Origin of the sequence: Pseudomaricurvus alkylphenolicus (assembly GCF_011683955.1) — a bacterium.
In the GTDB taxonomy this organism is placed as follows: domain Bacteria; phylum Pseudomonadota; class Gammaproteobacteria; order Pseudomonadales; family Cellvibrionaceae; genus Pseudomaricurvus; species Pseudomaricurvus alkylphenolicus.
The window spans coordinates 1,038,085-1,095,755 of the sequence record NZ_JAAQPI010000001.1 but is presented as its reverse complement, the minus strand read 5'-3'; the positions used below and the strand labels follow the sequence as shown (position 1 = coordinate 1,095,755).

Genomic DNA, 57,671 nt, shown 5'->3' with positions numbered 1-57,671 from the left:
GAACGAGAAGCGGCGGTCAATGTAACCAATAGTGTCTCCACCGCCGTTCATGTTTCGAAAATAAATATCCCACTTCATGGTATTACCTCTCAACAAATGTCTTTTACCAGCAGATAGTCCCTTAATGCACTAATCAATAATGTTCGTTGCTCTCCGGTGTAACCCAAGTCATCCGCAATGTACCCCAGGTGGATGGACTGCTGATGACTGTCCGTCTGGCAGCTCTGTCGTTCTGCAATTCTTTCCAGCCGCTTAAGTTGGCCACCGGCTCTGGTTTGCAAAGCCCGCTGTTCGAACGTTTTGCCGTCCTCCTGGCGTTCAAAGGTTATCAACCCCTGCTGTTCGGCGTCCTGTTGTTGAGTTGCCAACCCGCGAAAATAGCCACTGATATAGTGTTTACATTCCCGATCAAGTGCCGGATTGGATTGCTCAGCTAACAGTGACTGGCACGCCTGTTTCAAACTCACCTGAGGCAGCTTGTCAACAATGGTGGCTTGCGCCGGGGTGGTTAGCGCCGTGAGCGCTGCGAAGGATACGACCAGTTTAAGGTTTTGCCATTTCATAGCGGACCTCCTGAACAGGCTGCTTTGCTGTAGATTTGTGTAAGATAAAACTGCCCAGTAACGCAGATAGGATCGAACCAAACAGCACACCGATTTTGACACTGTTGAGATAAGAAACACTCATTTGATCAAACGCCAGTGAGCCAATAAACAAACTCATGGTAAAGCCGATACCACACAGCGAGGCCACGCCATACAACTGCATCCAACTCGACCCAGTGGGGAGCTTGGCAAGGCCGGATTTGATGGCCAGCCAACAGGCACCAAATATGCCCACCTGATTGCCCACAAACAGACCCACGGCGATGCCCACAGACACCGGGTTAAGCATCTCCTGAATGCTGATGCCAATCAGGCTGACACCCGCATTGCTGAAAGCAAACAAAGGCAGAATAAAGAACGCCACCCAAGGTTGCAGGCCGTGCTCCATAGACTTCAGCAGGGGTTCTCCGTGTTCATTATTGATATTCAGAGGCACTAGCAGCGCTACGGCAAAACCCGCCAAGGTCGCATGGACACCGGATTTCAGTACCGATGCCCATACCACGATACCAATCAGCACATAGACGCTTTGATAACGAACCCCAAGGCGATTGGCCGCAAATAGCAGAGCCAGGCCTACCGAGGCCACAATCAGAGACAACACTGAAAGTTGGGATGAATAGAAGAGGGCAATAATGATGATCGCGGCAATGTCATCAAAAATAGCAACCGACAGCAAAAACAATTTCAGGCTGATCGGTACCCTGCGACCAAACAGACTCAGTACACCCAGTGCAAACGCAATATCGGTTGCTGCCGGTACCGCCCAACCCCTTGCGGTCACGGGGTCTCCGCCGTTAAACAGGGTATAGATAATAGCCGGTGTTATGACTCCGGCCAAAGCGCCGATTGCAGGCAGAATGATCTGGTCACGAGAAGATAAATGGCCATCAACCAGTTCCCGTTTGACCTCCAGGCCAATCAGGAAGAAAAACAGGGCCATCAGGCCATCGTTGATCCACAACAGGAGGGGTTTATCGATAGAAAACCCACCGGCCACCACGGAAACCGGAAGGTTGTGAAACTGCTCATAGGCGCTGGCCAAGGGTGAATTGGCAATGATAATGGCCAAAACAGCCGCCGCCACCAGCAATATGCCACCGGCAGCGTCATGCTGCACCATTTGTCTAAAGGCTTTCGTCACCTCAAAGCTCCATAATCAACGGTAGGGTACCTGGAACCCAGACTCTAGCGCCCACCCCCTATCAATAAAAGTCGATTATTATTGAGATATTCATCGAAAAAAACGTATTATGAAAAAACCACTCTGGAGATTGCGACATGGTTCAGCAGCTTAACTACAATCACCTTCGTTATTTTTACGCCATAGCGAAAGAAGGCAGCATTGCCAAAGCTGCGGAAACCCTGCACGTTTCGCCACAAACCATCAGCGGTCAGATCTCCGTTTTTGAAGATTATCTTGGGGTTCAATTATTCGAGCGCAAGGGCAAACGCCTGGTGATGAACGAAACCGGCCACCTGGTCTTCAGCTACGCTGAAGATATTTTTGCGCTGGGTGCGGAGCTTCAGCAGACCATAAACTCCCGGGACGCCAGTCAACCATTCATATTTAATGTCGGTGTGACCGATGTTATTCCAAAAATGTTGGCGGTCAATATTTTGAAGAACGCCTTCACGTTGGAAGGCCCTATTAAATTGGTTTGCCGCGAAGGCGACTACGATTCACTGCTGTCGGAATTGGCCTTGAACCGGCTGGACCTGATCCTGTCCGATCGCCCACTGGCCCCGAATGTTCCCATCCGCGCCTACAATCACCCCTTGGGCGAATGCGGCTTGAGCTTTTACGCCGATGGCCGTACCGCCAGAAAACTACGAAACCGGTTCCCCGAGTCACTGCATCAACGACCTTTCTTAATGTGTGGGGATAAATCCAATCAAAAGGTCAATCTGAATTCCTGGTTCGACCAGCAACAAATCTATCCTGAGGTAGTGGGCGAATTTGATGACAGTGCGATGCTGAAATACTTCGGGCAATCCGGTTATGGTGTTTTTTGTACCCCCAGCATTATTGAACAACATGTGACCCGACAGTATGGTGTCTCTGTGATCGGCAGAACAGAGCAGGTGATGGAGCGGTTTTATGCGATATCACCCGAACGTAAGCTGGTCCACCCCGGGGTCAAACTACTGGTGGATGCGGCGAAGGAGATCTTCGCCAGGGAAAAGAGCAATTAGTGACCATCCGGAAACCAAACTGTCACAAGTCCGTATCGAATGGGCTATATTCGTAGGGTGGATTAGCAAAGCGTAATCCACCTTTAATCTGCTGCTCTCCCGGCAATCGGTGGATTACGCTTTGCTAATCCACCCTACCCATCAGAGTAAATATCACGCTCTAGTCTGAGACAGGCAATCCACTGGGTACTGCGGCAGGTATATCACCACTCAAATCAACAGCGGCCGGATCCGTCAAGGATTTCAGAAATTCGACGATATCGGCCACCTCCTCATCAGTCATACTCGCCGGTCTCAAGCGACGCTCTCCCCGTGCCGCCTCAGCGATGGCCGCCAGTCTTTGCGGATCGTCCATCACCACAAAGTCAATTGCGTCCAGATCCGGCCTAGACGGCAGCACGGCCTGGGATCGATCGTAGTTCTGCAATGCACTCACCGGATTGATATAGTGGCGAACCATGGCTTCCAGGGTGCCATAAGCCCCGGCGTGGCCATAGGGCGCGTTCAGCTCCACATTGCGAAGAGAAGGGGTGCGGAACAGGAAACGGTCAGCGGGATCACCGGTTACCCGCTCGCGACCGAAATCCTCGCGCCCATCACTGTAGCCTTCGGAATTGTCACCTTTGCCCGGACCAATTTGCGGCATAGCGATGGCGTGAAAGCGGTTATCCGTTTGCAGACGGCCACTGTGGCAGCGGTTACAGCCTTTTTCGTTAAACAACTCCATCCCTCGCAGTGCCGCTTCACTCATGGCGTCCTCACCGCGTCGCTGTTGATCGAAAGGAGAATTACGCCCCGACCAGGCGTCCTCTTCAAAGGCGGCGATGGCGTTGGCGGCCATGACGAAGTCGATGTCCTCAGGGCTGGTCACCTGCTCGGGATAGGCCGCGCTGAACAATTCGAAGTAACCGGGTATATTACGCAACCGCTCTGCCAGCAGCTCCCAAACACCACCGGACCCAGCCAGATCTCCCGCAGCCGCAGCGTCGGCGAGTTCGTTTTCGCCGGCCTGACCAGCCATTTCCACGCCCGAGGTGACGGGAAACATCGCCTGTACCGCAATCACATTATTCAGCCCCAGAGGCAGGTCGTTACCCGCAGGGCTGAGAAAGCCGGAAGGCTGCTCGCCATCAATCTCCACACGCCCATCATGGAACAAATGACGCAGGTTGGGCTGCCCCAGGTTGAACAAAGCCGGTGAATTGCGGGGAACTCTCTCATGTACGGCATCCTCGCCGGAGCCTGTATCCCGGAGTTGTCCCAGCCCCTGTCCGCCTTCACCGATGGACAGCGAAAGAGCATCAGCGGTGTGAGTCAACGGATGATGACAAGTCGCACAGGAAATATTGCGGTTACCACTGAGTTCCTTGTCAAAGAATAACATTTGTCCCAACTCAATCTGTTCCGCCGTGCCCGCTCGATTTCGGTTGTTGTTTCGGTCACGTCGATCACCGTCGCGCGGATTATCGTTGTTGGCATCGCGAGCATCTCGCGTCATTCTGCCATCGCGATTGTCGGGAGGGCCTTGCGGTACCTGTGCCTGGCCCGGAAGGGCCAATGCCGCAAAGACCATTGCCATCGGAATATGTACGCGCATAAATTTGTTCATCGGGGGATCCTCTTCTCGGGTTAGCGCATGTAAAAATAATGCACCACAATTGCCGTCGAAATGTGCAATAAATAAGGATTCAATGAGCAAATTCTGAGTCTTGTGACAGCTATCACACTCATTATGTCAAGCGGTTGGACTGATGACGCTGATCAACGCACAACATCAGGAGACGGGGTTGACCGCCAACCTTGTAGGAAATTGCATTTCTTGGGATAACATTCTATAAATGGGTCTGGTGCTGCATCCGGTATTCACTCGGTGAGACCTTCTCCCAACGCTTGAAAGCACGGTTGAAAGCGGCGATATCGGAATACCCAAGCAGGAAAGCGATATCCTGCAACGGCATGTTCGATACGCTCAGGTAATTTTTCCCCAGTTCCCGTCGGATCTGTTCGACTAGTCCCTTGAAGGTAATTCCCTCCTGGGAAAGCTTGCGTTGCAGCGTTCTTCGACTCATGTTCATGTGCTCGGCTATCTCTTCGATAGCAGGAACACCTTCACTGAGTTGTTCTGCAATTTGATTTTGCATTGCGTTCAGCCAATTCTTGTCAGAAGGTTGCTGGCGCAATTTCAGCAATTCTTCCAGTGTTGACAGAAGTGACTGACTCAGCAGTTCATCGGCATTCTTGACGGCAAGATCAAGGCAGCTTTTATCAAATACCAACTGATTGGCGTGGTGATTGAAATGTAGATTGTCGCAGATCAAACGCTTGTGTTCAGACAGGTCCTCCGGCGCCGGATGCTGAAAGTAGGCTTCATCCGGTCGCCAATCGCTGTCGATACAATCGCGAATAAATATCAGACTTGCCATCAGGGTCATTTCGGAATCCTGACGGCTGGGAGGCAGATTTTTGTTGGTCACCCGATAAGACAAAATGGCTTTGGTAGCGGTAGTGGCGAGGGCGTGCTCCATGTCATTTTGAAAAAGACAGTAATAGCGCATGACCATATTGAGCGCATCGCCCAGGGTCTTGCTGTTGATCAAGGCGTATCCCAGCACGCCCAAATGTCGGTAATCCAGTTTTTCGTAATAGTGCAGACCGAGGTCAGGGTCGTGGAGATATTTGGCTCCCTCTTCCATCAGAAGCAAGAAGTTTGCCATAGAGATCTGCTCCTGAGCCTCGATCTCCTTGCGCTTGAGCTGCAATGATGCCAGAAACGCATCTACGTCGGCATTGGCGACCTTTTCCATATAGTCGAACAGCAGAGAGGCGAACACGCTGTTAATACAGGGTTGATGTAGAGAGAATTCTGGTTCCACCGTCATAAATCGTCTCTGGGCTGAGCGTGCCAGATGTTGGCATGCCCGGCCTATGTCTGTCAGATGGGGGTAGTTTAGCATCTGTATCTGCACACATACACAACCCGATGCCCATGTTCAGGTCCGGATAGACTCAAGTGGAATTGACGGGCAACGTGATAATAATGACTCGGAGAACAATCATGAGAAAGCGCCTTCCTATCAACTGCAGAGTCGCGGCCTTATCCGCTGCCATCGGCACTCTGGCCTGTGTGGCTCCGGTTTATGCGGCTGAGCCTGAGTTCGCCCTTGAGGAGGTTGTAGTCACAGCCCGAAAGCGCGAAGAAAGTGCGGAAGACATTCCGATTGCCATTACTTCAATGGGCGAAATGGCGATCGAAAACACCGGGGCTACCGCCATGGATGATTTGGTCGGAAGCGTACCGAACCTGGCGATGGATCCTAATGGCAACTCGCTGAATTCCTGGGGAATGCGGGGTATCGTCAGTGTCACCCGTAATGCCGGCCAGGAGAGTGGTCTGGGTGTCTATATCGATGGGGTCTTCGCCGGTCGCCCGGCATCCTTTAATTTTCCCATGAACGATATTCAGCAGGTTGAAGTGCTGCGCGGACCTCAAGGGTCACTGTTTGGCCGAAATACCATTGCCGGCGCGATTAACATTACGACCAAGAAGCCTACCGATGAACTTGAGGCACGGATCAAGGTTTCCTTAGGCAACTATGAACGTCAAGACCTGCAGGCGAGTGTCTCAGGCCCATTAATCGACGGCGTACTCTCTGGCAAACTCAGTGGTTTTTCCTTCCAGCGAGACGGTTATGTAGACAATTTTTTCGATGGCGACAGTTACATGGACGACGATCGCGTGGGTGGCCGCGGAGCTCTTTACTGGACCCCCTCTAACAACCTGGAGATGAGCCTGTCGGTAGATTATCTGGAACAGGATAACCGGCAATTATTCGGCCAGACACTGGAACCTATATTGAATGCCTTTGTTCCTGATTGGTACCAGCCCGAGGCCTATAAAGTGAATCAAAATGATCCCAATCGAGAACAGATTGAGTCGGGCGGCATCGGACTGACAGTCAATTGGGATCTGGAGTCTGGCTTTACCCTGACATCAATCACTGCCCAACGGTTCGCGGATTTTAAGTTGGTGGCCGACGATGACGCCGGTCCTATAACGTTGAGTTATTCTCACTTTCAGGATAATTCTGACACCTTCAGTCAGGAACTGCGCTTGACGTCACCTTCTAATGACAGCTACGACTACATTGTCGGGCTGTATTATCTGGAACAGGAAGTGGACGCCAATCGTATCACTGCGGTTGTACCTTATCCGGACAACTCCTTTGGTATATCCAGCAAAAGCTCTGTTGACAGTGAGGCCTGGGCCATATTCGGGACTGCCAATGTCTATTTGACCGAGGCACTGACATTTACTCTCGGACTGAGGTACACCGATGAACAAAAGCACAGTGACTTCACCCAAGTGGATAGCGCCGGGGTGGGTTTCCCCGATCTCAGATTTTCACCCGCGCAACAGGATGATGCCTGGTCCGGTGATATCAGCCTGGGCTATGTGCTAAGCGAGACCACCAACCTCTACGCTTCCGTTCGAAAGGGCGTCAAAAGCGGTGGTTTCCAAACCGATATTGTCGATTTTACCTCCGAAGATTTATTCGTCTTTGGCCCCGAGGAGGCCATTTCCTACGAGCTGGGGTTTAAAGCCACACTTCTTGATCGTCGACTGCGTTTTAATGCCGCGATGTTCCGTACAGAGTATGACGATATGCAAGTCGGCCAACTACTGGGCCTGGGCTTTACCACTACCAATGCCGGTCAGTCAGAAATCGATGGCTTGGAGTTTGAACTGGAGTGGATGGCGAGCCAAAACCTGGCGCTGGGATTGAGCCTGGGATTACTGGACCATAAATACACCTCCTACCGAGGCTGCAACGGTGCCGCTGTAAATTGCGATGGCAATGCTCTGCAGCTGGTATCCGACTGGTCCGCTGCCGCCAATATCGATTACACCCACCCACTGTCCAACGGCGCCAGCCTCGATTTCCATTTCGACTGGACCTCTCGGGACGAGTACTTTACAGATGCGGTCAACGACCCGGATCTGGTAGTGGAACAGCGATCGCTGTTGAACGCCCGAATCGGTTATACCACAGCTGATGAAATGGCTTCGGTGTATCTGTGGGCAAAGAACATCACCGATGAAGAATACGACTCCCTGTTGTGGAAGTATCCGATTACGCCGCTGGCATTCGGTGAGTCTACCACCGGTCTTGAAAGGCTTGTCGGTGAACCGCGAACCTACGGTGTTGAACTGAGTTATCGCTTTCAATAACGACTTGGGGTGGTAGCATGACTCAATCGACCGATGTAGGACAGCATTCAAATGTGGTGGCTGCCGTCGCTATCAGCGTGATTGCCATGTCGGCTTTTCTGATACTGCCGCTACTGGTCGGAGCGGCAGCCGAATCCCTGGCAATGACCGAGGTACAGTTAGGCTATATGGCTGCCGCTTGCATGAGCGGCTCTGCCCTCAGCTCCATCGCTGCCATTTTTTGGATTCGCCGCGTTCACTGGCGCTGGGCTGCGGGTGCAGCGCTGTCAGTCATGCTGATTGGGAACGCTGCTTGTCTGTGGCTGACAAATATACCACTGTTTATTGTTGCACTGTGGTTTGTCGGTCTCGGCGGTGGAGCCGCCTACTCCATCGCATTGACAGTTTTATCCGATCAACCCCAGGCGGATCGATGTTTCGGATTGTCAGTGGCGGCGCAGGTTACTTTTCAGATTGTCGGTTTATTATTTCTGCCGGATGTCATTCAACGGTATGGCCTGGAAGGCATACTGCTGACACTGATGATCTGCCTGATCCTGGGCATGATATTGCTGCCCTGGCTACCCGCTGCCGGCAGGTCGGTTACCCAAAGGCAGAAATTTGCTGTGACTTTAAGCCCTCCCGTACTTCTGGCGTTGCTGGGATGCTTCATGTTCTTCTTCAATGTCGGTGTGGTGTGGACTTACATCGAGAGAATGGCTGTAAATTCCGGAATGCCTATGGAGATCATTGGACAAAGCCTGGCGATCGGTGTTGCGTTTGGAGTACCGGGCGCACTGCTGGCTTCCCTGTGCGGAGAGCGCTTTGGAAGGCTCGGTCCGCTCACCGTGGCTGCCTCAATTTCGGTGCTGTCCCTTTTGTTATTGAGCGGCAGCTTCTCCAGGACTGAATATGTACTGGGCCTGGCCTTATACAACTTTAGCTGGAACTACTCCCTATCTTATCAGTATGCGGTAGTGAATAACGCCGACAACAGTGGGCGCAGTGTTGCAGTAGCCCCCGCATTTCACGGCATGGGTTCAGCTTTGGGCCCCGGGGTGGCCGTATTGTTTATATCTGCGGAAAGCTATTTGGCCGTAAACGTCCTGGCCTGCATCGGTGTACTCGCAAGTTTGCTGTTGTTTGGCTTGGCGACAACCCGGCGCTGCCAACAAGACTCCGTGCCAATTTGAGAAATTCCGACACGTTCAGTGTCCGCAATAGAGTGAGTGAAGATACCCATGAAAACCAGAGCCAGAGACTTAGGTCTGCCTTTGAATGGAACTCCCGGAGCCTGGAACGCCATCACCGACGTTCCCGGCGTGGAGTTAGGTTACAGCACCCTGGTCGGTAAAGCGGAGCTTACCGGAAATCCGATGTACACCGGTGTTACTGCAATCCTTCCACGTGGCCGCCAGCAACGCCCCAATCCGGTCTGGGCCGGCCAGTTTGACTTGAACGGAAACGGTGAGCTGACAGGCTCACACTGGATAAAGGACGCCGGTTATTTTAACAGTCCAATCTGTATCACCAACTCGCACTCAGTTGGAGTGGTTCATGACGCAACCACCGCCTGGATGATTGAGCAACACCCTGAGTATTTCCATGAATATCACTCCTGGGCGCTGCCAGTCATCGCAGAAACATACGACGGTCTTGTCAACGATATCTGCGGTCAACACCTCAGATCCGAACATGTCATGGAGGCTCTGAATTCCGCCCGCTCCGGCTCCGTGGAGGAGGGCAATGTGGGCGGTGGTGCCGGCATGCAAACCTATGAATTCAAAGGTGGATCCGGCACCAGCTCGCGATTAATCGATATTGCGGGCAAACGCTATACCGTGGCAGCCTTTGTGCAGTCCAACTACGGCCTGCGCCCCGAATTCACCGTGTGTGGCGTTCCCGTGGGCAGGCATCTGACGGACAATGCCATCATTTCAAACACCACCGGACATGAAACCGGCTCAATTATCGTGATCCTGGCAACCGACATCCCCATGCTGCCGATCCAGCTGAACCGACTGGCCAAACGCGGTGCTCTCGGGATCAGCCGCACCGGCAGCTACGGAGGTCACTTCTCCGGCGACATTATGCTCGCCTTCTCAACGGGTAACGATGTCCATATGCCGGCATTGGGTGCTGACCAGCCGCACTCATTCACCCTCGAATGCATTAATGATGCCCATTGTGATTTGATTCACGAAGCAGCGGTGGAGGCAGTAGAGGAGTCCGTATTGAACGCCATGGTTGCTGCCAGATCAGTACCCACATTTAAACCACCTGGCCATACCCTGGAGGCCATCGACCACCAGGCATTGCAGGCCATAATGAGACAGTACGATCGGCTTACCTGATATAAGAGATTGAATTGGCCAAATTTGAAGGGCAATTGGCGAATTATCATCGCCCTTAGGCGTTATTATAGCTTCGACAATTTACCGTAATGCAGGTTGTTATAGGCTTGTATTGCCCCCACAGGAGAATATTGTGTCAATCAACAACCAAGAAGCTGTAAGAAAAGTTGCAGAAGCTTATATCACAGCCACTTTTGAGGGCGATGTAGAGGCTTTAAGAAGATTGTTTGACGAGTCCGCCATCATGTATGGTTATCTTAACGGGGAATTGCTGAAAGCCGGGGCAGAGCCCTTTTTTGAGCAGATGGCGGGTACTCCATCACTAAAATCTTCCGGTGCACCCTATGATGCCGCCGTTGACTTGGTCGACGCAAGTGACAATATTGGTACCGCCATTATCACTGAGAAAGGCTTTGGCCCCTTCGAATTCACTAACTATCTCCATCTGCTCAAAGAAAACGACGAGTGGAAAATTATCAGCAAGACGTTTGAGAGCAGCCTGGCCTGACCATCAATTAGTTGGGGGTAGTCCATCTACTGGCAGTGCTCAAGCTTCTCGGTCACTGTTGTGCTGCTCCCGATACTGCTTAGGAGAAACTCCAAAGCTCCGAATAAAAGCCCTACGCATATTCTGTTGATCGCCAAAGCCGCTTGCCCGCGCGATTTGTTTGATGGAGTCGCTGGAGTTTGACAGCCCTTCACAGGCAACTTCCAGCTTTATGGCTTCAACGGTTCTGGCCGGAGTACATCCGACCGCTTCCTTGTAGCGCCTGACGAACGTTCTTACCGACATGCCGGCTACTTCGGCCAGCCGCTCAATTGAAAGCTCCGAGGTCAGGTTTTCAACAATCCAAGCATGTAGCTTCGAGAAGTGATCGTCTGATTTTTCCTGAAACGTCAATGGTGTACTGACTTGTGACTGGCTTCCGGATCGCTTCAGGTAGACCACCAACATCTTTGCCAACTGGACAGCTCTATCATGGCCTTCGTCTTCTTCGATCAGAGCCAGGGCAACGTCTGTCCCAGCTGAAAACCCAGCGGATGTCCAGAGGTTTTCATCCTTGATATAAATCGAACTCATATCGACGTCTATGTTCGAATATCTCTGTCTCAGGACAGCTTCTGCTTGCCAGTGGGTAGTCGCTCTCTTCCCCTCAAGCAAGCCCGCTTCGGCCAACAGAAAAGTACCTGTGCAAACACCGCATATTCTTCGAATCCCATGAGCGTGTTTTTTTAACCATGCAACTAGATCACCCGGAATGGGTGGATTGTGGGGTGGCCCTCCTCCAGGAACAATGATCGTATCGATTTCCCTATAGTCAATGCTATCCAGCCCAATGGTGCCTATACTCAGGCCAGACATGGACGTGATCAATCCGCCGGCAACCGAAGCCACCTTTATTTCATAGGGTTTCTTCTGTTTTTTGTTCCGGTATAGCGTACCTACGTGAAAAACATCTGCGGCCGAGGCTACATCTACCGACGTCACTCCTTCGAAAGCCAAGATAACGATGAGCCGGGGCAATGTGTATCTCCAGACAATACGGGTCGGTTTCACTCTCTTCCGATATGATTATACTTCCTGCTTCTAAGGCCGTAAACTTACCCAAGCATTGCTAAAAATTAGCCGTGGACTCAGTTCCTTCATCAATATTGATAGGCCTGGTAAGTATCTGAATAATCCGGATTCATAAAACGGGCCGCTCTACTTTCACCGAACTCTATAATCATTGATTGAAGTGTTTGAATGCCCAGGTCCGGATCGGCGTTGGCCTTTACAGGGGCTGTACCGAGTAAAGCGGCGGCTGATGAAGAGTCAAATGCATCGGCATTGGCCTCAATGGCGTCAACCGTGCATTCAAGCCGCTCCACCGTGTGAGCAACTGAGGGGCTTGTTACCGCTTCACGGCCCTGGAAGTAATTGTTCACCGATGCAAGATCATGGGACTTTAGCGCATGATTTGAGTGTGCCAGGTAGGGCCTGGCTATCGTTGGTTCAATAACAGCGACATCGTTCCTGGATACCTCAACACTCAATGCCCCACTGGCGTTGGCGATCATATAGTTCATGCCATAAGAATGGGGAACGCTCTGCAGAAATTGCGCGGCGGAATCCAATTCATCATGCTCCAGAATCAACCTTTGAGTGGCCATGCAGGTAAGACCACCTTCGCTCCAAGATCGACTCTTGGTATTCAACACCGTATTTACGGCAACCCCAAGGCCTTGATTATTGACGCCGATACCACTCACCGTTCCGGCAAAGCCATACATAAGTAGCTCCAGATCCGATTGAGGATATCGAATTCGGATTACCGCCTGAGCCCCATTGTAATAGTTGGCCCAGTCCATATTCTCTGCCAGAATATTATCCCGACTCTTCCTGTTTACGACAGAAAAGGTGGTGCAATGTGCGGCTCCTGGTCCCTTCTTGATGACCACGTCCAGTACTTCTTCCAGTAGATTGAAGGCAAAGATCTGATTAAAGGGTTGTTGGGAACCGTCAGCAATACCTCTTAACTCTGCGAGTAAATGCGGTGCATACTGTTCCCAGGAAGCCAGGTAATTGGATTGGGTCACCAACCTCTCAATAAGTTCATCCGGGGATTCACTGATCCGACTCCCCAACCACGCCTTAAAGTTAGCCAGTGATTCCGCTATGGGTGACTTCAGGATCTCACCATGCTGACGTCCTATTTCCAAGTGACTGTCGCCACTCAGTTCGAGATAGAAATTTCCACCTAAATCGCGTTGCATTATGACACCTGTACTCTAATGATGCGCTGGATACACAGAAACGTAAAAAAAAGACTGAGAACAACAGCAGCCATAGCCGCGTTCAGTAGTTCGGAATATTTGTGGTATTCAAGTAACCACGCACCAATCAATGGACCCGAAGCCCAACCCAACATGGATACAAAGTTGGCAGTTGCCGTACCTTTCCCTGTTGCATCAAGCAAGGCGCAGAGTCCGTACATGTAAGGTATCATCACTGTCACCGCAACCGCGAAAAGCAAGCTGGCATAGAGAAATACCTCAGCATTTGAGGCGTGATGCATCAGGTAAAATGCAGAAAGCATTGAACAACCCGCAAAGAGAATGGGTTTGGAATGACCTAATCGGGCTCCCAACAAGACCACCAGCATTGACGTTGGGATTGAAATCCAGAGACCGTAGGCCAAAGCCATATTCACCCAATCAACACCTAGACCCGCATCCAGACCGATCCTTTGTTGATAAGAAAATATGCCCAGATTGGCCGCTTGAAAAAGGAATATACCAATAAGTAAGAGCGTCAGAGGCAGGGCCTTCTGATTTTGTGAGTGTTTTACCTCGCCGTTAGCTGGCTCATGTTCCCGTATTGGCAGATTGGGTGAAAACGGAACTAGAGCCAGGCCGATTAAACTGTAACCCGTCATCAAAAAGAATAATCCGTAAGTCCCCCAATTTTCCAACAGCACTGGAAGAATGTAGATCACTCCTCCCCCGAGGGCCAATCCTAACCCAACGGCCAGACCATAAGCCCGGTCGGGCTGCTCAAGGCGAGCCATCATCGCATAGCTGGAGGTTGTGATTGCACCACCGAAAACTCCGGACAGGAAACGCAAGAAGATGAGAGATTGTAGTGACAAAGGAAGGGCTGAAAGACAATCCACCGCCATATAGAGAAGCAGAACCACCGCGATGGTTTTTTTCCAGGGAATTACCTTGACAACCATAACAGTCAGGAAAGCCCCCAATGCAGCACCGTAAATATTGGCGGACGCAACATAGCCGGCCTGCTGTTCACTAAAGCCCCGGACATCGATCAAGGTGCCGACAAGAGCCGGCATAATATTGATAAACAGCACTCCGGCATTGCTGATAAGGGCAAGCAGCACATAGGCCAATGGACTGCCAGATAGAACTGAAGTCGCCCATTGTCTCCTGCGCCAATCTCCGCCGTCACTCGTGGCGTTACTCCTCATATTTCTTCCTTTCGAGCACAATTATATTGGCGTTGCACATTGGTGACGGCTCCAATCAGACAATATCAATCAAAACCGATAAACCGCTCGCACTCCGGCGCTTCTGGGCCTGGCGGCTGCGTCTACATTTTCAATAACACCCCAGGTATATACAGCATTGTCCTCGTCAAACAGATTGTTGACAAATGCTGAAATCGTCCAGTTCTCTTCCTCGACACTGACGGATGCGTTCCAAAGAGAGAAAGAATCCAGAGTCCGTTGGCCCGGATTTGCTTGCAGAGCATTTTCGGCCTCCCCTTTGTACTGACCGTCCAGATGCCAGCGCAACTCCAGCGTGTTGCCAAGTGGCATATTGTAATCCAATGCAACATTGGCCATATGGTCCGCAACCCCCGGTAAGGGTGATCCATCCACTCCAATAACGCCACCGACACTGAAATCATCCGTCAATTCTGCCTCGGTATAATTGTAGCCGAATGTCAGCATCAGATTTTCCGTCAATTGTCCCCTTAACTCCAGCTCTATCCCTTCCGATCTGGCTGACTCACCGTTAACGACAGCGGGGAGGAATGCCGCACTGACAAACACATCGAGTTGCGGTTTGTCCCAATCAATCAGAAAAGCCGCAAGGGTATAGTCGAGCTGCCCATTCCATAAACTGCCTTTAACCCCGACTTCCCAGTTCTGGGTTTCGTCCGCCTCGTAGGGAACGGCATCTGCGGTAATGTCAAACGCCCCCACTGGCAGTGCGTTTGCGCCTCCATGGCGAAACCCTTCAGCCCACGTGAAGTAGAAATTGGTGTCGCTGTCGATTTCGTAGGATGTATTGAATTTGAATATGACATCTTCAAAACTCTCTGACTGACTGGAAGACGCAACCCCTCGTGTGTTTACGCCATCCTGAGAACAGAAAATGCCACAATTGGAGAATACCTGGAACATCTTTGATTCGTACTCCTGATCGAAGTAGCGCGCCCCAAGGGTGACCTGCCAGGCCTCGGTGACGTGCCAGGTTAATTCTCCGTAGAGGGCCATGTCCTCAAATTCAGTGTTTCGATCGTTAAAGAACTGACTGTTTTCATCTGAGGGATTAGCCACAAAGCCCGCCAGGAAGAAATCGTTGAAGGACAACCCCACTCCCCCGGGTACGCCCACGCTCGCACCCACCAGGGCATCCGTCCCCGGCGTATTTGCCCATTGCGCGTAACCCAGCAATACCTGATCCAAAATCAGGTCGGCTTCTTGCTTGTTGTAATAGGCACCGGCAATCCAATCGATCGAACCATCTCCGTTCGACACAAGGCGGAACTCTTGTGTAAAGTCCTCTCGATTACCGGGCTCATCGGCTGCAAATATTCCCCGCGGAAAACAACCATAGATAAAGCAGGGGCCAATGCTCTCATCAAGCTGTCCGACAATCGTCGTGTTATCTCGGAGCTGCTCAATCTCCATTTCCGAATAGGACGTGCTCGACGTGATTGTTGCAAAACCAAGATCCGCCTCTATATCTAAACTTATCAAATCAGCGTCTTGTTCAAAGTCATGCAGTGAAGGCACTTCAGAAATCTGATTTTCTTGAAAGGCAACGCGTCTGCTATCGCCGGAGGCTTCCAACGTTTGGTGATGATAAACAAAGAGAGCCTCAATTCGGTCGCTTGGCTGCCAGAGTATTGAAGCCCGGGCACTAAACGACTCCGTTTCATCGGTATCCTGTTGAGTGGGTGCCAATGCGGCTGGACTGCCCACAAAGTTCGCAGGATCTTCCAACACGGCAAAACCGTCGGAATCACGCCGGTAGAGTCCAACAGAGTCAATCACCCCACCATCGTTCTCATATGCCGCTGCCAGTCTAAAAGCCAAAGTATCGGATACTGGCAGGTTAATGACACCGTCTGCAGTGTAGGTCTGTTCATCCGATTCACCCAGAAACTCAACACCGGCGCTCACAGAACCTGAAACCGCATCGAACTCCGGACGATTGTGGATAAACCGCATGGTACCAGCAAGGGAACCGGAACCGTAAAGTGTGCCTTGAGGACCGCGCAATACCTCCACTCGGTCAACATCCGTCAGTTGGAGATTAAGAAACAGTGGTGTGTTATCCATGTAGGTCGAGACGGTTGGAACGGTCAGGTTAGCAAAGGCCGCACCGTTACCCTGTGTTGCGACATTTAAGCCACGTAGAACAATAGAGCTGTTCTGTGCATTGGCTCTTCCGCCTTGATCAGCGAACACCACGCCGGGTACGATTTTCATCAGATCCGCCAGGTTGCTGGCACCGGAGTCCTGGATCGCGCCGGAAGACACGGCGGTGATGTTATAGGGAATGTCCTGTACGGATTGGGCTCGCCGGGTCGCTGTAACGATAACCTCCTCAAGTTGAAGAATATCATCGCTTGTGAAACCCGATATTGGAGTCACTCCAAGCCCCAGGCCAACAATAGCCGCAGTCAGTGATTTGATTTTGAAACTTCTTTTGCTGTTATCTGAGATCACGGTACTCTCCTCGTTATATTTGTTAATAGTCCATATGACGGCAGGGTTCAGATGTTTCGAGCGTGAAATATGTAACCGATGCTGTTCATAAGCAGTTGAGCCGCCAGAATCGACGTAACGCCACTGGGATCGTATGCCGGAGCCACCTCCACCAGGTCCATGCCTACAATGTTGCCTTTGCTCAATTTCGCCAGCCCCTGAATGATTTCCAGCACCTCGTAATACAAAAAGCCACCGTGGCTGGGAGTGCCGGTTCCGGGGGCGATTGAGGGGTCAAAGCCATCGATATCAACGGTAATGTAATAGGACAGCCCGTCAGCGGTTGGAATACGATCCAGGACACCTTGCGTACCTAACCGTCTTACATCTCGGACGGAGAGGATGTCCGCGCCTGCTTTGCGCGCGTCATTAAAGTCATCTCTATTGGATGACGATACGTTGCGAATGCCCAACTGCGTCATGCCCTTAATATGGGACAATTCTGAGGCACGGCGCAGAGGGTTGCCGTGGCCGTAGCGGACTCCATGGCGCTCATCCACAAAATCCAGGTGTGCATCAAAGTGAATAATATGAATGGGACCTCTGCCTTCAAATGCCTGAATCACAGGGGCATGGATGGAATGATCCCCCCCTAAGGTAACCGGCATGACGTTGGATTCGAGCAGTTTTCTTACGGCGTTTTCGGTGTTCGCGTGACTGGCCTCCATATCGGTGTGAACAATATCAGCGTCACCAGCATCGACGATGCGAACTTCGCTCTCCGTCAGGTAGAGCACATCATCCTCGTGATCGTATGCCCCTGAATGCCCAAAGGAAAATAGCGTTGAGGCTTCGCGTATCGCTCTTGGGCCGAACCGAGCCCCGGAACGCCATTGAGTGCCCATATCATTTGGCGCCCCAAGAATGGCGACATCGGCGTCAATGTTGTCCCAGTTGGTACATATAGGGGATTTCGCAAACGTACAATGCCCAACAAAGGGCAAATTCAACCTGCCGCTTTCATAGTTGTTCCGATCCATAACTGCCTCAATTTCACCGAATTCTCTGTGGATGCTTGTTGCTACTCGGTTAATGTAAATGCTCTAATGGTTGGGTAAAATCCATAGTTACCGGATTAAACATTGGGACTTCCATATATAACAAAATGGAATTTAAGTGGGATTTTTAGTGATTTTCGGCAGTATTTAACTCATGAAACAAGTCCAGAATACCGATATCAAACTGCTCAGAGTTTTTGTGACTGTCGTCCGTTGTGGAGGATTTTCATCAGCTCAATCGATTCTTAATATTGGTCAGTCTGCTATCAGCGAACACATGAATAGATTGGAAACGCGGCTCGGCGCGAGGCTATGCGAGCGAGGCCGGGGCGGGTTCCGCCTGACCGAATCCGGTGAAATCGCTTATGCCGCAGCGCAGAGACTCCTGGCCTCGGTAGAGAATTTCCGCCTCGAAACCAGTGGTATCAGTGGTGAATTGCAAGGAGAGCTGAGGCTGGGATTGATAGATAACATTATCACCAATTCTGACTCTCCTTTGATTCCAACCATCAGGAATTTCCATACCCATGCCAAGCATGTGCGGCTACATATAGAAACCCGATCCCCTAACGAGTTAGCACAACAAGTTCTTGATGGCCGCCTGCACGCGGCGATTGGTCCCTTTCCGAAGAAGATACAAGGGCTTTCTTACGAGGAGCTGTTTGAGGAACTTCATCTGCTGTATTGTGGAGAGACTCACCCCCTGTATCACCAGGATGACATCTCCGAGAAAGAGGTACAAACCAGCGAGATCATTGCACACAGTTATGAAAACTCGGCGGACATTGAGGCCCTGAAGGCAGGTAGTGCCGCAGCTATTATTGACAACGTTGAAGCGGAAACGCTGTTAATTCTGACAGGGCATTATATTGGTTTTCTACCTGCACACTACGCCGAACGATGGGAAAAGTCAGGAGAGCTGAAAGCTCTATTGCCCGATCAGATTAATCGGAATTCGTCGTTTTATTTGATTACCAAAACGGGCGGTCATCGCCATGCCTTGTTGACTGCTTTCCTGTCCGACCTTGAGGAGTGCAAAGTTCAAGCTTAAGGAGCAGTTATACAAAGTGGGCACCAATAAAAAGCCCCGATCCAAGTCGAGGCAAAGGGGTCATAACAACAAATAACAACGAGGGAGAGTTACTGTATGCTTAACTTGAATATAGACCGCGTATTGCACCTTGCCAAATTTTTTCTTTAACTATCGGTTGGCAGGACAACCATTGTCAATTCGTATTAAGACTGAACTGGTCTTGAGGACAGGCATCACAATAGCCCCCACTCAGCGCCTGACTCACCACCTCGGCGAGGGCATCCGCCTCCTGCCCCAGAGACTTTCTGGAAAAAACCATAAATGCCGGCTGTTCACCCAGAAACTGAAGTAAACTTTGCAATTTGGGAAATTTGTGCTCCAACGCAAATGCCTGGGTGATACGTTCCTCGGCCAGGATCAATTCCACCCGATCAGCAAACAACACCTTGAGCAAACGGTCGCGGGAGTCGAGTAGCCAGACCTGTTCTTTATCAAGTTGATAATGGCCAGGCAAGAAACCTTTGAGCGCTCCGACTTTCATATGCTTGAGCTGGGACATGGAAATCTTGCGGCCCGAACCTTCCCGCATCATCAGTGAGAAACGCACCAGGTCAATGGGCGCCCGACTGTACACAAAAGCTTGTGAGGGATGACCTGGATCTTTCAGGAAAATACTGGCGTCAATGTTGCCCCTGGACAGCTCATGGATGGTTCGGTTAACGGGCAGTACGCGCAGGGTATAGGCAACACCTATGGAATCCATCAGCTCCCTAACCTTGTCCACATAGATGCCGGAATAGCCCTGGCCCTTTTCGACTGCATAGGGTTCCATTTCCGGCAGACCAATTACCAACGGTCTGGCCTGCGGGCAAGCCGATACGAACAATAGCAGGACCAGAAATAGAATCCGAGAGCCGTTCATACGCCCTAGCCCTTCTGCACCGCGCCGAGCTGCCAGCCCATATCCATCTGCAGGGCATAGCGGATCAACTCTGGTGAATGGGAGATATTGAGCTTCTTCATGATATTGCGCTTGTGACATTCCACCGTACGGACGCTGATACTGAGTTCACTGGCCACCTGCTTGTTATTCAACCCTTTCGCCACTTGCTGAAGAATACAGTTTTCACGACTGGTGAGGGGAGCAACCGGAGACTCCGGTTGATGATTAGAGAGGTAGTCAACGATTTCGTTCGCATAGTATTTACGTTCCAGGTATATGGAGCGAATGGCAAAGATCAGTTCATCGCCAGTGATGCATTTCATGACGTAGCCCCGGATATCGATGGCGTGGCACTGACGCAGGACCTCTGGCTTTAAACCATTGCTCAACAGCAGGACTTTGGCATTGGGTCTGACTCGATTGATCTTCTGACACAGAGACAAACTGTCATGATCGGGAAGATCCACGTCCAGCAACAGGATTTCAAATTCCGCATGATCAATAGCCGACAGCGCGGATTCGTAGTTTTCCGCAAAGCCGGTGATTTGAATTTCGCTTTGGGAACGCAAGAGATTGAAGAGGCCCGTGCGTATCAGCTCTTGGTGCTCTATCAAAAAAAGATTAATCATGATGTCTTCTCTCTATTTATTATGTGTATAGGATAAAGACGGAAACCATCGAAAAAGCGAACCAAAATCTGAAAAAAGTTGATGTCGGTTTGACAGAGGTTTTGACGGAAGGCTGCGGGCTGTTAAAGAACTACAACTTCCAGTCCAGGGAAAGGTACCAATGGCGGGGGCGGGCAAAGGCGGTCAGTGCATAGCCAAACGAGCGATTGGAATCGCCGGCAATAATGTAACGCTCGTCTGTCAGATTATGAACGCCACACCGTAGACTCCAACCCTCCTCGTAGGGTTCATAGGTCCAACTGGCATCAAAAACCTGATAGCCGTTTTCAGCAACATGGGGATCATTATCCGGTTCATACTCGATTCTCGACCGCAGCGTCCAGTCCAGTCGACTCACCAGCGAGCCTTGCAGGAACTCCGGATAAATATGCGTAATACCCATATTCAGGGAGGCCGATGGCGTGCGAATAAAGTCGTCATCGAGGTCAACCGTCACATTGTCGGAACCGATTTCATCATAGGCCGCTCGCTGCAAACCCAGCGAGCCTTCTACCTTGATTGAGGCGGTGGGATACCAGGTGAGCTCCGTCTCCAGACCCATAATGTAGCCCCGCGCGGCGTTGTCGGTAATGGTAGCGGGCTGGCCTGCAGGGTTGGCGGCTGTTTGGATATCTATGTAGTCGGAGTAAAAGGCCAGCGCATTGAACCTGAGCATGTGCTGCGGAAATTCCTGCTTGTAACCCATTTCGTATTGGGTGACATACTCCGGCTCAAAGGTAATCAGGCCATCGGGGGCGGGTTCAAAATAGCGGTGCACAAAACCACCACTCTTGAACCCTCGTGACAGGGTCAGATAAAGAGAGGAATCTTCCGAGGGATGATAAAGCGCAGACAGTCGCCAGCTGGGCTCGACAAAGCTCAGTGTTTCCTCGGAGTGTTCGACCAGATGCGTATTTGAGGGAAGCGAAACGCTGGTGGGAAGAAAGCTCTTGTTCTCGTAGGTCAACCTGGCCCCCAGGCTCAGCAGCCATTTGGGTGTGGGTTTGTAACTGCCCTCAAAGAAAATGGCCTGATTGTAGTTATTGGTTTTACCGCCAAAAAAGATCGGGTAGGTCGGCAAGGTGCTTTCGATAATACTGAAGTTAGAAGATTTCTCGGACATAAAATAAAGACCGCCTACCCAGAAGAATCGGCTCTGATCACCGCTGCTCTGTAACCTCAGCTCCTGGGACCACTGCCGCTGTTGGTAACTGTCGGCGGTTTGAATAACCGTAACCGGAGTACCGTCGGAGGAGCGGTTAAAGTGGGCGTCTATATCGCGCACCGCGGTAATGCTTTTTAGATCGATGGCTGAGGTCAGAGGCGAATCGAATGTCAGCGAGAAGCCTGCACTGTCCACATGGTTACGCGATGGTCCAGTCTCAAAACTCCTGTAAGGTGCCGCCGCCAAAGCTGTGGTCAGGCAACCCGCCAGCACGGCAGCCGGGCTGGTGTCTGAACAGGAGACATCGGGGAGTCTCTGTTCTACTTCCTGATTGTGGGCTTGAACGAATGCCGACTCTGTATAGATGTGTGTCAAGGTTTCCGGCGCCGAGCTTTCGCGTTCACGGGTGAAGTCGGCCGACAGGCTGAGTTTGCGATTTTGATCCAAGTCCATCACCAGTTTGCCACGAAGAGTATCTGTGTGTTCGTCCCCGAGGGCATCTCCGGTCAGTACACGGTCAACATATTCATCCATACGTCGTCCGGTATAACTCAGTCGCAGCCCCGCATTGCCCGCGATGGGAATATTTGCGCTGACATTGACGCCTTTACGGCCCTGCTCTCCCACCGTGAGATTGCCGCTCAGTTCAAACTCTTCGGTGGGCGATCTGGATTGCAACAGAATCGCTCCGCCGATAGTATTGCGGCCGAACAAGGTACCCTGAGGTCCCCGCAGAATCTGGATTGATTCCAGATCGGTGATTTCGATCACACTGCCCAATGTCCGGCCGAGATAAACGCCATCAATATAGACCCCCACTCCGGGATCGGTAACCGGTGTGAAATCGTTTTGACCGACTCCCCGTATGTACATTACCGCCGCCGAGGTTGAACCGGACGAGGTGCCTCCGAAACTGAAATCCACATTGGGTGCGAGACGGGTTGAATCGGTCAGATCATTGAGGTCCCTGTCCCTCTGCTCGTGAATGCTGACTTTGGTCACGGCCATGGGCGTATCCAGCAAGCGCTCCTGATGCAAACGCGCCGAAACCAGAATCTCCTCCATGTATCGCTCGCCGAAAGGCAAATGCCTGGAGGAGATAACCGCATCCTCTTGCGCTTGTGTCGCACTGGGATAACTGCCAGCCAGCAGAGAGGCCGTATCGGAGACCAGGCTGCTGTCCAGATGCAAGGTAATGGTTTTTTCGTCGCTAAAACGGTGACGGAAACCCGTGTCCTGCAAGAGAATTTGAAGGGCCTGTTGAAGTGGATATTCGCCCTTTACCGCATTGCTGATGGCATAGGTGATTCTGCCGCTGGTAGACAGGAATTGCAGATTGGTCTGCCGGCAGAATTTTTCCATCGCCTGGTGTAAGGGTTGCCGCGGAACGCTCACGGTTACCCGTCGATCACCGATGTCATCGCACCAACCGAGGGGCACGCTGCACAGTATGATCAAACAGCAGATCACGGGAGTCGTTATTATTCTTTCGCTTCGTGCTTGCATGATAATTTGGGCGTTTCTAACGCATTGTGTCTGGTCCTGTGCTCCTGCCAGTCTCCTGATCGTCCTTTGTGGTCATTTAGCCTTTGTGCTCAAGCGAGCATAGAGGAATGTACGGTCGTCGCCCGCAGATTCCGAGCGGATATCAAGGCTGGCTTCGATGGCCTTGAGAGCCGCCCGCCAGTCACCGGCATCAAAGGAAGCATAGATGGGAATATCGTTTAATTCCCTGTCCTTCAGTACCAGCGTGTGGCTTGAGTGACGGTTGATTTCGTCCAACGCCAGCTGCAGCTGAGTACCCCGGAATATCAGTCGGCCCCGGGTCCAGGAAATCCCCGCATCAGGGGACGACTCATAAATATCCGTGGTTGCCCAGGTGGTGGCATCGCCATCCGATTGATCGGTACTGATCAGTAAATGATGGCCAGGCCGGGTCATCAGTCGCTGAAAATCCTGCTGCGCGTCCAGACGACTGACTTTAATCACCCCCTCCACCAACTTGACACTGAGGTCGTGGGTTCCACTAAGGTCCATTCCATCCAACGCCACGGCAAATTGCGTACCCAGGGCCTCAACCAGGCCATCGTTGGCGTAAACCCGGAAAGGTCGGCGCAGATCGCGTGCGACATCAAAAAAAGCCTCGCCCCTCTGCAACTCGATTTTACGTACGCTGTTGGTATAGCTTACCTTGACTTCTGATAACGGCTTCAGATGCAGTATGGAGTTGTCCTGCAGTCTGATCTTGAGTACCTGTGCCCGATCAGCCACATACACTTGAGGTTTAGTCTCTACCGCGGTGCTTACCTGCGCAGGCCCGGAGGGTGTGTCCGGAACCTCTCCGGGAGGGATCAGGACAACAGCCAATAACAGTGAAGCCGCCGTAGCCACAGCCACCCAACCCGTTGGCTGTAAGAACGGGCGCAATGCCTGTTGCAGCCACTGGCGAAAAGACCGATGCCGATTTTGTTTCGGTCTCAGGGATGCCGGTACAGGGACTTCGTAGGCGCTGACCCGGTTCCAGGCATCCTGCATGCGCTCAAACTCGCATTTATGCTGCGGTGATTGGTCCCGCCATTGAAGAAACGTTTCAAACTCTTCCGGAGAGATATCACCCGAGTCCAGAATGCTGATCCATTCGGCCGCCTGCTGCTCTGTGGTACTGTATTTCCGTTTGATTGCCATTGCTATTCCGCTTAAACGTCATCCTGTAAATAGGAGTGAAAATGAAGGACAATTTTGGCCATGTATTTCTGTACCATACGCCGTGAAATATTAAACTTGCTCGCGATCTGCTCTGTTGACTGACCTTCCATGCGCCTGAAGTAGAAAATCTTTTGCTGCTTCTCGGGCAGTGCCTCGTAGGCCGATTCAAAGCGGGCCCGCAGTTCTCGCTCCGACAGCCATTGTTCCGGCGAACCTTCGCTGCCTGAGGCCTGTTCAATCTCCGCCTCACCATCCGTCGACATCAGCCGGATCTTTTGGGACCGGAAGTGATCAATCGAGAGATTGTAAATGGTGCGCAACAGGTAACCCTTGAGGCAGTCAATCTGGCCCGGGTTGTCCTTGGCCAACAGGCGCACATAGGATTCCTGCACCAGATCTTCGGCCAAGGCCCGATCCTTTACCCTGGCCAGAGCGTAGGTCAGGAGATCGCTGCGATAGCGCTCCAGCTCCTCTCGGTCGAATTGATCATTCACCTGTGACAATGGTTGCTCCCTATAGACCTGTCTACGCTTTAAACCCGTCTTATTAATACATTGAGCTTCTATGTACCGGGCGATCAGATCCCATTCAGCCCGCTTCTGCCTATAAAGACGGACTAACACAAAAGCGCGAACCTCATTATTAAATTATTTGTGACCGCGTTAGAGCTTGTGGTCACAGCTCAAATTACCCCCCTACTCTCAGTGTAAACCCTTAGGACGTTTAAGTGGTGTCGCGGATATCCCGGCCTGGCCGGTTTTCTTAAAGTCTGTTCATCGTCAGTGACAGCTGATGACCCATAACGCTTCCAGAGGATCAAATAATGTTTAAAACAATGATAAAACGAGTGGGAATGGCCGTCGGTCTGGCGAGTCTTCTCGGGGCTTCCGTCGTCAATGCCGGTGAAAAGGTTTACCGATGGAAACTGGCGGAAACCTGGGGGCCCAACTTTCCCATCTTTGGCGATGCCACCAAAAATCTGGCGAAGTTGGTCAAGGAGATGTCCGACGGGCGTCTGGTCATTCGCATCGATTCATCCAATAAGCATAAATCCGCCCTGGGCATTTTTGATTTTGTGAAGAGCGGCCAGTACCAAATGGGACATTCAGCGTCTTACTACTGGAAAGGCAAAGACCCCAACACCATGTTTTTCACCACCGTGCCCTTTGGCATGACCGCCACCGAGCAGTACGCCTGGTTTTACCATGGCGGTGGCATGGAACTGATGAAGGACGTCTACGACAAGTACGGCATTTTGTCATTCCCAGGCGGTAATACCGGCGTACAGATGGGCGGCTGGTTCCGCAAGGAGATTAAAGGCGTTGACGATCTTAAGGGTTTGAAGATGCGCATACCCGGATTTGCCGGAGAAGTACTCGCCAAACTCGGTGCCAGTCCCACCAATATTCCCTCCGGCGAACTCTATACCGCGTTGGAGCGTAACACCATCGACGCACTGGAATGGGTAGGCCCCTCACTGGACTTGCGCATGGGATTCCACAAGATTGCGCCTTTCTACTATACCGGTTGGCATGAGCCGGCCACCGAACTTCAGTTTATGGTGAACCAAAAGGCCTACGAGTCCCTGCCCGAAGACCTGCAGAATATTCTCACTACGGCGATGCGTGTGGCGGCCTACGACATGTACATTCAGTCCACCCACGCCAGTGCTGAAAATCTGAAGCAAATCCGTGAGGATTATCCTAACGTCAAGATTCAGGACTTTCCGGACGATGTGATTCAGGCCCTGCACAAGGCCAACTCGGAGTTGCTCAAGGAACTGTCCGACAAGAGTCCACTGACAGCCAAGATCATCGCCTCTCAGCAGGAGTACGGCTCAGCAGTGCGTGACTGGACCGGCTTCTCTGATCAGGCCTACCTCAATAGCTTTTATTAATTTCAATTCAGTTCTCTGATTTATCGGGCTACCGATCGCTTTCAAGGGGGTTTGACGCTGCTTCAGCCCCCTCTTTTTCTCTAAAAAAGATGTATTGACTATGAGAGTTTTAACGCAACAGCTGAATCGCTTTATCGATCTTGTTGGCATTCTGTGCGCCATCCTGATGGTGTTGATGTTAGCCAACGTATTTTACGACGTGGTGATGCGCTATCTGTTCAATACCGTCAGTATCGCTATGCAGGAGCTGGAATGGCACCTGTTCGCCGCCATGTTTATGTTTGGTATCGGCTATACCTTAAAAGAAAATGGTCATGTTCGTGTGGACATCTTCTTTGAGAATTTGTCCGTTCGTAAACAGGCCATTATCAATATCATCGGCACGCTGGTTTTTACCCTGCCTATTTCTTATCTCATCCTCTCCTCCGGCTACGGCTACGCACAGGAAGCCTTCCTGATGAACGAAGGCAGTGGCGATCCCGGTGGTCTGCCTCATCGTTGGATTATTCGCGCCGTTATCCCTGCGTCTACAGCATTTTTGATGCTCTGTGCACTACAGGTCATGTTGACCGAATTTCAGCATTTTATTGGCGCCAAAGAGGAGACTGAACAATGATCGGTATCGTCCTGTTTGTGACAGCTCTGTTGCTGTTGTTTGTCGGCTATCCCATTGCCTTTACTTTCGCGGGAGTGTCATTGCTGGTCGGCGGCCTGACCATGGGGCTCGATCTGTTTGAGATGATGCCCTACCGGATTATGAGCATCATGGAAAACACCGTGATGATGGCGGTGCCCATGTTTATCTTTATGGGCGTGGTGCTGCAGAAAACCGGTCTGGCAGAACGCCTGCTGGAATCCATGGGCAAACTCTTTGGTGGTATGTCCGGCGGGCTGGCCATCTCCACCGTATTGGTGGGTGCCTTTCTGGCGGCGTCTACCGGCGTGGTCGGTGCCAGCGTGGTGGCCATGGGCGTGATTTCGTTGCCGGTTATGCTCAAGTACAACTACCACCAGCCCACTGCCACGGGCATTATTTGCGCCTCCGGAACACTTGGGCAAATCGTACCGCCCTCTATTATTTTGATTATTCTGGGTGATGTGATGGGTATTCCTGTCGGAGACCTGTTCAAAGCTGCTGTGGTGCCCGGTGCCGCGCTGATTCTGGCTTATATCCTCTATATCATCTATCTCACACGACGCAATCCGGACTTTGCGCCTCCCATTCCCGTTGAAGAAGATCGCTGGAAAGTCGCTCGCAGTGCGCTGTTCAATGTACTGCCTCCGTTGGCGTTGATCGTTGCTGTATTGGGTTCTATTTTTACCGGGTTGGCCACTCCGACAGAGTCTTCCGCACTGGGTGGCGTTGGTGCCCTGATACTGGCAGCAATCTATCGTTGTTTCTCCCTCAAGGTGATCAAAGAATCCGCGCTTGAAACCGTCAAGGTCAGTTCCATGGTGTTTGCTGTACTACTGGGCGCCACGGCTTTCTCGATGGTATTCAGTTACTCCGGTGGTGACTATCTGGTGGAGGAATACATTCTCAGCCTGCCCGGTGAAAAATGGACCTTCCTGGCGCTGGCAATGCTGGGCATCTTCGCACTGGGCTTTTTTATCGACTTTATCGAAATCGCCTTTATTGTCGTTCCCATTCTCGCACCCATCGCCGAAGCACTCGGTCTCAATATGGTGTGGTTTGCCATTCTGATTGCCATGAATCTGCAGGCATCGTTTTTGACACCACCCTTTGGTTTCAGTTTGTTTTATCTCAAGGGTGTTGCTCCCAGCTCCGTGATGACAAAAACCATCTATAAAGGGGCGATTCCTTTCATCCTGCTGCAGATGACCATTCTGGCTCTGATCATTCTGTTTCCTGATTACTTTATTTTCTACTGATCAATCCCTGAGAGCAGCGCAAGCGATAGATCGACTTCACAGCCAATAAACCCTAAGAAAGACTGGAGAAATCACATGAAAAAAATCAGCATCTTGCCCCTGGCCGCCCTGATGGGCTTGTCATCTCTGGCCAACGCCGCCTTTGAGGTGGAACTCGGCAATGAGAGCAGTATCAAGTTTGGTGGCTACCTGAAAGCGGACTTTCGATCCGTATCCGGCGATGTGCCCTATCGCCCTTTCTGGATCGCATCGGGTGCCACCTCTGGTGATGCCAAACAATCGGAATTCAGTGCCCGGGAAACCCGGTTTAACCTGACCTACCGTCACGGCAATGTCTCCGCCTTTTTGGAAATGGACTTTTACGGCAGCGACGGCAGCGACGCAGTTGTCAGTAACTTCGACCCACGTCTGCGTCACGCCATTATCAAGTATGAAAACTGGACCCTTGGACAGACCTGGTCAACCTTTATGCCTCTGGCCGCTATTCCGGAAGCGGCAGACTTTGGTGGCCCCCATGTAGGCCTGGTGTTTATCCGTCAATCGCAGATTCGTTATACCAACGGTGGTCTGGAACTGGCGTTGGAAAACCCAAATACCACGGGCGCATCCGAGAATGACGACTTTATTCCTGACATGGTGGCTCGCTATACCTTTAAGGGTGACTGGGGGCAGCTGGGCATCGCCGGTCTGGTGAAACACGTGGATTCTGAAGGCGTCAATGAAACCGCGGTAGCCGGCAATGTCTACGGTAAATTTATGATCGGTCGTGACGATCTGCGTTTCCAGTACAATTTTGGAGAATCCGGCCGCTATGTGGCACCGGGGATCAGTACCGATGTGGTCATGGACTCAGAGGGTAATGCCGTATTGGAGGAAACCACTGCCTTTGAGGTGGCCTACCGTCACTTTTGGAATGACAACCTGCGCTCCACTATTTACTATGGCAAAGCGGAGACGGACGTTGAAGATGAGGAGAGGATTCACTGGGGGCTGAACCTGTTTACCAACCTTACACCGAAGTTAACGGTCGGTGCAGAGGTTGGTAACTATGAGGTGGCCGATAGTGGCGCTGAGTCTGATTATTTGCAATTTAGCGCCAAGTATAGTTTCTAATACCGTACAATTCTAATCTCATCGGCCCCCGACTACGGGGGCCTGATAATGTAGCATGAAGAAGCCTAACCAAACTCCTCCGTATCGATCTCAGCCTGTGTAGCCTCCGGATAACGTGGCCCGTTCACGGTCAGATGATTGACAATCTCGCCCGCGGCTTCAAGCGTCCCTTTATCAATAGTCAACTCCAAGGCGCCGAGGTTTTCTTCAAGATGCTCAACGGAGCGTGTTCCGGGAATCGGGACAATGTCTTCCCCCTGGGCTAACAACCAGGCCAGTGCCAACTGACCTGGTGTACAACCTGCACCATCCGCCAGCTGCTTATACGAGTCAAACAGCTTCAGGTTTTTCGAGAAATTGGGCTCCTGGAATCGCGGCATATTCACCCGAATATCCTTCTCAACCAGCTTTGAGGGATCGCTGATCCCGCCACTGAGAAAGCCACGGGCCAACGGACTAAAGGCCACAAACGTCACCCCCAGCTCTCGACAGGCATCAAGCACCGCAATTTCGGGATTGCGGGTCCACAGGGAATATTCCGTTTGCAGTGCGGTGATCGGGTGAACTTGATTGGCCTTCTTCAGGGTGTCGGCGGAAACTTCCGACAAGCCCACCGCACCGATCTTGCCCTGCTCCACCATACGCGACAAAGCGCCCACGCTGTCTTCAATGGGGACTGACTTGTCCCAGCGGTGCAGGTAGTAAAGATCAATATGCTCTGTCTGCAGGTTTTTGAGCGACGTCTCGATGGTGCGCATCAGTGTTTCCGGCCGACCGTCAATCACACGCTTACCGTCGACGCCGGTCATGCCACATTTGCTCGCCAGATGAAGGTTCTGGCGATAAGGTTTAAGCGCCTCACCGACCAGACATTCGTTGCGACCAAATCCGTAAAGAGCCGCGGTATCGAAATGGGTCACCCCCAGTTCCACCGCCCGCTGCAGCAGCCGCACCGCATCTTTTTTCTCCGGCGCCACGCCATAGGCATGGCTCAGATTCATACAGCCAAGCCCGATGGCATTAACTTGATGGATTCCCAGTTGTCGCTGCATTTTATTCCCTACCCCACTTCAAAAATTGGAATTAGCCGGTCGTTAACCTGCCAGTTGCTGCTCCAGATCATACAGCACTTTGTAGCAGGGCAGCACCTTGGAGATGCTGGCATTGGGCTCTCTTTCTTCGCGGATTGCTGCGACGAATTCCCGGTCCTGAAGCTCAATGCCATTCATGGAGACATCCACCTGAGTCACATCAATGGCCTCTTCCTTGCCGTCAAACAGATCATCGTAGCGGGCGATATAGGTACCGTTATCGCAGATATACCGGAAGAAGGTACCCAATGGGCCATCGTTATTGAATGAAAGCGACAAGGTACAAATCGCACCGTTTTCGGTCTTCATCTGGATGGACATGTCCATGGCGATACCCAACTCAGGGTGTATCGGTCCCTGAATGGCATTGGCTTGAACAATCGGTGATCCCGCCTGGTAGGCAAACAGATCCACCGTATGAGCCGCGTGGTGCCACAGCAGGTGATCAGTCCAGCTGCGGGGCTCGCCTTTGGCATTGATATTTTTACGCCGGAAGAAATAGGTCTGCACATCCATCTGCTGAATATTCAACTCACCCTGAGCAAGGCGGTTGTGTAACCACTGATGGGAGGGATTAAATCGGCGCGTGTGCCCGACCATGCACACCAATCCGGTGTCCTTCTGCTTGGCCATCACCGCTTCAGCGTCGGCCCAGCTGTCCGCCACGGGGATTTCCACTTGCACATGTTTACCGGCTTCCATGCATTGAATAGCCTGGGCGGCATGCATCTGTGTGGGCGTACAGAGAATGACTGCATCGGCATCTGTTTCTACCAACGCCTCGGCCAAATCATCAGCCACATGAGCAATGCCGTACGCTTCGGCGACACTACGGGCCTTTTCAAGATTGTGACCAACTAATGAAACCACATCCACACCATCAATGTTCTTAAGCCCATCAAGATGCTTGATACCAAAGGCTCCCGGCCCTACAACCATGACTTTCATTTTAATTTCCTCAAGAAAAGTTATTCGTCGGCAGCTTCCAGAAGCAATACACCGGCACCCGTGTTGGAAATCGGTGCGTGGTAGTGCTTGTGCAGACAATTCACCTTGTCACCCAGAGCACCGCGCATCACCAACCACATAATCGTCTCGATGCCTTCGGTGCCTGCCTTTTCGATAATCTCGGCATTGGATTGATTATAGAACCAGGCCGGGTCGTTAATGACGCTATCCATACAGGCCAGATCATAATCGACGTCGATAATACCTGCTCGCTCCCCCTGTAGCTGATGAGACATACCACCGGTTCCCACCACCGCGACATTGATGTCTTCCGGATAGGACTCGATAGCCTGCTTCAACGCCTGCCCCAGCTTAAAACAGCGCTTGGCGCTCGGCAGCGGGTGCTGAACGGTATTGACCGCCAGGGGAATGGTTTTTACCGGCCAGTGCTCGTGGTCTCCGTACAGAACCCGCACCGGGTTGACGAAGCCGTGGTCCACCAGCATCTCCTGGCAGGTGCACATATCAAACTCCTGCTCGATCAGCGACTCCGCCAGATGCCAGGAAAATTGTGCGTCGCCGGTAAATGGCGCAGTGGGTTTCAAGCCCCAGCCTTCGTCGGCATTCTCGTATTGATCCGCGCAGCCGATCGCGAAGGTGGGGGCTTTGTCGAGAAAGAAGTTAAGCCCGTGGTCGTTGTAGACAACGATAATCACGTCGGGTTTTTTCTCGTCCAACCAGGCGTGCACCGGCTGGTAACCGTCGAAAAAACGTTTCCAGTAATGCTCTTGAGTAACACCGTCGCTGATAGCATTGCCCACGGCGGGAATATGAGATGTGGTGACACCACCGATGATTTTAGCCATTCCAGTAACCTCCCTCCTGCGCCAGTCTCTCTTCCAGACCCTCGCGTTTTTTCAACAGTGTTTCCCGAAACTCATCGCCGCTGATGCCCTGGAATGCGGCGCCCGCATCCTGCACGGTCACGCCACGGGGTACGCAGAACTTGGCCAGATAGTAGATATTGGTACCCGCTCTCAAAATGCCCAAGAAGTCCTGTTCCACCACCAGTTGCTTGTGCTCAGGACTGAGGCCAAACTTATCGCAGTAGGCGGCGGGATCCGCATCAAATTCCTTGCGACAGGCCTCGGTGTTAAAGGAGTAGAACAACTTGTTCAGGGCATAGGAGCTGTGGGCCCTTTGACCATCGAACACATAGGTTCCAGGTATATCGTCGTAGTCGTGCGCTTGCCAAACCATAATAGGTCCTCTTGAGTCGGTGACTTACCCTTCCGATGAGTTGTATTTTTCACTAGTTAATGGCCATAATGAATGGACAAATGGTGGGGATAGTTGTCAATTTCGAAGATTATGGCCAAATTCGCTGATATTCCCGATTTCGTCGTCTATGGCGAGGACAAACCGTCTTCAGTGTTGAATCTTGAGCTGGAGATGCTGCACTGTGAGCCCCTGGTGGAACGCAGCCGACAACACAACTGGAAGATCAACCCCCACCGCCACAGCGGTATCACGCAGTTGTTCTACCTGCAAAAGGGTTCCGCCGAGGCTCATCTGGACGGCGTACTGACGCACCTCTCCCCCACCTGTGTGCTGGTGGTACCGGAGGGCTGCGTACATGATTTTGTCTGGACGCCGGACGCCGAGGGGCAGGTACTCTCCATTGCCTCTCCGCTGCTCAACCGCATTGCACAGTCTCTGGAAGGCACCACCGGTGCCCTGAAAACCGCCGAGGTCTATATCGCCGGCGCAGAGCAATCACTGTTGGATACACTGTTTGACACCATTGCGCGTGAATACCGGAGTCGGGCCACCTCCCGGCAGCTGATGCTGGAATCCTGTTTGACGACGCTGTTGGTTTGCCTGAGCCGCCGCGATGTTCCTGAAACACCCGCTCCCGAGAGGCATGACCGCGGGCAGATACACTACAATGCCTTTATCCGACTGGTGGAAGAGCACTATAGCGAACACTGGCCAGTGTCTCAGTACGCCGAGCGACTCGGCATCACCCCACCACATCTGAACAGTATCTGCCGCAGAATCAGTCAGCACTCGGCACTGGAGATAGTTCACCAGCGCCTGCTGCTGGAAGCTAAACGCAGCCTGATCTATACCGGCCGGAGTATTGCCGAAATTGCCTATCAATTGGGCTTCTCCGACCCCTCGCACTTCACCCGTTTTTTCAAGAAAAAAAGCGGTGAAAATCCACGGGCTTTCCGAAATGGCTCCTAGTGCCGTGAATTACCGAAGCTCTTCGTAAGGCATGCCCACATACTGATTGGCGATCACCTTCTGCCCCTCTTCATGGTGGAGGTAGTAGTCCAGCTCCGAGTCCATAAAACGGTCGAAGGTCTCAGCCTCCATGTCGCTGACGGCGGTGCTGCCATAGTCATGTAACATATTGGACATCCACCAGGAAAAGCGCTCGCCATGCCAAATACGACGCAGAGCTATGGCCGAATACTGGTCAATGCAATCGGTATCCCCATCGCGGTATACCCTGGTCAAAATCTTATACAAGGTAGATACGTCAGATGCGGCCAGATTCAGGCCCTTGGCACCGGTGGGCGGCACAATATGGCCCGCATCCCCAACCAAAAACAGACGCCCGTACTGCAGCGGCTCGCACACAAATGAGCGCAGCGGGGCAATACTCTTTTCAATGCTTGGCCCGGTTACCAGACGCTCGGCGGCCTCGGCGGGCAAGCGCTTTTTCAATTCATCCCAAAACTTGTCATCACTCCAGTCGTCGGTGCTATCAGACAGGGGGACCTGCAGGTAGTAACGTGAACGAGTCTCCGAGCGCATGCTGGCCAGCGCAAAACCGCGTTCACTCTTGCAGTAAATCAGCTCGTCGCTGACCGGTGGTGTATCACTCAACAGGCCCAACCAGCCGAACGGGTAAACCCGCTCGTGCTCGGTGCGCTTGTCTTCGGGTATGGTCTTTCTGGACACGCCGTGAAAACCGTCGCAACCGGCAATATAGTCACAATCCAGGCGATAGGTTTCTCCCTGATATTCAAAGGTGATAAACGGTTTGTCGCTCTTGACCTCGTTAAGTTTGACCTCCGAGGTTTCGTAGAGGATCTGCAAGTCAGCCTGTTCGCGGGCCTCCATCAGGTCTCTGGTGATTTCAGTCTGGCCGTAGCAGACAACGGTTTTGCCTTGGGTCAGTTGCTTGAGATCGATACGGGTACTCTCGCCGTTAACCGCGATCTCAAAGCCATCATGAACATGCCCCTCCGTGTCCATACGCTGTGCGACACCGGCCTCTCGCACCAGGTCAACAAACCCTTGCTCAAGAATACCAGCGCGGATTCTGCCCAGTACATAATCACCAGTTACACGTTCCAGAATGATGTTATCGATGCCCTGTTTGGCCAGTAACTGACCGAGCAAAAGCCCGGACGGACCCGCACCAATAATGGCCACTTGGGTTTTCAGGTGTTTCATGATTCGCTCCACTGCTATTGCGTTGATGGGAGCATAGTGCCTTAAACAGCTTCTCCGGTTTATTCACTTATCGATCTGAAAATTGTACTTTTCAATCAGGTGTGCCAACATCGTCCGAAATGATTGCTGCATAGACCAGCACCACGAGTTCCGCATGCCTACTAAAACTGCTTCAGAAAATAAGGTTCCCCTTTACGGTTTATACGGTGAACAACCGATAGAAAGTGACCCGGGATTCGTCCACATTGAGGACATTGCAGAACGCAGCAGCGAGCTGGGCTGGGTCATCAAACCCCATCGCCATACCCGATTGTTCCAGACCTTATGCATTTTTGATGGAGAACTGACGGTATCCCTGGATGACAACCAACACGAGCTGAGCGGAAGCTGGTTGGTGACCATACCTGCCGGAGTGGTACACGGGTTTCGCTTTCAGCCAGACAGCCGCGGCTTCGTATTATCCGTTGATGAATCGATAATGACCAAAGCGCACAGCGACCGTCATCTTAATCCCGCTACGGAAATTCATCTCGCGCCGCAATTGATGAGGTGTAACGAAGAGGAACGCCAGTTCCGTCAGTTCCTCTGCTATATCGAGCAGATCCGCGAGGAGTTTGACCACTACTCCAATGACCGCAACCAGGCGCTGGCGCTACTCGCCAACTTGACCCTGTTAAGCCTGAACCGACAACTGCAACAGAATCGACTGGAAACCGATATTGCCGACCGAGAATCACTGTTACTCAATCGTTTTCGTGCGTTGGTGGAGCGCCATTTTCGTGAGCACTGGCCCGTCTCTCTGTATGCAGAAGAGTTACACGTGTCCACCTCGACGCTGAACCGCCTCTGTCATGAGTTCGCCGGAGCCAGCCCAAAGACGATTGTACAGCAACGTTTAATGGCTGAAGCCAAACGTCGTTTGGTTTATACCCGTCAGTCTGTTGAGGAGATCGCCTTTTTATTGGGGTTTAAAGATCAGGGGTACTTTTCGCGGTTTTTTAAAAAGCTGGAGGGCGTAACGGCCGGCGCTTATCGCAAAAGCCAACACTAATTGACATTCCAGATATTCATGTTGAAGATCGAGCTTTTCTGTTTGCGCATTATTTTCAACAAGCGTTAGGCGGTATTGGATAGTCAGAAAAGTGCCATAGCCGGAAGTTCATAAATGCGCTCTGCGAGCGCAATCGCCCTCGGAGCGGGCTCCTACAAGATACCCCAACCACCTCTGGCCACGACGAGATTCTCTGACCAACCGTAGCAGCGCGCTCCGAGCGCGACCGGTGCTCTCCAGAGTAACGGTTTATAGCTGCGAAGTTCAGAACAATAGCGTTGGTGTACCTAGGTCTAAAGGGTGGCTGGGTGTTCGTTGGAGGGGCATTTCAAGCGAACGCCGAAGGAGTCAATGAGACAAGCGTTTTTTGCTTGGCTCATTGGGGACTGAGGGAAGCCGGGAGGGCCGGTAGCGTGCCCCTCCAACGGACACCCAGCCGCCCGTTGTGGCACAAAATCACCAGCCCCTTTCGTCCTCTCTGCAGAGACCCACGCCGAAGGTCAGTTTCTGGCACTTGCCCGCCAAAGACTGAACCAAAACTGCTCACAGATTTTCCGGGAAACCCAGAACAAGAAAGATTTTCTATACCAGTGACTCCCCCACGCTACGCCCCTGGACAAAAATATCCCCCACCAGCTCCTTAATCAGACTCTGGGATTTGATCAGAGTGTTCGTCAACGGCTGACTTGGAGACGTCAACATAAACACATCGCGATGAAGTACCGGCTCGACAATCTTTGCGATAACCAAACGTTTGTCGCCGGCCAAATGAAAGAACGCTGACCAGGGCAAAATCATTTGCGCTTGCCCCTCCAGAATAACATTCAAGTCGGTGAGCAGTTGTCCATAGGAACGTTTCTTGTTGAGTTCAACTCCGGTCTCTTCCTCGTACTGATGCACTCTGAATCCAAGGCCGTCATGAACTTCTGTCGATAAGGTGACGTAGTGTGCAATATCAGCAAAACGGATCACCCTCTGCTGGCCCCGTTTTTTGATATGGGGATAGCTGTTTGTCGCTGCCCCAACAAAAAACAACTCTTCTCGCAGCAAAGGTTCGGTGGTGAAGTCTCCAAAACCGCCGCTGTCAGGGTGCACAATGCAGATATCGATTTTGCGCCCCTCCAACTGCTGATTGAGGTAACGGGAGGCTCCGCTGATCACCTCCAGCTCAACCTGCGGGTATCGCTGCTCCATCTGCGAGACCAGCTGACTGGCCATAACGTTATTGATCGCCGGCACTATGCCAACGCGAAGTTCACCACTGGGTTGCAAATCAGCCGACTGGATATCCAACACGGTGGATTCAATTTCACGCAGGATACCGTAGGCCCGATTCATTAGTCGCTTACCGCTCTCCGTCAGCTCCACGCCTCTGGGCTTACGGTAAAACAACTCCACCCCCAACTGAGTTTCCAAATTGGCAATCTGCTGACTCAGCGCAGGTTGGGCGATATGGAGGTCTTTTGAGGCCGCCGCGAAGCTTCCGCACTCGGCAATACGGGTAAAATAGGTGAGCTGTTTCGGTGTCATGGGTCCGACCTTACCTATACATTAATGTTATAGAACATATAAGTTTATAATAATTTTCTAATGTCAGGTACTCCTATACAGTAGTGCTTTAAGTAATGAGCAGACAATGACTGCAGCATGGGATTAGGGCAGATGCGAGTATTTTCCTATAAAGATCGACCGGTACATTTGGGGCCTTACCCCCTGGAGCGACTGCAGCGAGCATCGACACCGCCGGATTTAACCGCTGTACCACCCATGCAGGCAACCTCCTTCCACGACCCGTCGAATCCGGAAAACCTGGTGAATGCCATGACCCGTTACCAGGCAATGCTGGATGCCATTCGTGACGGTCTGGTCAAAAAAGAGCGAGGAGTCGTCCCCACTGACCGGCAGGAGCGCAGCAATCACCTCAAAGCCTTCGGTTATTATCATGACGCCTCCCAGGCCGGTGTGTGCGAGTTGCACCCTGAAATGCTATTGCCGGAGCCCATCGTCAATCCGGATATCGGGCAACTGGCCGAGGACTTGCGCACCAAGCAGACCAAAACCCTGGCTGCCGGTATCGATGTGGTCATGGCGGAGCTCAAAGACACCATGGAAGCACCGCCCACCCGCGTGGACCACCACACCCATGCACTGGTTTTCTTGTACGAATTCCCCCGCGATCCCGAGCGCGATGAAACCGGTGGCGACTGGATTCAAGAGGCTCAAGCCCAACGGGCCTGCCTGCGGGCAGCGGAAACGGTGATTGTGCTGAGCAACTACCTGCGTCTGCTGGGTTACGAGGCGCGGGGGCATACCGGCGCCTGCTCGGATGTCGACTTGAACAAGTTGGCGGTGGCTGCGGGCCTGGGAGAAGTCAGACAAACCTCCGAAGGCCCCGCCGTTTATAACCCCTACCTGGGCCGCGAATTTGGTATAGGTGCCATTACCACCACCTTTGAATTGGCTCCGGATCTACCCTTGGCCCCCAGCGCCAATCAGGGGCTCGCCGAGCGGCTGAAAAGCCACGGCCCCGCCTGGTGGATGGGCGGTTCGCCCAAGGGTGGTTTTGTCAAAAACGCCTTTAACGCCAAACCCTTTGCCAAACGCCGCTTTAAGGATGGCGCTTTCCCGTTTGAAAAACTCAAGCGGGTCGATGAAACCACCACCTTTATCGACGAATTGCGAGTCGCCCGGGTGCCCAAACGAACCGACATGTTCGCCCGCGCCATTTTTGGTGATATGGGCAAACACGTGCAGCAGGCCGCCCGCAATGGCAACTATGTACGCAAAAGTGCCGCCAGTTTCGGTCCGCGTCGACCGCTGGCCGCATTCGTCCTGCTGCAGGACGGCGAAAAGAACGCGTTGCTGTCCGATACAACCAAAGACCCGCAGCGCAATGCCGACAACATCAAAGCCGCGCTCTATTTTCTGGGCGCCGATGCGGTTGGCATCAGCCGCTGCCCGGACTGGACATACTATTCTCACGATGCACTGGGCGAACCTCTGGCGCCCTATCACAAAAACGCGATTTCGGTCGTTATCGATCAAGGGCATGAAACCATGGACGGCGCTTCCGGCGACGACTGGATTGCCTGCAGTCAGTCCATGCGCGCCTATTTGCGCTTTTCACTGTTGGGAGGCGTGGTGGCCGAACAAATCCGCAATCTCGGCTACAGTGCCCGCTCTCACACCGTCATGGATGGAGAGGTACTGCAGCCGCCGTTGCTGTTGTTGTCCGGCCTGGGCGAGGTGAGTCGAATTGGCGAAGTGATTTTGAACCCTTACTTGGGCCCGCGCCTGAAGTCCGGCGCCATCACCACTAATATGCCTCTCGTGCATGACAAACCGATTGATTTTGGTTTACAGAACTTTTGTAACAGCTGCAATAAATGTGCTCGCGAATGCCCCTCCGGCGCAATTACCGCCGGCCCCAAGACCATGTTCAACGGCTATGAGATCTGGAAGTCAGACAGCCAGAAGTGCACCACCTACCGTTTGACCAATGCGGCGGGAGCCATGTGTGGCCGCTGCATGAAAACCTGCCCCTGGAACCTGGAAGGGCTGTTTGCCGAGGCACCTTTCCGCTGGGCCGCCAGCCATATTCCCGGCGGCGCCAAAACCCTGGCCAAACTGGATGACAAACTGGGCAACGGCAGCATCAACCCGGTGAAGAAGTGGTGGTGGGATCTGGAAATGGAAGACGAAGGACCCTACACGCTTTCCGATAACGGCAGCAATGTGCGCGAACTGCAAACCGATCTGGAGCTTAAATTTGAAGACCAAACGCTCGCGGTGTATCCGGCGAACCTGGCACCACCGCCCTATCCCTTCCCGTTCCCCATGGATCGCGAAGCCGGCATTAAGGCCTATCAGGATATGCTGACGCCCGAGCAATACCGGGCGAAACTTGCCCGTGGCGAAACCGAACACCTCGCCCACGAATACAAGGAACCTGAAGGACCGGCACCGGTTATGCGAGTTCAGGTCTCCAAGGCGGAAACCATGACCGATGGCGTCACCAAGTATGAGTTTACTTCGCTGGATGGATCGCCACTGCCGGAGTTTGATGCCGGTGCGCATTTGGATGTGGTGGTCGCTCCTGAGTTTTTCCGCCAGTACAGTCTCTCCGGTGATCCGGCAGACCGCAGTAAATACCAGATTGGTGTCCTGCGCGAAGATGAAGGCCGTGGCGGCTCAAAACTGCTGCACAAGATTTTCCAGGAAGGCCGCAAGGTGTTTATCTCGCGCCCTCTCAATCACTTCCCGCTGGATGAGTGCGCAACCAAAACCTATCTGATGGGCGGTGGTATTGGTATTACTCCGATGATTGCCATGGCACATCGGCTCCATGCCATCAATGCCGAGTTTGAGCTGCACTACTCATGCAGTCGCCGTGAAAATGCAGGCTTTTTGGAAGACCTGGCGACTATGCCCTGGGCTGACAAAGTACAGTATCACTTTTCGGACGAAGGCAACCGCGTGAATCTGGATGCCCTCCTCAGCGATTACCATGAGGGTTACCATCTGTATACCTGTGGTCCTGAACGTTATATGACCTCTGTACTGGAGGCCGGGGAGCGAAATGGATGGCCGGAACCCGCCTTGCACAAAGAATACTTCACCATTCCGGAAACACCCGATTACGAGAATCATGACTTTACCTTGAGACTGGCGGACTCCGGCAGAGAGATTAAAGTCGATGCGGAGCAGACGGCAGCGGATGCACTGATCGCAGCGGGTATCCATGTCGATGTTAAATGCGGCGACGGGATCTGTGGTGTTTGCAAATGCGGGTTGAAATCCGGCGAGGTTGAACACAGGGACTTTGTGCTGTCCAATGCTCAACGTGAGCAGAGCCTGATTCTTTGTCAGTCCCGTGCGGCTGAGGAAAATGGTGTTATTGAGATCGATCTTTAGCGGAATAACCACGCTCCGATTGCGATCGCATCAATTTAAGTACCGCCTCACTCATCGCCAACACCCCGGTTTGAATGGTGGGTGAAGCCAGCGGTGCAAAACCGGAATTGTGCATGTGTGGATTGTCCGATCTATTCGGGTCGGACGCTCCCAGCCAGAACATCAGTCCTGGAATGGGGGGATCGACGCGACTGTACAAAGCGAAGTCCTCACCGCCCATAACGCTATCGCTGGCGAGCACTCGTTCTTCACCAAGGCGCTCCTGCAAGAGCGCCTTGACCTGCCGGGACAAATGATCGTCGTTATAGTGAGACAGGGTTCTCTCCTCTTCCAGCATCTTGACCTCGGCCAGCAGTCTGTCCGGCAAGCCGGCGGCGATGCCCATACCTTTGGCGACTCGCTCGATGCCCTCCAGCAACTGCTGTCGCACGTCATCGGAATAGGTTCGTACCGTTAACAATAAATCGGCGTGATTGGGAATCACGTTGTGTTTCGAACCGGCCTGAAACGAGCCGACGGTAACCACGGCGGGGTCTAGCGCCGGTACTTCCCGTGCAACCAATGCCTGCAATCCCAGTACAATTTGAGAGGCCAGTACAATCGGGTCCTTGGCTTGATGAGGCAAGGCACCGTGTCCACCCTCGCCGAATACGCGGATATTAACGGAGTCGACGTTGGCGGTCATATAGCCTTCGGTGAATGCCACGGTGCCCGCATCAAACTGATCACTGACATGTAACGCGAGATTGGCATCGGGGCGAGGGAAACGTTCAAAGAGCCCGTCTTCCAGCATTTTTTTGGCACCCGCCAAACGCTCCTCGGCGGGTTGTGCGATCATAACCAGTGTGCCCTGCCAATGCCCGCTCAATGCCCTCAGACGCCTGGCGGTCCCCACCAACACCGTCATATGTACGTCGTGACCGCAGGCGTGCATCACGGGTACTTCGAGCCCATTTTGCTCGGTGGCTACCGCGGTGCTGGCGTAGGGCAGTCCGGTGTCTTCCTTGACTGGCAAAGCGTCCATATCGGCGCGTATGAGCAGGGTCGGCCCCTGCCCGTTTTTGAAAACGCCGACCACCCCGTAGCCACCCACGTGTTCCGTCACCTTGAAATCCAGCTGCTGCAGCTCCTGGGCGATAAGACGGGAGGTGTTCTTCTCCTGGTAGGAGAGTTCCGGATTCTGATGCAAATGCCGGTAGAGTTTATCCAAATAGGAGTAGTCGGCCTTAATCGCATTCCGGAGATTAGCTCCTTGGAAGGTGACCGCGTCCGCCCGCCCCATTCCAGGGAGTAATACTACGCACAGAGCCAAAGTCCGGGTTATTCCTGTTAGGCATCTCATAGCATTACTCCTATTGTTGATTATCCGGAACGCGAACCTGCAGCCACTGTTACTAAAAATGGTGAAACTCAACCGTTATGCCGTAGGTTCTGGGCATACCCACGTAGTTCACAATGGTGTCGAGATTGTTGCGCACATTGTTGACATAGAACTCGTCAGTAAGATTGCGACCCCACAGCATAAGCCTCCAGGTTTCCTCAGAAGAGGCGATCCCCAATCGGGCGTTGACCAGCGTGTAACCATCAATCAAGAAGGCGCTGTCCAGCTGGGTGGGCGCTGAAGCGTCCACTCCTTCAATCATTCGACCGGGTTCGTAATCGGCATGCATGTCGTCGGTATAGCTGGCATCCGCACCAATAAAGGCATTGATACTGTCGTTAATCGGCCACTCGTAATTGATCAGCGCGGTTAACTGCAGGTCTGCGGTATCAGTAAACTTAGAGCCGCCGTAATTTATCACTTGAGCAAACGCGTTGGGTGCCAGAAAATCGCCCTTCACCTCGGTATCCACCCAGGCCGCACCGGCACTCAGGAACAGACCGTCCATGGGCTGCCATTGAACATCGAGTTCGGCACCATAAATTTCGGATTCCGGAACGTTCACCAGACGTCGCAGCACCCCAAAGACGGGATCTTCCGCCACCCCCAGCAATTGCTTGTCGGTGTAATCGCTGTAGTAGACCGAACCATTAAGCTGCATGGCGCCTTCATCCAGCGTCGCCTTAAAACCCAGTTCGTAGGCGTTCAGCTCTTCCTGCACCACAGGCGCCAGTTGGCCGGCAACCGTTGCCGCGTTGTTGGGGAAGCTGCCCGCTTTAAAACCCCTGCTGAAAGAGGCGTAGGCCATGATGTCGTCGTTAACAAACCAGTCCAGATTGAGCCTGCCGGAAATAGAGTCTTCCGACAGCGAGTCTTCAAACAGTCCCCGATCACCGGAGCTTAACCGAGTAACGCACTGTCCCGGACCAAGCCCGAACAGCTGACCAAAGAGTCCATCTCCTCCGTCGCGCAGGCAATTGCTGTAGTCATTTTTGTCATCACTGTAGCGCAAACCTGCAGTCAACCGAAAATCGTCACCCAGTTGCCATTCGGTGTGCACAAACAGACCAAATGTTTCAGTTTCACTGATTCCATCCTGCACCGCACTGCCGAAATTGATAACACCGCCCCCCAAGCCATTGCTGTTTGTGGTCAGTGGTATATGTTGTGTGACTATCGAACGAACTTCGTCCTGTGCATAGTAAAGACCCGCGATCCAACTCATATTTTCATATTCGGCACTTAGTCGAATCTCTTGGGAAAAGGTGTCAATCTCCGCATCATTCTCCAACAGGAAGTTGGCAACCCACGGCCACTCTGTCTCAGGCGCAAGCGGTATAGGATTACCATCGTTGAGGTTTCCGGTGAGATCCGGTCCCATCAGAAAGACAGCCGCATCGGCATTAGGAACGCCGAACCCACCGATATCGCGTCTGCCACCATCGTCTTCGAATTGGGCGAAGCTGGAAATGGAGGTCAGATTCAAGGTTTCATTGATGGCGTAGTTTAAGCGAAGCGTTACCGACGTACTGTCCATGTTGTTGGATAAATCCTGCCCGGGCGTCCACCCCGCGACCTTATTATCCTCACCATCGGCCGTAAACGCTTCAATCCAGGGTTCCATTACCGCTATTAGGCCAGCATTCCCCGGGCTTTGATAGGCGGCCCTGACCACCTGGCCGCCGGGGGCATCGGATTGGTTTTGCCACCACCCGACTTGCAATAAGGCATCCAAGTCCTGGTTCAGGTCCGCAGCCAGACTCAGTCTGAGGGCAGAATTGTCCTGCTCACCCAGTCGATCACCAGTCACAACATTTCGTTGCCAGCCTTCATTCGATTGGGTGGTACTCACTGCCAGACGCCCACGAACGTTTTCTGACAGAGCACCGTTAATATAACCCTCCGTCTCGAAGGTGTTGTAACGCCCGTAAGACGCGGTAATCCCCGCCTCAAATTCCTCCGAAGGCTTGTTGGCAATATAGTTAATCGCACCGCCGGTATTGTTGCGACCATAGAGTGTTCCCTGGGGACCTTTGAGAACCTCGACACGCTCCAGGTCCAATACCGCACCCAGAGTCATGATCGGGTAGGCAATGGCCGCTTCATCGACGTAAACCCCGACGGTGGCCGAAGCGTTGTAGCTGGTATCCTTGAAACCCACACCGCGCATGGTATAAATGGGTGGGCCAAAAAAGACCGACGTATAAGTAAGCCCCGGCGTCAGCGCCGCCATATCCGTGGTATCGGATACGCCCAATTCCTTCATTGCATCGCCACTGAAGGCGGTGATCGCCATACCCACATCATTGATGGATTGTGCCTTCTTCTGAGCAGTAACGATCACCTCTTCAATTTCCAGAGCCTGCAGCTGAACAGGCCCTAACACTGCCACCGACGCCGTCAGTGACGCCAGCGCGCCCCGGCGAAGAGTGTTTATTCCTGAAAGGGGATTACGTGCAAAAATATCCCAACGATCGCTGAATTCCATGATTTCAACCTCTTATCAGTCTTGTAGTGGGTCATATATCCGAAACATCCGGATTCTCTCCTCTAGAGACTGATTACGATATCACTCGGCATTAGTGTTGAAAAATATAACGTTTAGCATAATATGGACTATATTTTGTACCTTTACAGATTGCCATGAACCTGACTCTCAAATACCTCAGATACTTTGTCTGCGCCGCCAAACATGGGAATTTCACCAAAGCGGCGGAGGAGCTCCATATCTCAAAAAGCTCCGTGATTACCGCCATTACCAATCTGGAGAAAGAGTTTGGTTTTGATCTGTTTATTCGCCTTCCGGCAAAGGGGCTTAACCTGACCAACGAAGGTCGACGGGTGCTGCGCCGTGCTCTTTCTGTACTTGAGGAAATCAAGTCCTTTGACGATGAAGTGTCGGGGTTGGGAGCAACGCTGAATGGCGAACTGACGATCGGCTGCTACGGCGTGTTTTCACCCTATTTTATGGCGGACATCTTAAGCGAGCTGAAAAAGAAATATCCCGATCTGACGGTCAATGTGATCGAATGCAGTCTGGAGGCGCTGCACAGACACCTGTTTCAGAGCGAGATCGATGTACTGTTCAGCTGGGACACCCCGGCCCCCACAGAGGACATCCGTTTTGAAGTTCTGAGAAGTGTTGACCCGTTTGTGATTCTTCCGCAATCCCATCCGCTGGCGGATCAGGAGGCGATTGGGCTTAGGGAATTGTCGTCATACCCCATGGTGCTCTTTGACCCCGGCACCATTGTGCCCTCGCACTACCTGCAGTATTTTGGCACCAAGGAGCACCAGCCGGAGGTCATCCTTCGGTGTAACTCGTCAGAGGCAGTGCGGGGTTATGTCGGCGCGGGGCTTGGGTTTTCCCTGCTGCATATCCGCCCTCCCACATCGACCACTTACAACAACCGGAGGCTGATCTATAAACCCATTAAAGACAAAGTTGAGGCGAATCACATTATTGCCGGTCATCTGTATCCAACCAGCGGTGTACCCACACGGAAAGTCAGCGTCTTTATGGATGAGTGTAAAAAGCTGTTCCAATCCAAGAGGGTATCGACGTTTTTTATTGATTCTCTGGGACGTTGCTAACAGCCGAGCTCAGCGCCATCAATCCCTGTTCCACTTCTGAAGTACAAACGTTACAACCACCGGTTATGATCATGTCTTTCTTGCACCCAACAATTTAAAGAGTCCGTCTTCTTCCAGATAACCGATATCCCCTGTCAGTACCCGCCATAGCTCGGTCGTCAGGTAAGCTGAACGGTTCTCACCATCCAGCAGCGGGCAGCAGCGGTACCAGGCAATCCCGGGGCTATAAACTGTAAACTGTGGTCTATACTCAATAAATGCTCATAATGGGCCAGATTAACAAAATGACGGTGATTAACAGCAATACCAGCACCTATTTGAAGGCGACGATAGAGAAATCCGCCTGCTCTCTTTTGTTCTTGTCGCTGTGCCTGTTTGAAGCGGCTGTGGCAGACTCCCTATCAATATTTGCCGGCGAGGATCACCTATCTCCATCCGTCATCCAGCAGTTTCAAAACAAATTCGGTATCAAGATCCGGCTCATTCCCTATTCCCGCATGTCCTCCAGAGAGGAAAGAATTGAGAAATTGCTGAATACGGACATTGATTTGATTCTGTTGGACAACACAGCAGTAAATGACCACGCAAAGCACGGCTGGATCGGTGAATTGAACAATACCTGGTTACCGAACCGGAAGAACATTCATCGGCACTGGCGCGAGCAACTTTCAGCAACACATCGCTACCTTGTACCCTATTCAGGAGATGCTTTCGGGCTCATTTACCGTGCAGATCTGATCACTACGCCCCTTGTATCCTGGTCAGCTGTATTTAGCCACACTCAGGCCTTGCACGGTAAGATCTTACTCTCTGACCAGCCCGTTGAGCTTCTGTCCTCCGTGATGCGCTATCTTCACCAGGATATACAGTCCGCAACCGGGCCACAGATGCGCGCGGCGGAAAAACTGCTGATGAATATTCGACCCAGCGTTCGGCATTTTACCTCAGACCTGAGAGCCGTTACTGAACATCTCGCGAGCGGTAATGTCTGGGTCGCACAGGGCTTCAGTGCAGAGGCGAAGACCATTCAATACTCAGACCCTAACGTTGAATTTGTTATCCCGACAGAAGGTTCGTTTTACTATGTTGACGGCTTCGCCATTTCCGCGCAAAGTCAAAACGTTCGGCAGGCCCATAGGTTTTTGAATTTTTTGATGCGCAAGACAGTCCTGCGCCAAATTCGCGAGTATTTGAATTCGCCCGTTTCCTTCAGATCGGGCAGGGTTGAACTTGATAGTAGTACCAAACGGCCACCCAAAACACTACCGATTCAGCAATCACCACTACGATTGTTTACCCAACCGGAAATCACCACTGTGCGACGGCTGATGAGCACTTGGCATACCCTCAATACAAGCGAGAAGCCCTAGTGTTACTGAGACGAAAGATTACATTTTTGGTACTTATCATCACAACTATCTTTCTAGTGACGGCCGGATTGTCTGTGGTTACCTTTATTCAGACGTATACGAAAGCCTCACAAACCGAAGAGGCGAGGGAGCTGCGAGCCGCATGGCTGTTTAAGCTCAATACTGCACACCAGACCGCATATTCAATTTCTGACCTTATCGTCAAAGACGAAATAACCAAACGTTATTATAGGAACGAGGAAAACACCAAGGATTCCCGCCTGCATATGATGTTCTCCAACTATATTGCGGATCTTATCAACGTTTTCCCGGATGTTGCTGAAATCAGCCTCTATCTGGCGGATGGTCAAGAAGATATTCGGGTGGCCTTTGACGTTTCCAATAAAGAAGAAATACAGAGAAGTGAAATAATTTCCCGCATTTTTGAGAAACCACATCATGACGTTATAAACATTGAGATCCATGAAGACTTTGAAGCCCCGGTGTTGAGGTTCTATCGAGGCATTGAAATGCTGAGCGAGATCAAATCACCGCAAAGGCCCGTCATGCAGACCGTTGCAACAGTCCGTATGACTCTTTTATTGGATCAGGTATTCTCTTCATCGACTCCCTTACCAGCCAGTCAGCTGGGCCCCATGTTAATAGACGACAGCGGCAAGCTTCTATATTCAAGCGCGCCGGAAGCGTTATCAGAAGAGTTCCGTACCCAAGCGATGAATGCCACACAGGGCATATTCACCGTTGACGGCAAGTCATGGTTTGTGGATCGCTATGAATGGCGACCCGGAATACTGTTGTTATCCATTCTGGAACTGGACGCTCTGAGTTCCGACATCGCCGAGGCTATGATTGCTCTTTCCTTTTCAGGTCTGCTGGTGTTACTGCTGTTACCCTTGGCTCTGGGCCTGCTCTTCCGCCACATGGTACTGTTACCACTATACTCATTGGTTCGCGCCGCTGATGACACCGAAAGCGATATCGATTCCAAACACCTGAACAGAGATGATGAAATCGGCATATTGCTCAAGGCCTTTGCTTCCATGCGAAAGAGCCTCATCCAGCAAAACCTGGCACTGCGCAATCAAGTGTACAAGGATGGTCTGACCGGGCTTCCCAACCGCAATGCATTACCCCATATCCTCGAAGAAAGTGCTAAACGCAGCCGCAAGTTAAAGATTGAGCTGGCGTTGATGTTTCTGGACCTGGATGGATTCAAGCAGGTTAACGATGCCCACGGTCATTCCAGTGGTGATCTGCTTCTAAAACTGGTTGCAGAACGGGTATCCGGGCAACTGCGCAACAATGACCAGCTGTACCATTTCCTGGATGACGAAATGAGTCTGGAAGCCAGCCTGGTACGCCTAGGCGGGGACGAATTCACGGTTGTTCTGCCCGATATCCGCAGCCGGTCCAATGCCCGAAAAGTCGCACACCGCATAATCTCCAGCATGGAGTCACCCTTTGACTTAGAGGGTGCAGAAGTATTTGTTGGATGCAGCATTGGAATATCCCTGTTTCCCTCTGATACCGCCGACCTGGAAGAACTCATTCAGTTTGCTGACGCTGCCATGTATGAAGCCAAACGGCGAGGAAAGATGCAGGCGGTTCTGTATGACGGCACCATGCATAACTCTGAAATGGCGCAGATGGAGATCAGCAAGGTACTTCATCACGCCGTGACCAACGATGAAGTGGAGTCCTGGTTTCAACCCAAGATCGATCCAGTGACCAATCAAATACATGGCTTCGAAGCACTTGCCCGAATTCAATCCAAGAAATTTGGTTTCATTTCTCCGGCGAAATTTATCCCAATCGCCGAGCGCAGCCCTATGATTGATGTGATAACACTTCGCTGTCTGGAAAACTGTTGTCGTCTTCAGAAGCATCTGGAAATTGAATTTGAAGAGTGTTTTCAGATGTCTCTGAATCTGTCTCCGCGTCAGTTCTCCAATCGAGAGTTGTTTGAACAACTGAACGAAACCGTTCAACGTTATGATGTGGATCCCAAAAGTATTGAATTCGAGGTAACTGAAACGAGCATTATGGAATACAAGGATTTGGGCAAAGACCTTTTGAAAACCCTTAAAGGTTTCGGTTTCAAGACTTCGCTCGATGACTTCGGCACCGGCTATTCTTCGTTAGGACACCTACATGATTTCCCGGTTGATTCCTTGAAAATCGACAGGCTGTTTTTTGAGAACATCGAAGACCGGGCATCCCAGAGTATTCTTGAATCGGTTTTGCAGTTAGCCAGAAATCTGAACCTGACTGTGGTTGCAGAGGGTATAGAAACCGCAGAACAAATGAAGTATGTGCAGGATCGTGAAGTGGATTTAGTACAAGGGTATATCTATTCCAGGCCACTGCAACAATCGGATGTGATTGAATTTGTCAGATTGTTCAAACAGACCCAAAATCTGAAACCGATTGTCAACGCGACAGTGGATCCGTAATCCCTATCGCGGAAACATGGCTTATCCACTACGGCACTTTTCGATATCTGTTGCTTTGTCTTTGCAGCATTTGGAAGCCGCTCAACACCGAGCCCTCAATCAATAAGCACCCAGCCCTCATTGGGCGGGTATTGACTGCAGTCATATTGTGCAGCCTTTAGGTTTTCCGGCGCGAAATAATCGGCCCCAGTAAACAACCGATTATATACCGCACAATAGACCGCCTCAGATTTAAAAGTCGTATCTGCCAGCAGGCGCTGCTGAAGATCTTCTATCGATAGCTGATCGGATACCATCCGTGTTCCTGCATCCGACTCCGTATCGAAAACCATTAATCGCAAGGCGGACGGATGTTCTTTACTCCAGGGCTTCCAATCTGCCAGTTCGGAGGCGCGCCCCTTGCCCGGCGACCCGGAATAAGCAAATTCAGCCCAGTAGGACATCATTTGATCGGAAACCTTATCAAACTCACTCTGCATGGAGTCCGGCAGTAAGACCCGCAGGAATTTACTGAAGTTGCCAAACACAAAGGGAATTTCCAGTGCGTGAGCGGCTCCAAACAGGTCTCTGAAGTCCAAAAAGCCCAAATCACGCAAGTCATCAACATCAAATCGATAAGCATACACATTGTATCCCTGGGCTGCAGTCATGGTATTCGCCAAATCATCGACACCAAAGATTTTCCAAAGCGCTGAGGAGTAGTAACTTTTGCGGTTGTACCTCGGCAGGTTATTGAAGCCGGTGGGGTAGCCAAATGTCCGATCGACACTGTCATCGCTAAATGCCATCATGGTTTTGGTTTCATCGCGATTACTGCCGAGAATGATGGGTACTGCGTTGTAATTATCCGCGTCGGTGAACATTTCAGCGCCATTTCTTCCCGCAGGAAGCACATAGCCATCTCCAAACAGAGCGGGACTGCCTAGCATACTGCCCTCAGTGGAGGAGTAGAGATCAATGATTTCTTTGGCATTCAGGCTGCGCATGAACTTTTCCAGCTCGTCGGCATTCATGCCATCTTGATGACGCTTGGCGGCCTCGCGATCCGCAGCCAAGCCTCTCTGTATCAGCGCAAGATTGACCACTTCTTTTGAGCTGAATATGTGCCCAGGCTCAGCCGCATCCTTATAGTTCTCAGCCCGCTCAACCGAGTGTATGTCCAGGCCACCGCTTTGCGAGATGGCCCGATGAAACAACCCCTTGGCCAACGGCGAGGCCATCATACTTAGGGTATTAAAGCCTCCCGCAGACTCTCCATAGACCGTCACATTATTGGGGTTACCGCCGAATTGGGCGATGTTGCGATTCACCCATTTCAAAGCCTGAATAATGTCAAGTGTGCCAAAGTTACCGGAGGCATCTTCCGGGCTCACTCCTTCAGCCTGAAGCGCAGAGTGATAGAACCAACCAAAAGGACCGACGCGATAGTTAATACTGACAATGACAAGATTGTGTTTTTGACTGATGTAAGAACCATCATAAAGAGAGATGCCTGCCTGCCCGGTGCTGTTACCGCCGCCATGTATCCAGAACATAACCGGAAGGCCCTGTGGGCTTTTACCATCGGCGCCACTGGGTGACCAGATATTAATAAACAGGCAGTCTTCATTGCCAATGACTTCATGACCGCTGGAGCGCTGCATACAGGGCTCGCCAAAATGGAGCGCTTGTTTCTGGTTTTGCCACCGTTTTGCAGGTCGAGGCGCTTTCCAGCGCAGCTCGCCAACGGGCGATGCCGCGTAGGGAATACCGAGCCAGGTCGACACATCATTGCTCGTAAATCCGATAACTTCTCCAGAATCCAGTTGCCGTACGGTTGACTGATCCACCATCCGCTCGCTCTCGGTCTCTGGCGCCAAATAGTTGATGAGTGTGCCGACACCAGCTATCACCAGCAGTACAAGAGCCACGAAACAATAGAGCACTTTCTTCATTGTGATTTCCTTTGATTTTATTATTGTTGCATCCGGCAAGAGGCCATCGAGTTAATTTCTAAACTTTAACGCAATAGCAGGGTAAGAAAGGAATCTCCAAAAATGACAAAAAGTTGCCTCCGCCGATCAAACCGGTGTAACGGCCGCCAACCCTGGTTAAGTTTTGTTAAATCGCTGCTCGACCGTTTCGCTAAGGACTCTGAACAGATTTTAACTGTTGAAGGTATTGGCCGGTAAAAGGCACCTGGTTTCAACCAGGCTTCTTGTCATAAACCAGACGGGTATTCAGTATTAACCCTGGGCAATTTCCTGCAACAGTTGAATCATCCACTGGTGCTTGGGGGAGCCATGATTACGCTGATGCCAACACAGATGAATATAGAAGGGATGGCTGGTTCCAGGCACGCGACAGCTGGAGAAGCCCGACATCAGGGTCAACTTTTCCGGTAAAGGCGCCAGCATATTTGTTCCTTTCAGAAATTGTGGCACACCAGAGATGGAATTCACCACAACCTTGGCCTTGATATCGTGACCCTTTACCGGCGACAAGAAGCGACGAATATAACCTGTCACCGGATCGTGGAGGATGTCCGGTATAACGTAATCCGCCTCCAGAAAGTCACTGGCTGCGCGTGGAGCTTCGCGTGCCGACGAATCATAAAAAATGGCATAGAAATCACGCATCAATTCAATATTGTGAATTTCGCCCTTTTCTGGTGGCGTAGGGGCCAACACCAGGTCGATAGTTTCATCCCGAAGCAACTCCAGTGGATCAAATGGGTTGGATACGATACGCAGCCGCAAATCAGGCGCCTGCAGTCGCAGGATTCGCAAGAAATCCGGCAATAACCTGTCACGCTGGTACTCATTGGCGCCAATGACAATTTCACCACTGGCAGTCGCCGGATCGAACTCAGCAACGGGAACCAGCCCCTCCATCAATGTCATGACCTCTCGCACCCGCCCCACAATACTCAATGCATGATGTGTCGCTTTGATACTTCGTCCCGACCGCACAAACAAAGGATCACCGAGCTCTTTTCGTAGACGGTTTAACGCATGGCTAACCGTCGACTGGCCCACTCCCAAAGCTTCTGCGGTTTTAGTGAGAGACAGGGTATCCGCCAGGGAGAGGAACAGTTTGAGCTGTCGGGCATCCAGCGAAGTATCAAATTCTTTCATGATAACTATGAATCAAATGCTATTTATTAATGATAAGGTTCGAATGATAATGTGAATGATAACGATTATCAATTGATTGTTTGGAGAAATCCCTTGCTCGAAGCCATTACCACACTGATTACGACTGGAGGCCCTATCGTGGCTCTGCTGGTCATGATGTCCATCTTTGTGATGACACTTGGCATTATCAAGATGGTCCAACTGGCCCACGCCCACCTGCTGTTGTCAACGGCGGAGAGTTTCACGACAGCCTTCCTGTTTCATTGGCGCAAAGAAGAATTTGAGTCTGCCCGCAGCTGTTTGGATACACAGAAACACCCTCAAGCAATGCTTCTGGCGCACGCCAGCAAAATGATTTTGGCCGAACAACTCTCAGGCCAAGCCCTGCAAGACGAGTTACAGCGCTACGGCGCCAAGCTGATTAATGGTCTGCGAAGCTACCTCCGCCCGATTGAGGTGGTCGCCACTCTGGCTCCGCTTATCGGTCTGCTTGGCACGGTGATGGGCATGATTGAGGCATTCCAGGCCATGGAGGCCGCCGGTAAACAGGTTGACCCCTCGGTACTTTCGGGAGGTATCTGGCAAGCTCTACTCACCACCGCTATTGGTCTGGTGGTAGCGATACCAGCCACTCTGATTCACAGCTGGTTTGAACGTAAAGTCGAAACCTGCGGCCAGGGCATGGGGGACAGTCTGGCTCGTTTATTAACATTGGTTGCCAGACAGCAGAGCAGTCTGGAGCCACAACCCGCCGTATCCCAGCGCTACCCCAAAGCCATCTCTTAAGAACCCTGTCCTATGGAATTCAATAATGGTTTTGCGCCCACGGGGCATAAGCATTCCCCCATTGGGCTGACCTCCTTGATTGACGTGGTTTTTATCCTGTTACTGTTTTTTATGCTGACCTCGACTTTCTCACCCTTGAGCGCCCTTAAACTGGCGCCAGTCAATACCGGCGCAACCGAACATCTGCCGGACACCGAGCCTTTGGTGATACGGGTAATCAATGGTGATCAATGGCGCATAAAAAGCGCAGTAGTTAACTATGCCGGCAACAGTAACTCACACCTGAATCAATTACTGCAACAAGCGATCGGCAACCAAGCTGCCGTACTGGTTCATGCCGAAACCACCGCCAGCATTCAACATCTGGTGACGTCTCTGTCGTACCTGGAAAAGCAAGGCGTAAAAAAACTCAATATCGGTGAATCCACGGAATCCAGTAATGTTGAATAATCAGGCTTCTCCCTATGTTTCTGCATCGCGGCGGGCCGTCGATGACAGCAATATGATTCCGCTGATTAACATTGTGTTTTTATTGCTGATCTTTTTCATGGTGGCGGGCACTATCGCCAGTAGAGATGCGGCGCCATTTGATGCCCCCCACTCTCAGGCAACAACGGTACCACTGCTCGAAACAACCAGCATTGTTCTCGCCGCTGATCGCAGCTTGTGGCTTGATGATCAGTCATGGGGAGCACTAGATGAGCTGACCGCCTACGACTGGCGACAGTTGCAAAATCAGTTGGCAGAAAAAAGGAGTATTCTGTTAAAAGCCGATGCCAATCTCCCGGCAACAACGCTGGATCCGTTGCTGAAACACCTTCGTGCCAGCGGCCTTGGAAACATCCAACTGGCAGTAGATCAAACGCCGTGAACATTTCCGGGCCCCAAAAACTCTCTGCATTGGTGACGGCAGCGCTGATTCACTTTGCTTTTGCGTTTGTATTTCTCGATCACACACCTGTGGATGGAGCAATGGGTGAAGGCGAAGGCGGAATATCCGTAGGTCTGGGTATGGCCGGCTCCTACGCGGATGCTGCAGAACAAGATAAAGCACTAAAGACCCAAGCCACACCCAGCAGCGAGCCTGTGCCTAAAGCCGATAACAACCTGAAGCAAGCAGTCGTCGCGGATCGACAGGCACTAACAGAGCAAAGCGCCCAGCCCATTGCAACATCCGAGCTGGCTACTGATGAGTCGACAACAATTAAGCCGGATATCGCCACTCAACACATACAGCAAGCTGTCACACAGACAGAAGATATTGCCGAAGTTAAAGACATTGTCGATATTAATGAGACAACTTCATCCGGGCAAGAATCAGAAACAGATATCCTGCGCAGCAACGACGAGAGAACTCACACGTCAAAAGCCATGCAAAAAGCCAGTGGCTCTGGCGACTCGGCCCGCAGTGGTGGACGCGCTGGTGACATACAGGGCTATTTTTCTGAATTGATGAGCTGGCTGAACCAGCACAAAGATTACCCCCCTGAACTAAAAAAGGAAAAGCAGCAGGGAACGGTGGTTATCAAATTTACTATCGCTAGAGACGGGCAAGTCCTGAGTTCAAAAATAAAGAAAAGCTCCGGCATTGCGGCACTGGATCAAGCGGCACTGCGTATGCTGGAAAAGGCCAATCCCCTGCCTGCGGTGCCAGATAAGATGCAACGCCAAAAATTAACCCTGGCTATTCCGATTGATTATTCGCTGCGAACCAAGTAACCAAGTAACCAAGAGATCATCTTTCGAAACCATTATCTTTGAACCGTAATTAGCAAACAATTTTGAACTGGTAAAACAAAGCAGCCTTGAGCTGTTGTTAACAAATAGCCTTGAGCTGACGTTAACAGATAGCCTTGAGCTGTTATTCACAAATCGCCTAGGACTGGAATGGACAAGAGTTCTAAGCCACAACTTTAAGAGGAACCACTATGAGTCAACGCTCTGTTAAAAAGCCCAAATTACTGCGGAGTCACTTCGACACCCAGATCGATTTACCTAAAAGTGCTTTGGCGCTTGGACTATCAACCGTATTGGGCAGTGCCACGGTGATTGCACAAGAGGAAGAAGAAACCATTCTTCTTGATCGCCTCAGCATTGAAGATCGTACCATCGACTCCAATCCCTATGCGGAGCCGGGCGCTCCCTATAAAGCCAAGTTCTCCGGTGACAAGCGTCGAGTAAAAGAGCTGGCGGATACGCCCGCCACTATCAGCGTATTGACTCAGACTCAGATTAAGGAATCAGGTAAAACTGATCTGCGCGACGTGCTGGCAGCACAACCCGGTATTACTCTTGGGACTGGTGAAAACGGCAATGCCTTTGGCGATCGCTACATTATTCGCGGCCACGAAGCCAGAAGTGATGTCTTTGTTGACGGTCTGCGAGACCCCGGCATGACCACACGTGAAAGCTTTGCCACTGAGCAGATTGAAATCACCAAGGGCCCCAGCTCCACCTTTGCAGGCCGCGGCTCTACCGGTGGTGCAGTCAATAGCATCACTAAACAAGCCAGCACCGAATACGACTTTACCAAAGCCGAATTCGGCGCAGGTACCGACAGTTATCGCCGCTTTACCCTCGACAGCAACCAGAAAATCACCGAGGATCTGGCCGTTAGAGTCAACTTTCTGCATTCATACGAAGAAGTGCCCGAGCGTGAAGAAGCCGATAAGGCCCGTGACGGTGTCGCCTTATCGGCAACTTATAAAGCCACCGATAAACTGACGCTGACTGCCGACTATTACACACTGGAAGCAGAAGACTCCCCTGACATGGGTACCTACATTGTTTCCGGCGGAAAACCCGTTAAGGATATTCCTGTATATCTGCAAAAACAGGACTTCTTGGATTCCGACGTAGAAACCTTCACCTTCCGCGCCAGCTACCAGGCCAGCGACAATCTGCGTGTCGACAACACCACTCGCTATGGCACTACCGATAATGGCTACGTCGTTACCGGCGCACGAGGTGATGACCGAGAGGCCAGTGACCCTATTGCACCAGGGGCGGCCACCATTGGGCTAAGTACGCATCAGGGTTGGCAGGACGTTGAATACTTTGTTAACCAAACCAATATTTACTTCGACACTCCCCTGTTGGGCATGCAGCACCAGTTCCTGTTCAGTGCCGAATATTCAGATCTGAAGGTTACCAACGGCGTATACAATGTGGAAAATACCGGTGACAGCAACTGCGTCGCTGGTAGATACACCCACTGCTTGCTTGATGGCAACGGCAATCCCGTGGCTAATATCGACACATTGCTCGGACGCAATATTACCCGCGGTGATGAAGACTCCGATTACCAGGTTAAAACCACGTCGCTGTCGATTATGGATACCATCACCATTAATGATCAATGGGAAGTCTTTGCCGGTATTCGAGCTGATAGATTCGATTACGAAAACGTAACCGATGTCTGGAGCAGAGCCACCGGTTCCTGGGTACAGACCCCAGATGTCAGCTTTAGTTACGACGATACCATCTGGAATGGTCACTTGGGTACTGTTTTCAAGATTAACGAAGACGCCAATGTCTACCTGACCTACAGCACTTCCTCCAACATTAATGGTGGAGAGTCCGATGTGGGCAGCAGCTGTGGTTACGGTGGTCTCTGTGGTGATCCCGACCAGGTGACCAACAGTGATCCCGAATCCACTGAGAATGTCGAGTTGGGTACCAAGTGGAACCTGATGGACAACAAACTGTTGTTCACCGCAGCAGTATTCCAGATCACCAAAAAAGATGTGATGGAAAGTGTTGGCAGCAGCTATGAAACGCTCGGCACCCTGAACACTGGCAAAAACCGGGTTAAAGGTTTTGAAATTGGCTTGAGTGGTAATATTACCGACAAGCTCAGCACCCAATTTGGTCTGACCATGATGGATTCTGAGGTACTGGACTCGTTTGAGCCTGAAAATGAAGGCGAGCGCCTGGGTAACTTTGCCGATGACAGCGCTTTCTTACAGCTGCGCTATCAATTGACCGACAAACTGGCACTGGGAGGCACAGCCACCTATTCCAGTAAGATGTATGCAGGCCAACCCGATGCCGCAGCCGGCACCAGCTACGAAATCCCCAGTTACACGGTATTCGATCTGTTTGCCACTTATGAGTTCAGCGACAAGCTCAACGCTCGTCTGAATGTTGGCAATGTTACGGATAAAGACTACTACCTGGCGTCTTATCGCAGTGGTGCCTTTACCTACATGGG

The 57,671-nt window shown here is 51.8% G+C and carries 46 protein-coding genes (2 of these 46 only partly in view); 21 read left to right on the top strand and 25 right to left on the bottom strand.

Features of this window, described 5'->3' with window-relative positions:
• The 3 genes in view from HBA55_RS04280 to nhaA are tightly spaced (at most 11 nt apart) and all read right to left on the bottom strand, a layout consistent with a single transcriptional unit that may run on beyond the window.
• Positions 1 to 78, bottom strand: partial view of an HPF/RaiA family ribosome-associated protein gene (locus HBA55_RS04280; RefSeq protein ID WP_166987534.1) — the 5' portion only. Its footprint begins 279 nt before the window's first position; 78 of the gene's 357 nt are visible here — the first part of the coding sequence; it begins with the start codon at positions 76 to 78; the stop codon falls past the left edge of the window.
• Between the two features lie 11 nt (positions 79 to 89).
• The gene (locus HBA55_RS04275) at positions 90 to 563 is read right to left on the bottom strand and encodes a hypothetical protein (RefSeq protein ID WP_166987531.1); all 474 of its coding nucleotides are present in this window, start codon (positions 561 to 563) and stop codon (positions 90 to 92) included.
• Positions 544 to 1,749, bottom strand: coding sequence for a Na+/H+ antiporter NhaA (gene nhaA, locus HBA55_RS04270; RefSeq protein WP_166987528.1), 1,206 nt, complete (start codon positions 1,747 to 1,749; stop codon positions 544 to 546). The genes HBA55_RS04275 and nhaA overlap by 20 nt, the downstream gene beginning before the upstream one ends.
• 137 nt (positions 1,750 to 1,886) lie before the next feature.
• On the opposite strand from nhaA, the gene nhaR reads away from it, so the two are divergent.
• Positions 1,887 to 2,801 carry a transcriptional activator NhaR gene (gene nhaR / locus HBA55_RS04265; protein WP_166987524.1) on the top strand — a complete coding sequence of 305 codons (915 nt, stop codon included), beginning with the start codon at positions 1,887 to 1,889 and terminating at the stop codon, positions 2,799 to 2,801.
• Positions 2,802 to 2,961: 160 nt separating this feature from the next.
• Here nhaR and HBA55_RS04260 read toward each other — a convergent pair whose 3' ends face one another.
• Both HBA55_RS04260 and qhpR read right to left on the bottom strand, forming a co-directional pair.
• A complete protein-coding gene (locus HBA55_RS04260; protein WP_206019508.1) occupies positions 2,962 to 4,410 on the bottom strand; it encodes a cytochrome-c peroxidase in 1,449 nt (482 codons plus the stop codon).
• A 223-nt stretch (positions 4,411 to 4,633) separates the two neighbouring features.
• On the bottom strand, positions 4,634 to 5,680 hold the full coding sequence (qhpR, locus tag HBA55_RS04255) for an AraC-like transcriptional regulator QhpR (RefSeq protein ID WP_166987521.1): 1,047 nt from the start codon (positions 5,678 to 5,680) through the stop codon (positions 4,634 to 4,636).
• 176 nt (positions 5,681 to 5,856) lie between these two features.
• Here qhpR and HBA55_RS04250 point away from each other — a divergent pair, with 176 nt between their 5' ends.
• The 4 genes from HBA55_RS04250 (at position 5,857) to HBA55_RS04235 (ending at position 10,872) form a co-directional block, all read left to right on the top strand.
• On the top strand, positions 5,857 to 8,031 hold the full coding sequence (locus tag HBA55_RS04250) for a TonB-dependent receptor (protein WP_166987518.1): 2,175 nt from the start codon (positions 5,857 to 5,859) through the stop codon (positions 8,029 to 8,031).
• Between the two features lie 17 nt (positions 8,032 to 8,048).
• A complete protein-coding gene (locus HBA55_RS04245; protein ID WP_166987516.1) occupies positions 8,049 to 9,203 on the top strand; it encodes an MFS transporter in 1,155 nt (384 codons plus the stop codon).
• 48 nt (positions 9,204 to 9,251) lie between these two features.
• A complete protein-coding gene (locus HBA55_RS04240; RefSeq protein ID WP_166987513.1) occupies positions 9,252 to 10,364 on the top strand; it encodes a DmpA family aminopeptidase in 1,113 nt (370 codons plus the stop codon).
• Positions 10,365 to 10,497: 133 nt separating this feature from the next.
• Entirely contained in the window at positions 10,498 to 10,872 is a 375-nt protein-coding gene (locus HBA55_RS04235; RefSeq protein WP_166987510.1) for a nuclear transport factor 2 family protein, read from the top strand.
• A gap of 39 nt (positions 10,873 to 10,911) precedes the next feature.
• Here the strand turns inward: HBA55_RS04235 and HBA55_RS04230 are convergent, their stop codons facing one another.
• The 5 genes from HBA55_RS04230 to speB form a co-directional block, all read right to left on the bottom strand.
• On the bottom strand, positions 10,912 to 11,889 hold the full coding sequence (locus tag HBA55_RS04230; RefSeq protein WP_166987507.1) for a GlxA family transcriptional regulator: 978 nt from the start codon (positions 11,887 to 11,889) through the stop codon (positions 10,912 to 10,914).
• 122 nt (positions 11,890 to 12,011) lie between these two features.
• Positions 12,012 to 13,121, bottom strand: a complete 1,110-nt coding sequence (locus HBA55_RS04225) for a C45 family autoproteolytic acyltransferase/hydrolase (protein WP_166987504.1) — start codon at positions 13,119 to 13,121, stop codon at positions 12,012 to 12,014.
• Positions 13,121 to 14,332, bottom strand: a complete 1,212-nt coding sequence (locus HBA55_RS04220; protein ID WP_166987501.1) for an MFS transporter — start codon at positions 14,330 to 14,332, stop codon at positions 13,121 to 13,123. The genes HBA55_RS04225 and HBA55_RS04220 overlap by 1 nt, the downstream gene beginning before the upstream one ends.
• 69 nt (positions 14,333 to 14,401) lie before the next feature.
• Entirely contained in the window at positions 14,402 to 16,828 is a 2,427-nt protein-coding gene (locus HBA55_RS04215) for a TonB-dependent receptor domain-containing protein (protein ID WP_166987498.1), read from the bottom strand.
• 47 nt (positions 16,829 to 16,875) lie between these two features.
• Positions 16,876 to 17,847: an agmatinase gene (gene speB, locus HBA55_RS04210; protein WP_166987495.1), complete on the bottom strand. Its 972-nt coding sequence runs from the start codon at positions 17,845 to 17,847 to the stop codon at positions 16,876 to 16,878.
• A gap of 172 nt (positions 17,848 to 18,019) precedes the next feature.
• Between speB and HBA55_RS04205 the strand changes: the two genes are divergently transcribed.
• A complete protein-coding gene (locus HBA55_RS04205) occupies positions 18,020 to 18,916 on the top strand; it encodes a LysR family transcriptional regulator (RefSeq protein WP_166987492.1) in 897 nt (298 codons plus the stop codon).
• 175 nt (positions 18,917 to 19,091) lie between these two features.
• Here HBA55_RS04205 and HBA55_RS04200 read toward each other — a convergent pair whose 3' ends face one another.
• The 5 genes from HBA55_RS04200 to HBA55_RS04180 form a co-directional block, all read right to left on the bottom strand.
• Entirely contained in the window at positions 19,092 to 19,820 is a 729-nt protein-coding gene (locus tag HBA55_RS04200) for a substrate-binding periplasmic protein (RefSeq protein WP_166987489.1), read from the bottom strand.
• Positions 19,821 to 19,825: 5 nt separating this feature from the next.
• Positions 19,826 to 20,470, bottom strand: a complete 645-nt coding sequence (locus HBA55_RS04195; protein WP_166987486.1) for a LuxR C-terminal-related transcriptional regulator — start codon at positions 20,468 to 20,470, stop codon at positions 19,826 to 19,828.
• Between the two features lie 130 nt (positions 20,471 to 20,600).
• The gene (locus HBA55_RS04190) at positions 20,601 to 23,132 is read right to left on the bottom strand and encodes a TonB-dependent receptor (protein ID WP_166987483.1); all 2,532 of its coding nucleotides are present in this window, start codon (positions 23,130 to 23,132) and stop codon (positions 20,601 to 20,603) included.
• Positions 23,133 to 23,252: 120 nt separating this feature from the next.
• On the bottom strand, positions 23,253 to 24,359 hold the full coding sequence (locus tag HBA55_RS04185) for a FecR family protein (RefSeq protein WP_166987480.1): 1,107 nt from the start codon (positions 24,357 to 24,359) through the stop codon (positions 23,253 to 23,255).
• An 11-nt stretch (positions 24,360 to 24,370) separates the two neighbouring features.
• Complete coding sequence (locus HBA55_RS04180; RefSeq protein ID WP_338109360.1) at positions 24,371 to 24,874, bottom strand: RNA polymerase sigma factor; 504 nt, start codon at positions 24,872 to 24,874, stop codon at positions 24,371 to 24,373.
• A 329-nt stretch (positions 24,875 to 25,203) separates the two neighbouring features.
• Between HBA55_RS04180 and HBA55_RS04175 the strand changes: the two genes are divergently transcribed.
• The 4 genes from HBA55_RS04175 to HBA55_RS04160 all read left to right on the top strand — a co-directional run bounded on the left by HBA55_RS04175 (position 25,204) and on the right by HBA55_RS04160 (position 29,283).
• The gene (locus tag HBA55_RS04175) at positions 25,204 to 26,277 is read left to right on the top strand and encodes a TRAP transporter substrate-binding protein (RefSeq protein WP_240945864.1); all 1,074 of its coding nucleotides are present in this window, start codon (positions 25,204 to 25,206) and stop codon (positions 26,275 to 26,277) included.
• A 100-nt stretch (positions 26,278 to 26,377) separates the two neighbouring features.
• Positions 26,378 to 26,893: a TRAP transporter small permease subunit gene (locus HBA55_RS04170; protein ID WP_166987474.1), complete on the top strand. Its 516-nt coding sequence runs from the start codon at positions 26,378 to 26,380 to the stop codon at positions 26,891 to 26,893.
• Positions 26,890 to 28,170: a TRAP transporter large permease gene (locus tag HBA55_RS04165; protein ID WP_166987472.1), complete on the top strand. Its 1,281-nt coding sequence runs from the start codon at positions 26,890 to 26,892 to the stop codon at positions 28,168 to 28,170. The genes HBA55_RS04170 and HBA55_RS04165 overlap by 4 nt, the downstream gene beginning before the upstream one ends.
• A 75-nt stretch (positions 28,171 to 28,245) precedes the next feature.
• The gene (locus HBA55_RS04160) at positions 28,246 to 29,283 is read left to right on the top strand and encodes a DcaP family trimeric outer membrane transporter (RefSeq protein ID WP_166987469.1); all 1,038 of its coding nucleotides are present in this window, start codon (positions 28,246 to 28,248) and stop codon (positions 29,281 to 29,283) included.
• A gap of 65 nt (positions 29,284 to 29,348) precedes the next feature.
• Here HBA55_RS04160 and HBA55_RS04155 read toward each other — a convergent pair whose 3' ends face one another.
• From HBA55_RS04155 to HBA55_RS04140, 4 genes are read right to left on the bottom strand one after another with little or no spacing between them, the layout of a single operon-like run.
• A complete protein-coding gene (locus HBA55_RS04155; protein WP_166987466.1) occupies positions 29,349 to 30,335 on the bottom strand; it encodes an aldo/keto reductase in 987 nt (328 codons plus the stop codon).
• Positions 30,336 to 30,377: 42 nt separating this feature from the next.
• Positions 30,378 to 31,322: a Gfo/Idh/MocA family oxidoreductase gene (locus HBA55_RS04150; RefSeq protein WP_166987463.1), complete on the bottom strand. Its 945-nt coding sequence runs from the start codon at positions 31,320 to 31,322 to the stop codon at positions 30,378 to 30,380.
• Positions 31,323 to 31,342: 20 nt separating this feature from the next.
• Positions 31,343 to 32,188 (bottom strand): class III extradiol dioxygenase family protein, encoded by an 846-nt coding sequence (locus HBA55_RS04145; protein WP_166987460.1) that lies wholly within the window; start codon positions 32,186 to 32,188, stop codon positions 31,343 to 31,345.
• Entirely contained in the window at positions 32,181 to 32,582 is a 402-nt protein-coding gene (locus tag HBA55_RS04140; protein WP_166987457.1) for a protocatechuate 3,4-dioxygenase, read from the bottom strand. The genes HBA55_RS04145 and HBA55_RS04140 overlap by 8 nt, the downstream gene beginning before the upstream one ends.
• A gap of 93 nt (positions 32,583 to 32,675) precedes the next feature.
• Between HBA55_RS04140 and HBA55_RS04135 the strand changes: the two genes are divergently transcribed.
• Positions 32,676 to 33,572, top strand: a complete 897-nt coding sequence (locus HBA55_RS04135) for a helix-turn-helix domain-containing protein (protein ID WP_166987455.1) — start codon at positions 32,676 to 32,678, stop codon at positions 33,570 to 33,572.
• A 9-nt stretch (positions 33,573 to 33,581) separates the two neighbouring features.
• On the opposite strand, the gene pobA is transcribed toward HBA55_RS04135, so the two are convergent.
• Positions 33,582 to 34,793 (bottom strand): 4-hydroxybenzoate 3-monooxygenase, encoded by a 1,212-nt coding sequence (gene pobA / locus HBA55_RS04130; RefSeq protein ID WP_166987452.1) that lies wholly within the window; start codon positions 34,791 to 34,793, stop codon positions 33,582 to 33,584.
• Between the two features lie 154 nt (positions 34,794 to 34,947).
• Here pobA and HBA55_RS04125 point away from each other — a divergent pair, with 154 nt between their 5' ends.
• Positions 34,948 to 35,844 (top strand): helix-turn-helix domain-containing protein, encoded by an 897-nt coding sequence (locus tag HBA55_RS04125; RefSeq protein WP_166987449.1) that lies wholly within the window; start codon positions 34,948 to 34,950, stop codon positions 35,842 to 35,844.
• 582 nt (positions 35,845 to 36,426) lie between these two features.
• Here HBA55_RS04125 and HBA55_RS04120 read toward each other — a convergent pair.
• Positions 36,427 to 37,374, bottom strand: coding sequence for a LysR family transcriptional regulator (locus tag HBA55_RS04120; RefSeq protein WP_166987447.1), 948 nt, complete (start codon positions 37,372 to 37,374; stop codon positions 36,427 to 36,429).
• 132 nt (positions 37,375 to 37,506) lie between these two features.
• Between HBA55_RS04120 and HBA55_RS04115 the strand changes: the two genes are divergently transcribed.
• The gene (locus HBA55_RS04115; protein ID WP_206019507.1) at positions 37,507 to 40,758 is read left to right on the top strand and encodes a 2Fe-2S iron-sulfur cluster-binding protein; all 3,252 of its coding nucleotides are present in this window, start codon (positions 37,507 to 37,509) and stop codon (positions 40,756 to 40,758) included.
• Here the strand turns inward: HBA55_RS04115 and HBA55_RS04110 are convergent.
• Both HBA55_RS04110 and HBA55_RS04105 read right to left on the bottom strand, forming a co-directional pair.
• Positions 40,739 to 42,100: a M20 metallopeptidase family protein gene (locus HBA55_RS04110; RefSeq protein ID WP_240945863.1), complete on the bottom strand. Its 1,362-nt coding sequence runs from the start codon at positions 42,098 to 42,100 to the stop codon at positions 40,739 to 40,741. The genes HBA55_RS04115 and HBA55_RS04110 overlap by 20 nt on opposite strands.
• 52 nt (positions 42,101 to 42,152) lie before the next feature.
• Positions 42,153 to 44,627, bottom strand: coding sequence for a TonB-dependent receptor (locus tag HBA55_RS04105; protein WP_166987441.1), 2,475 nt, complete (start codon positions 44,625 to 44,627; stop codon positions 42,153 to 42,155).
• A 155-nt stretch (positions 44,628 to 44,782) separates the two neighbouring features.
• On the opposite strand from HBA55_RS04105, the gene HBA55_RS04100 reads away from it, so the two are divergent.
• From HBA55_RS04100 to HBA55_RS37985, 3 genes are all read left to right on the top strand, one after another.
• The gene (locus HBA55_RS04100; protein ID WP_166987438.1) at positions 44,783 to 45,733 is read left to right on the top strand and encodes a LysR family transcriptional regulator; all 951 of its coding nucleotides are present in this window, start codon (positions 44,783 to 44,785) and stop codon (positions 45,731 to 45,733) included.
• A 284-nt stretch (positions 45,734 to 46,017) separates the two neighbouring features.
• Entirely contained in the window at positions 46,018 to 47,103 is a 1,086-nt protein-coding gene (locus HBA55_RS04095) for an ABC transporter substrate-binding protein (protein ID WP_166987435.1), read from the top strand.
• A 74-nt stretch (positions 47,104 to 47,177) separates the two neighbouring features.
• Positions 47,178 to 49,556 carry an EAL domain-containing protein gene (locus HBA55_RS37985; RefSeq protein WP_166987432.1) on the top strand — a complete coding sequence of 793 codons (2,379 nt, stop codon included), beginning with the start codon at positions 47,178 to 47,180 and terminating at the stop codon, positions 49,554 to 49,556.
• Positions 49,557 to 49,651: 95 nt separating this feature from the next.
• On the opposite strand, the gene HBA55_RS04085 is transcribed toward HBA55_RS37985, so the two are convergent.
• Both HBA55_RS04085 and HBA55_RS04080 read right to left on the bottom strand, forming a co-directional pair.
• Positions 49,652 to 51,490 carry a carboxylesterase/lipase family protein gene (locus tag HBA55_RS04085; RefSeq protein WP_166987429.1) on the bottom strand — a complete coding sequence of 613 codons (1,839 nt, stop codon included), beginning with the start codon at positions 51,488 to 51,490 and terminating at the stop codon, positions 49,652 to 49,654.
• A 291-nt stretch (positions 51,491 to 51,781) separates the two neighbouring features.
• Positions 51,782 to 52,672 (bottom strand): LysR family transcriptional regulator, encoded by an 891-nt coding sequence (locus HBA55_RS04080; protein WP_166987426.1) that lies wholly within the window; start codon positions 52,670 to 52,672, stop codon positions 51,782 to 51,784.
• A gap of 93 nt (positions 52,673 to 52,765) precedes the next feature.
• Here HBA55_RS04080 and HBA55_RS04075 point away from each other — a divergent pair, with 93 nt between their 5' ends.
• The 5 genes from HBA55_RS04075 to HBA55_RS04055 all read left to right on the top strand — a co-directional run.
• Entirely contained in the window at positions 52,766 to 53,458 is a 693-nt protein-coding gene (locus HBA55_RS04075; RefSeq protein ID WP_206019506.1) for a MotA/TolQ/ExbB proton channel family protein, read from the top strand.
• 12 nt (positions 53,459 to 53,470) lie between these two features.
• A complete protein-coding gene (locus HBA55_RS04070) occupies positions 53,471 to 53,908 on the top strand; it encodes an ExbD/TolR family protein (protein WP_166987423.1) in 438 nt (145 codons plus the stop codon).
• A complete protein-coding gene (locus tag HBA55_RS04065; protein ID WP_166987420.1) occupies positions 53,898 to 54,329 on the top strand; it encodes an ExbD/TolR family protein in 432 nt (143 codons plus the stop codon). The genes HBA55_RS04070 and HBA55_RS04065 overlap by 11 nt, the downstream gene beginning before the upstream one ends.
• 101 nt (positions 54,330 to 54,430) lie before the next feature.
• The gene (locus tag HBA55_RS04060) at positions 54,431 to 55,177 is read left to right on the top strand and encodes an energy transducer TonB (protein WP_166987418.1); all 747 of its coding nucleotides are present in this window, start codon (positions 54,431 to 54,433) and stop codon (positions 55,175 to 55,177) included.
• A gap of 209 nt (positions 55,178 to 55,386) precedes the next feature.
• Positions 55,387 to 57,671: the 5' portion of a TonB-dependent receptor gene (locus HBA55_RS04055; protein ID WP_166987415.1), read on the top strand. The gene runs 43 nt beyond the window's last position; the window shows 2,285 of its 2,328 coding nt (coding positions 1-2,285); its start codon is at positions 55,387 to 55,389; its stop codon lies beyond the right edge, outside the window.

Coding starts and splice junctions, on each gene's coding strand:
- HBA55_RS04085 (WP_166987429.1), bottom strand. CDS start 51,490: ATGAAGAAAGTGCTCTATTGTTTCGTGGCTCTTGTACTGCTGGTGATA.
- pobA (WP_166987452.1), bottom strand. CDS start 34,793: ATGAAACACCTGAAAACCCAAGTGGCCATTATTGGTGCGGGTCCGTCC.
- HBA55_RS04240 (WP_166987513.1), top strand. CDS start 9,252: ATGAAAACCAGAGCCAGAGACTTAGGTCTGCCTTTGAATGGAACTCCC.
- HBA55_RS04140 (WP_166987457.1), bottom strand. CDS start 32,582: ATGGTTTGGCAAGCGCACGACTACGACGATATACCTGGAACCTATGTG.
- HBA55_RS04115 (WP_206019507.1), top strand. CDS start 37,507: ATGCGAGTATTTTCCTATAAAGATCGACCGGTACATTTGGGGCCTTAC.
- HBA55_RS04245 (WP_166987516.1), top strand. CDS start 8,049: ATGACTCAATCGACCGATGTAGGACAGCATTCAAATGTGGTGGCTGCC.
- HBA55_RS04110 (WP_240945863.1), bottom strand. CDS start 42,100: ATGAGATGCCTAACAGGAATAACCCGGACTTTGGCTCTGTGCGTAGTA.
- HBA55_RS04260 (WP_206019508.1), bottom strand. CDS start 4,410: ATGAACAAATTTATGCGCGTACATATTCCGATGGCAATGGTCTTTGCG.
- HBA55_RS04150 (WP_166987463.1), bottom strand. CDS start 31,322: ATGAAAGTCATGGTTGTAGGGCCGGGAGCCTTTGGTATCAAGCATCTT.
- HBA55_RS04160 (WP_166987469.1), top strand. CDS start 28,246: ATGAAAAAAATCAGCATCTTGCCCCTGGCCGCCCTGATGGGCTTGTCA.
- HBA55_RS04225 (WP_166987504.1), bottom strand. CDS start 13,121: ATGCAACGCGATTTAGGTGGAAATTTCTATCTCGAACTGAGTGGCGAC.
- HBA55_RS04120 (WP_166987447.1), bottom strand. CDS start 37,374: ATGACACCGAAACAGCTCACCTATTTTACCCGTATTGCCGAGTGCGGA.
- HBA55_RS04220 (WP_166987501.1), bottom strand. CDS start 14,332: ATGAGGAGTAACGCCACGAGTGACGGCGGAGATTGGCGCAGGAGACAA.
- HBA55_RS04070 (WP_166987423.1), top strand. CDS start 53,471: ATGGAATTCAATAATGGTTTTGCGCCCACGGGGCATAAGCATTCCCCC.
- HBA55_RS04200 (WP_166987489.1), bottom strand. CDS start 19,820: ATGAACGGCTCTCGGATTCTATTTCTGGTCCTGCTATTGTTCGTATCG.
- HBA55_RS04185 (WP_166987480.1), bottom strand. CDS start 24,359: ATGGCAATCAAACGGAAATACAGTACCACAGAGCAGCAGGCGGCCGAA.
- HBA55_RS04250 (WP_166987518.1), top strand. CDS start 5,857: ATGAGAAAGCGCCTTCCTATCAACTGCAGAGTCGCGGCCTTATCCGCT.
- HBA55_RS04065 (WP_166987420.1), top strand. CDS start 53,898: ATGTTGAATAATCAGGCTTCTCCCTATGTTTCTGCATCGCGGCGGGCC.
- HBA55_RS04095 (WP_166987435.1), top strand. CDS start 46,018: ATGACGGTGATTAACAGCAATACCAGCACCTATTTGAAGGCGACGATA.
- HBA55_RS04175 (WP_240945864.1), top strand. CDS start 25,204: ATGTTTAAAACAATGATAAAACGAGTGGGAATGGCCGTCGGTCTGGCG.
- HBA55_RS04205 (WP_166987492.1), top strand. CDS start 18,020: ATGAAACAAGTCCAGAATACCGATATCAAACTGCTCAGAGTTTTTGTG.
- HBA55_RS04060 (WP_166987418.1), top strand. CDS start 54,431: ATGGGTGAAGGCGAAGGCGGAATATCCGTAGGTCTGGGTATGGCCGGC.
- HBA55_RS04080 (WP_166987426.1), bottom strand. CDS start 52,672: ATGAAAGAATTTGATACTTCGCTGGATGCCCGACAGCTCAAACTGTTC.
- HBA55_RS04195 (WP_166987486.1), bottom strand. CDS start 20,470: ATGATTAATCTTTTTTTGATAGAGCACCAAGAGCTGATACGCACGGGC.
- HBA55_RS04275 (WP_166987531.1), bottom strand. CDS start 563: ATGAAATGGCAAAACCTTAAACTGGTCGTATCCTTCGCAGCGCTCACG.
- HBA55_RS04100 (WP_166987438.1), top strand. CDS start 44,783: ATGAACCTGACTCTCAAATACCTCAGATACTTTGTCTGCGCCGCCAAA.
- HBA55_RS04105 (WP_166987441.1), bottom strand. CDS start 44,627: ATGGAATTCAGCGATCGTTGGGATATTTTTGCACGTAATCCCCTTTCA.
- HBA55_RS04165 (WP_166987472.1), top strand. CDS start 26,890: ATGATCGGTATCGTCCTGTTTGTGACAGCTCTGTTGCTGTTGTTTGTC.
- speB (WP_166987495.1), bottom strand. CDS start 17,847: ATGGATCGGAACAACTATGAAAGCGGCAGGTTGAATTTGCCCTTTGTT.
- HBA55_RS04170 (WP_166987474.1), top strand. CDS start 26,378: ATGAGAGTTTTAACGCAACAGCTGAATCGCTTTATCGATCTTGTTGGC.
- HBA55_RS04145 (WP_166987460.1), bottom strand. CDS start 32,188: ATGGCTAAAATCATCGGTGGTGTCACCACATCTCATATTCCCGCCGTG.
- HBA55_RS04155 (WP_166987466.1), bottom strand. CDS start 30,335: ATGCAGCGACAACTGGGAATCCATCAAGTTAATGCCATCGGGCTTGGC.
- HBA55_RS04125 (WP_166987449.1), top strand. CDS start 34,948: ATGCCTACTAAAACTGCTTCAGAAAATAAGGTTCCCCTTTACGGTTTA.
- nhaR (WP_166987524.1), top strand. CDS start 1,887: ATGGTTCAGCAGCTTAACTACAATCACCTTCGTTATTTTTACGCCATA.
- qhpR (WP_166987521.1), bottom strand. CDS start 5,680: ATGACGGTGGAACCAGAATTCTCTCTACATCAACCCTGTATTAACAGC.